The organism is Methylophaga sp. OBS3 (assembly GCF_026319325.1).
In the GTDB taxonomy this organism is placed as follows: domain Bacteria; phylum Pseudomonadota; class Gammaproteobacteria; order Nitrosococcales; family Methylophagaceae; genus Methylophaga.
In genome coordinates, this window is record NZ_JAPDMU010000002.1 from 1 (window position 1) to 57,671 (window position 57,671).

General features: G+C 45.6%; 55 protein-coding genes (1 of these 55 running past the window's edge). 24 read left to right on the forward strand and 31 right to left on the reverse strand.

Annotated elements, in window-relative coordinates:
* Together OMP94_RS04375 and gltX are read right to left on the reverse strand one after the other, a co-directional pair.
* The coding region (locus tag OMP94_RS04375) for a PQQ-dependent dehydrogenase, methanol/ethanol family (protein ID WP_266276480.1) at positions 1–1,147 on the reverse strand (1,147 nt) is incomplete at its 3' end.
* A gap of 205 nt (positions 1,148–1,352) precedes the next feature.
* Complete coding sequence (gene gltX / locus OMP94_RS04380) at positions 1,353–2,756, reverse strand: glutamate--tRNA ligase (RefSeq protein WP_266276482.1); 1,404 nt, start codon at positions 2,754–2,756, stop codon at positions 1,353–1,355.
* Positions 2,757–2,839: 83 nt separating this feature from the next.
* Here gltX and OMP94_RS04385 point away from each other — a divergent pair, with 83 nt between their 5' ends.
* Positions 2,840–3,763 carry a quinoprotein relay system zinc metallohydrolase 2 gene (locus OMP94_RS04385; RefSeq protein ID WP_266276484.1) on the forward strand — a complete coding sequence of 308 codons (924 nt, stop codon included), beginning with the start codon at positions 2,840–2,842 and terminating at the stop codon, positions 3,761–3,763.
* Positions 3,764–3,780: 17 nt separating this feature from the next.
* Positions 3,781–4,578: a quinoprotein dehydrogenase-associated SoxYZ-like carrier gene (locus tag OMP94_RS04390; protein ID WP_266276486.1), complete on the forward strand. Its 798-nt coding sequence runs from the start codon at positions 3,781–3,783 to the stop codon at positions 4,576–4,578.
* A gap of 60 nt (positions 4,579–4,638) precedes the next feature.
* Here OMP94_RS04390 and OMP94_RS04395 read toward each other — a convergent pair whose 3' ends face one another.
* Entirely contained in the window at positions 4,639–5,004 is a 366-nt protein-coding gene (locus OMP94_RS04395) for a hypothetical protein (protein ID WP_266276488.1), read from the reverse strand.
* 179 nt (positions 5,005–5,183) lie between these two features.
* Here OMP94_RS04395 and OMP94_RS04400 point away from each other — a divergent pair, with 179 nt between their 5' ends.
* From OMP94_RS04400 to htpX, 5 genes are read left to right on the forward strand one after another with little or no spacing between them, the layout of a single operon-like run.
* Entirely contained in the window at positions 5,184–6,047 is an 864-nt protein-coding gene (locus tag OMP94_RS04400; protein WP_266276490.1) for an NAD(P)-dependent methylenetetrahydromethanopterin dehydrogenase, read from the forward strand.
* A gap of 17 nt (positions 6,048–6,064) precedes the next feature.
* On the forward strand, positions 6,065–7,108 hold the full coding sequence (locus OMP94_RS04405; protein ID WP_266276492.1) for a beta-ribofuranosylaminobenzene 5'-phosphate synthase family protein: 1,044 nt from the start codon (positions 6,065–6,067) through the stop codon (positions 7,106–7,108).
* A complete protein-coding gene (locus OMP94_RS04410) occupies positions 7,101–8,006 on the forward strand; it encodes an NAD(P)-dependent methylenetetrahydromethanopterin dehydrogenase (protein ID WP_266276494.1) in 906 nt (301 codons plus the stop codon). The genes OMP94_RS04405 and OMP94_RS04410 overlap by 8 nt, the downstream gene beginning before the upstream one ends.
* A 58-nt stretch (positions 8,007–8,064) precedes the next feature.
* Positions 8,065–9,108 (forward strand): ATP-grasp domain-containing protein, encoded by a 1,044-nt coding sequence (locus OMP94_RS04415; RefSeq protein WP_266276496.1) that lies wholly within the window; start codon positions 8,065–8,067, stop codon positions 9,106–9,108.
* A 38-nt stretch (positions 9,109–9,146) separates the two neighbouring features.
* Entirely contained in the window at positions 9,147–10,019 is an 873-nt protein-coding gene (htpX, locus tag OMP94_RS04420) for a protease HtpX (protein WP_266276498.1), read from the forward strand.
* A 38-nt stretch (positions 10,020–10,057) separates the two neighbouring features.
* On the opposite strand, the gene OMP94_RS04425 is transcribed toward htpX, so the two are convergent.
* Genes OMP94_RS04425 through glyQ form a run of 5 tightly spaced genes read right to left on the reverse strand, consistent with a single transcriptional unit; the run spans position 10,058 to position 16,434 of the window.
* Positions 10,058–12,133, reverse strand: a complete 2,076-nt coding sequence (locus OMP94_RS04425) for an EAL domain-containing protein (RefSeq protein ID WP_266276500.1) — start codon at positions 12,131–12,133, stop codon at positions 10,058–10,060.
* 1 nt (position 12,134) lies between these two features.
* Positions 12,135–12,881, reverse strand: coding sequence for a lysophospholipid acyltransferase family protein (locus tag OMP94_RS04430; protein ID WP_266276504.1), 747 nt, complete (start codon positions 12,879–12,881; stop codon positions 12,135–12,137).
* The gene (gene gmhB, locus OMP94_RS04435) at positions 12,881–13,420 is read right to left on the reverse strand and encodes a D-glycero-beta-D-manno-heptose 1,7-bisphosphate 7-phosphatase (RefSeq protein ID WP_266276506.1); all 540 of its coding nucleotides are present in this window, start codon (positions 13,418–13,420) and stop codon (positions 12,881–12,883) included. Before gmhB ends, OMP94_RS04430 begins: the two co-directional genes overlap by 1 nt.
* A 12-nt stretch (positions 13,421–13,432) precedes the next feature.
* Positions 13,433–15,508, reverse strand: coding sequence for a glycine--tRNA ligase subunit beta (gene glyS, locus OMP94_RS04440; protein ID WP_266276508.1), 2,076 nt, complete (start codon positions 15,506–15,508; stop codon positions 13,433–13,435).
* Positions 15,508–16,434, reverse strand: a complete 927-nt coding sequence (gene glyQ, locus OMP94_RS04445; RefSeq protein ID WP_266276513.1) for a glycine--tRNA ligase subunit alpha — start codon at positions 16,432–16,434, stop codon at positions 15,508–15,510. Before glyQ ends, glyS begins: the two co-directional genes overlap by 1 nt.
* 159 nt (positions 16,435–16,593) lie before the next feature.
* Here glyQ and gshB point away from each other — a divergent pair, with 159 nt between their 5' ends.
* Genes gshB through OMP94_RS04460 form a run of 3 tightly spaced genes read left to right on the forward strand, consistent with a single transcriptional unit; the run spans position 16,594 to position 19,569 of the window.
* The gene (gene gshB / locus OMP94_RS04450; protein ID WP_266276515.1) at positions 16,594–17,544 is read left to right on the forward strand and encodes a glutathione synthase; all 951 of its coding nucleotides are present in this window, start codon (positions 16,594–16,596) and stop codon (positions 17,542–17,544) included.
* Positions 17,535–18,563: an FAD:protein FMN transferase gene (locus tag OMP94_RS04455; protein WP_266276517.1), complete on the forward strand. Its 1,029-nt coding sequence runs from the start codon at positions 17,535–17,537 to the stop codon at positions 18,561–18,563. The genes gshB and OMP94_RS04455 overlap by 10 nt, the downstream gene beginning before the upstream one ends.
* A gap of 13 nt (positions 18,564–18,576) precedes the next feature.
* Positions 18,577–19,569 carry an energy transducer TonB gene (locus tag OMP94_RS04460; protein WP_266276520.1) on the forward strand — a complete coding sequence of 331 codons (993 nt, stop codon included), beginning with the start codon at positions 18,577–18,579 and terminating at the stop codon, positions 19,567–19,569.
* A 10-nt stretch (positions 19,570–19,579) separates the two neighbouring features.
* Here the strand turns inward: OMP94_RS04460 and OMP94_RS04465 are convergent, their stop codons facing one another.
* Together OMP94_RS04465 and uvrA are read right to left on the reverse strand one after the other, a co-directional pair.
* On the reverse strand, positions 19,580–20,188 hold the full coding sequence (locus OMP94_RS04465) for an inorganic triphosphatase (RefSeq protein WP_266276525.1): 609 nt from the start codon (positions 20,186–20,188) through the stop codon (positions 19,580–19,582).
* Positions 20,185–23,004, reverse strand: a complete 2,820-nt coding sequence (uvrA, locus tag OMP94_RS04470) for an excinuclease ABC subunit UvrA (RefSeq protein ID WP_266276527.1) — start codon at positions 23,002–23,004, stop codon at positions 20,185–20,187. The genes OMP94_RS04465 and uvrA overlap by 4 nt, the downstream gene beginning before the upstream one ends.
* Positions 23,005–23,054: 50 nt before the next feature.
* On the opposite strand from uvrA, the gene OMP94_RS04475 reads away from it, so the two are divergent.
* From OMP94_RS04475 to ppnN, 3 genes are all read left to right on the forward strand, one after another.
* Positions 23,055–24,431: an MFS transporter gene (locus OMP94_RS04475; RefSeq protein WP_266276529.1), complete on the forward strand. Its 1,377-nt coding sequence runs from the start codon at positions 23,055–23,057 to the stop codon at positions 24,429–24,431.
* A 42-nt stretch (positions 24,432–24,473) separates the two neighbouring features.
* A complete protein-coding gene (ssb, locus tag OMP94_RS04480) occupies positions 24,474–24,959 on the forward strand; it encodes a single-stranded DNA-binding protein (RefSeq protein ID WP_266276531.1) in 486 nt (161 codons plus the stop codon).
* A gap of 113 nt (positions 24,960–25,072) precedes the next feature.
* The gene (ppnN, locus tag OMP94_RS04485; RefSeq protein ID WP_266276533.1) at positions 25,073–26,440 is read left to right on the forward strand and encodes a nucleotide 5'-monophosphate nucleosidase PpnN; all 1,368 of its coding nucleotides are present in this window, start codon (positions 25,073–25,075) and stop codon (positions 26,438–26,440) included.
* A 35-nt stretch (positions 26,441–26,475) separates the two neighbouring features.
* Here ppnN and OMP94_RS04490 read toward each other — a convergent pair whose 3' ends face one another.
* Positions 26,476–28,014 (reverse strand): AmpG family muropeptide MFS transporter, encoded by a 1,539-nt coding sequence (locus OMP94_RS04490; protein WP_266276535.1) that lies wholly within the window; start codon positions 28,012–28,014, stop codon positions 26,476–26,478.
* 129 nt (positions 28,015–28,143) lie between these two features.
* Here OMP94_RS04490 and dinB point away from each other — a divergent pair, with 129 nt between their 5' ends.
* Entirely contained in the window at positions 28,144–29,220 is a 1,077-nt protein-coding gene (gene dinB, locus OMP94_RS04495; protein ID WP_266276537.1) for a DNA polymerase IV, read from the forward strand.
* Positions 29,221–29,227: 7 nt separating this feature from the next.
* On the opposite strand, the gene OMP94_RS04500 is transcribed toward dinB, so the two are convergent.
* On the reverse strand, positions 29,228–30,007 hold the full coding sequence (locus OMP94_RS04500) for an exodeoxyribonuclease III (protein ID WP_266276539.1): 780 nt from the start codon (positions 30,005–30,007) through the stop codon (positions 29,228–29,230).
* Positions 30,008–30,113: 106 nt separating this feature from the next.
* Between OMP94_RS04500 and rpsT the strand changes: the two genes are divergently transcribed.
* Positions 30,114–30,374: a 30S ribosomal protein S20 gene (gene rpsT, locus OMP94_RS04505; RefSeq protein WP_266276541.1), complete on the forward strand. Its 261-nt coding sequence runs from the start codon at positions 30,114–30,116 to the stop codon at positions 30,372–30,374.
* Between the two features lie 58 nt (positions 30,375–30,432).
* Here the strand turns inward: rpsT and proB are convergent, their stop codons facing one another.
* From proB to rplU, 4 genes are all read right to left on the reverse strand, one after another.
* Complete coding sequence (gene proB / locus OMP94_RS04510; protein WP_266276543.1) at positions 30,433–31,563, reverse strand: glutamate 5-kinase; 1,131 nt, start codon at positions 31,561–31,563, stop codon at positions 30,433–30,435.
* A gap of 2 nt (positions 31,564–31,565) precedes the next feature.
* Positions 31,566–32,615: an Obg family GTPase CgtA gene (gene cgtA / locus OMP94_RS04515; RefSeq protein WP_266276545.1), complete on the reverse strand. Its 1,050-nt coding sequence runs from the start codon at positions 32,613–32,615 to the stop codon at positions 31,566–31,568.
* Positions 32,616–32,718: 103 nt separating this feature from the next.
* Positions 32,719–32,976, reverse strand: a complete 258-nt coding sequence (gene rpmA, locus OMP94_RS04520; protein WP_266276547.1) for a 50S ribosomal protein L27 — start codon at positions 32,974–32,976, stop codon at positions 32,719–32,721.
* A 39-nt stretch (positions 32,977–33,015) separates the two neighbouring features.
* The gene (gene rplU / locus OMP94_RS04525) at positions 33,016–33,327 is read right to left on the reverse strand and encodes a 50S ribosomal protein L21 (protein WP_266276550.1); all 312 of its coding nucleotides are present in this window, start codon (positions 33,325–33,327) and stop codon (positions 33,016–33,018) included.
* 161 nt (positions 33,328–33,488) lie between these two features.
* Here rplU and ispB point away from each other — a divergent pair, with 161 nt between their 5' ends.
* The 7 genes from ispB (at position 33,489) to OMP94_RS04560 (ending at position 39,144) form a co-directional block, all read left to right on the forward strand.
* Positions 33,489–34,457 carry an octaprenyl diphosphate synthase gene (gene ispB, locus OMP94_RS04530; RefSeq protein ID WP_266276553.1) on the forward strand — a complete coding sequence of 323 codons (969 nt, stop codon included), beginning with the start codon at positions 33,489–33,491 and terminating at the stop codon, positions 34,455–34,457.
* 40 nt (positions 34,458–34,497) lie between these two features.
* Complete coding sequence (locus OMP94_RS04535; RefSeq protein WP_266276555.1) at positions 34,498–34,806, forward strand: (2Fe-2S) ferredoxin domain-containing protein; 309 nt, start codon at positions 34,498–34,500, stop codon at positions 34,804–34,806.
* Positions 34,803–35,648 (forward strand): presqualene diphosphate synthase HpnD, encoded by an 846-nt coding sequence (gene hpnD / locus OMP94_RS04540; protein ID WP_266276557.1) that lies wholly within the window; start codon positions 34,803–34,805, stop codon positions 35,646–35,648. Before OMP94_RS04535 ends, hpnD begins: the two co-directional genes overlap by 4 nt.
* A gap of 5 nt (positions 35,649–35,653) precedes the next feature.
* A complete protein-coding gene (hpnE, locus tag OMP94_RS04545; protein ID WP_266276559.1) occupies positions 35,654–36,943 on the forward strand; it encodes a hydroxysqualene dehydroxylase HpnE in 1,290 nt (429 codons plus the stop codon).
* 102 nt (positions 36,944–37,045) lie between these two features.
* The gene (locus OMP94_RS04550) at positions 37,046–37,378 is read left to right on the forward strand and encodes a hypothetical protein (protein ID WP_266276561.1); all 333 of its coding nucleotides are present in this window, start codon (positions 37,046–37,048) and stop codon (positions 37,376–37,378) included.
* Positions 37,379–37,386: 8 nt separating this feature from the next.
* Positions 37,387–38,130 (forward strand): SDR family NAD(P)-dependent oxidoreductase, encoded by a 744-nt coding sequence (locus tag OMP94_RS04555; RefSeq protein WP_266276563.1) that lies wholly within the window; start codon positions 37,387–37,389, stop codon positions 38,128–38,130.
* Between the two features lie 93 nt (positions 38,131–38,223).
* The gene (locus OMP94_RS04560; RefSeq protein WP_266276565.1) at positions 38,224–39,144 is read left to right on the forward strand and encodes a GGDEF domain-containing protein; all 921 of its coding nucleotides are present in this window, start codon (positions 38,224–38,226) and stop codon (positions 39,142–39,144) included.
* On the opposite strand, the gene rluB is transcribed toward OMP94_RS04560, so the two are convergent.
* The 12 genes from rluB to OMP94_RS04620 form a co-directional block, all read right to left on the reverse strand.
* On the reverse strand, positions 39,141–40,076 hold the full coding sequence (gene rluB / locus OMP94_RS04565) for a 23S rRNA pseudouridine(2605) synthase RluB (protein ID WP_266276567.1): 936 nt from the start codon (positions 40,074–40,076) through the stop codon (positions 39,141–39,143). The genes OMP94_RS04560 and rluB overlap by 4 nt on opposite strands.
* A gap of 17 nt (positions 40,077–40,093) precedes the next feature.
* Positions 40,094–41,311: a tryptophan--tRNA ligase gene (locus tag OMP94_RS04570; RefSeq protein WP_266276569.1), complete on the reverse strand. Its 1,218-nt coding sequence runs from the start codon at positions 41,309–41,311 to the stop codon at positions 40,094–40,096.
* A 23-nt stretch (positions 41,312–41,334) separates the two neighbouring features.
* Complete coding sequence (locus OMP94_RS04575; RefSeq protein ID WP_266276571.1) at positions 41,335–42,027, reverse strand: site-2 protease family protein; 693 nt, start codon at positions 42,025–42,027, stop codon at positions 41,335–41,337.
* Positions 42,020–43,294: a serine--tRNA ligase gene (serS, locus tag OMP94_RS04580; protein ID WP_266276573.1), complete on the reverse strand. Its 1,275-nt coding sequence runs from the start codon at positions 43,292–43,294 to the stop codon at positions 42,020–42,022. Before serS ends, OMP94_RS04575 begins: the two co-directional genes overlap by 8 nt.
* Before the next feature lie 3 nt (positions 43,295–43,297).
* Positions 43,298–43,597, reverse strand: a complete 300-nt coding sequence (locus OMP94_RS04585) for a DUF190 domain-containing protein (protein WP_266276575.1) — start codon at positions 43,595–43,597, stop codon at positions 43,298–43,300.
* Positions 43,590–43,967: a fluoride efflux transporter CrcB gene (crcB, locus tag OMP94_RS04590; RefSeq protein WP_266276577.1), complete on the reverse strand. Its 378-nt coding sequence runs from the start codon at positions 43,965–43,967 to the stop codon at positions 43,590–43,592. Before crcB ends, OMP94_RS04585 begins: the two co-directional genes overlap by 8 nt.
* A 104-nt stretch (positions 43,968–44,071) precedes the next feature.
* Positions 44,072–45,115 carry a class II fructose-bisphosphate aldolase gene (gene fba / locus OMP94_RS04595; protein WP_266276579.1) on the reverse strand — a complete coding sequence of 348 codons (1,044 nt, stop codon included), beginning with the start codon at positions 45,113–45,115 and terminating at the stop codon, positions 44,072–44,074.
* A gap of 21 nt (positions 45,116–45,136) precedes the next feature.
* Positions 45,137–46,600 carry a pyruvate kinase gene (gene pyk, locus OMP94_RS04600; RefSeq protein ID WP_266276581.1) on the reverse strand — a complete coding sequence of 488 codons (1,464 nt, stop codon included), beginning with the start codon at positions 46,598–46,600 and terminating at the stop codon, positions 45,137–45,139.
* Between the two features lie 15 nt (positions 46,601–46,615).
* Complete coding sequence (locus OMP94_RS04605) at positions 46,616–47,800, reverse strand: phosphoglycerate kinase (RefSeq protein ID WP_266276583.1); 1,185 nt, start codon at positions 47,798–47,800, stop codon at positions 46,616–46,618.
* Between the two features lie 116 nt (positions 47,801–47,916).
* Positions 47,917–48,915, reverse strand: a complete 999-nt coding sequence (gene gap, locus OMP94_RS04610) for a type I glyceraldehyde-3-phosphate dehydrogenase (RefSeq protein ID WP_266276585.1) — start codon at positions 48,913–48,915, stop codon at positions 47,917–47,919.
* Positions 48,916–49,073: 158 nt separating this feature from the next.
* Entirely contained in the window at positions 49,074–51,059 is a 1,986-nt protein-coding gene (tkt, locus tag OMP94_RS04615) for a transketolase (RefSeq protein WP_266276587.1), read from the reverse strand.
* Positions 51,060–51,084: 25 nt separating this feature from the next.
* Positions 51,085–51,642, reverse strand: coding sequence for a thioredoxin family protein (locus OMP94_RS04620; protein ID WP_266276589.1), 558 nt, complete (start codon positions 51,640–51,642; stop codon positions 51,085–51,087).
* A gap of 313 nt (positions 51,643–51,955) precedes the next feature.
* Between OMP94_RS04620 and mrcB the strand changes: the two genes are divergently transcribed.
* Both mrcB and OMP94_RS04630 read left to right on the forward strand, forming a co-directional pair.
* The gene (gene mrcB, locus OMP94_RS04625; RefSeq protein WP_266276591.1) at positions 51,956–54,292 is read left to right on the forward strand and encodes a penicillin-binding protein 1B; all 2,337 of its coding nucleotides are present in this window, start codon (positions 51,956–51,958) and stop codon (positions 54,290–54,292) included.
* The gene (locus OMP94_RS04630) at positions 54,292–54,852 is read left to right on the forward strand and encodes a tetratricopeptide repeat protein (protein WP_266276593.1); all 561 of its coding nucleotides are present in this window, start codon (positions 54,292–54,294) and stop codon (positions 54,850–54,852) included. Before mrcB ends, OMP94_RS04630 begins: the two co-directional genes overlap by 1 nt.
* Here OMP94_RS04630 and dapB read toward each other — a convergent pair.
* From dapB to dnaK, 3 genes are all read right to left on the reverse strand, one after another.
* Complete coding sequence (dapB, locus tag OMP94_RS04635; RefSeq protein WP_266276595.1) at positions 54,849–55,658, reverse strand: 4-hydroxy-tetrahydrodipicolinate reductase; 810 nt, start codon at positions 55,656–55,658, stop codon at positions 54,849–54,851. The two genes, OMP94_RS04630 and dapB, sit on opposite strands and share 4 nt — an antisense overlap.
* Before the next feature lie 80 nt (positions 55,659–55,738).
* Positions 55,739–56,854, reverse strand: a complete 1,116-nt coding sequence (dnaJ, locus tag OMP94_RS04640) for a molecular chaperone DnaJ (RefSeq protein WP_266276598.1) — start codon at positions 56,852–56,854, stop codon at positions 55,739–55,741.
* 78 nt (positions 56,855–56,932) lie between these two features.
* Positions 56,933–57,671, reverse strand: partial view of a molecular chaperone DnaK gene (gene dnaK / locus OMP94_RS04645; protein ID WP_266277499.1) — the 3' end only. 1,181 nt of this gene lie beyond the right edge of the window; the window shows 739 of its 1,920 coding nt (coding positions 1,182–1,920); the start codon falls outside the window, past its right edge; the stop codon is at positions 56,933–56,935.

A 57,671-nucleotide genomic window follows, 5' to 3' on the forward strand; every position in this document is an offset into this window, starting at 1 on the left:
GGTCATGCAGACCAGTTTTCAGGTTTACGCCGTTTGACCAGTTAACTGCTGGGTCATATTTTTCTGCAACCAGCAATTCACCTGATTCACGATCCATGGTGTAACCGAAACCGTTACGGTCAAAGTGGACCAGTGCTTTACGCATTTTGCCGTTGATTTTTTGATCAACCAAAATGTTTTCGTTAACACCGTCGTAATCCCACTCATCGTATGGTGTCATTTGGTAGACCCATTTAGCCATACCAGTGTCTAAATCACGACCGAACAGAGACATTGACCATTTGTTGTCGCCTGGACGTTGTACTGGGTTCCAAGTAGATGGGTTACCAGAACCATAGTAGAACAGGTTCAGGTCTGGATCGTAAGAATACCAACCCCAAGTTGTACCACCACCGATTTTCCATTGGTCACCTTGCCAAGATTTCAGTGAAGAATCCTTGCCAACTGGTTTCAACATAGAAGTTGTTTTTTCGCCGTCAAACAGCATTTCGTCATCTGGACCAGTGCTGTAAGCTTTGTATTTAACGTTACCTTCAAAGTCGTAAGCCATAACGTAACCACGTACGCCGAACTCACCACCAGAAACACCAACAATAACTTTGTCTTTGAATACGTGAGCAGCAGCTGTGCTAGTCGCACCAACTTTTGGATCATCACGTTTGTCAGACCACAGCGCTTCACCAGTTTCAGCGTCTAAAGCTACCAGAGTAGTATCCGCTTGGTTCAGGAAGATTTTGCCGTCGCCGTAGCTCAGACCACGGTAAACAGTGTCACAGCACATAACTGGCACAGTTTCGTCGTAGTTTTGGCTTGGCTCATATTTCCATTTGATAGCACCGTCGTTGTTTAAATCCAACGCGTAAACGATGTTAGGGAATGGAGTATGAACGTACATAGTGCCGTCCATGACCAAAGCATTACCTTCGTGGCCACGTAAAACACCAGTTGAGAAAGACCAAGCCATGTTCAGATCTTTGACATTATCTTTGTTGATTTGCGTCAAAGTGCTGTAACGAGTGTTGGCATAGTCACCAGCTGGCATTACCCAGTTGTTTTCATTTTTTTGCAATTCTGCAAGTTCATCCGCAGCAACCAGACCTGGTGCTACTAAACCCATCATTGCAATTGATAAGGTTTTCAGCTTCATAAAGTTATCCTCTATTGCTTTTTAATATGCACGACACGAAAAGTCCCATATGAACTTCATGCGTAGAGGAACCTTAATACCACCTCATAGGTTCGTCAAGACTTTATCCGATCTTTTTAGTGACTTTTTCCATTATCTTTTCGGGAATAATTTCCCGAAAAGATAACATACTGATTTTTAATCGGTTTTTTTATTAGACTAAAAATCAGGCATGATCCTTGATCCATGAAGCCGCTGCGGCTATTGCCGACTCAGTGCGCAAACGACCGGCCAATTCCAAGGTCAGATCCAAGGAGGGTGAAACGGTATTACCAGTCAATGCCACACGAATTGGCTGGGCCACTTTACCCATACCAACATCGTTCGCTTCAGCACACTCTTTGACTTGATGATGAATCGCCTCAGCCTCCCATTTATCAAGGCTTTGCAGACGTTTCAACATGTCTTCAAGGATAGGCAAACTATCTGCAGCTAAATGTTTACGAGCCGCTTTTTCATCATATTCACGAACATCTTTATAGAAATATTGGCAGCTTTCAGCGAGCTCTTTAAGCGTCTTTGCACGCTCACGTAACAAGACAATCACATCAGTAATTGCAGGTCCATTTGCAGGATCAATCTCAAGTTGTCCTAAATGCCAACTTAGGTGATGAGCAACATGTTCAGCGGGACTATTCTTAATATAATGCTGATTTAACCAAAGGAGTTTTTCCGTATTAAAGCTTGACGCTGCTCTATTAACATCACTGATGTCAAAAAACTGAACCATTTCATCTAAAGAGAAAACTTCCTGATCGCCATGTGACCAACCCAGTCGAACCAGATAATTCAATAATGCTTCAGGAAGATAGCCTTCATCACGATAGCTCATCACACTGACCGCACCGTGACGTTTAGACAAACGCGCACCATCATCCCCCAGAATCATCGGTACATGGGCAAATAGTGGTGGTTCAGCACCTAAAGCTTTAAAAATATTGATCTGACGAGGTGAATTATTAAGGTGATCGTCACCACGAATGACATGAGTCATTCCCATATCCAGATCATCAACAACCACTGTCAGATTGTATGTCGGTGTGCCATCGGGGCGAGCAATGATCAGATCATCCAACTCTGCATTACTAAAGCTGACATCACCACGAATCGCATCATGAACAACCACATCACCTTCAGTTGGGTTTTTAAAGCGAATGACTGGCTGCACACCTTCTACAGGTGTCGTGCGGTGACGACAACGACCATCGTAGCGAGGCTTTTGTTTATTTGCCCGCTGTTCTTCACGCATCGTTTCTAGTTCATCTTTAGAACAGTAGCAGTAGTAAGCATCACCTTGCGCCATCAATTGATCGATGATTTCTTTGTAACGATCAAAACGCTTGGTCTGATAAAACGGGCCTTCATCGTACTCTAGTCCCAGCCAAGTCATGCCTTCAAGAATGGCGTTTACCGACTCTTGGGTTGAGCGCTCAAGATCAGTATCTTCAATTCTCAATACAAATGTACCGCCATGACGACGGGCATATAACCATGAAAATAACGCTGTTCGGGCACCACCGACATGTAAATAACCGGTTGGACTTGGTGCAAAGCGGGTACGGATAGTCATGCTCAATATCTCTACTGGTAGTCTGCTGGAAAAGTGCGTTATTGTACCAGTTAGGGCTTTAAAAACCTGAGGATTCCTATTAGATGAAATCTTTGTTACCGATATTTCTGCTGAGTTTTAGTGTCGCTGCCTGTGCACAATCGGAAACTGACTATCCATTACAGCAGGTTGCTGACGGTATTTATTACCATCAGGGTGTTCATGAAGAAGCTAATAAGACCAATATTGGTGCGATCGCCAATGTCGGTTTTATAGTTGGCGAATCTTGTGTCGCTGTGATCGACTCGGGTGGCAGTTATCGTGAAGGGGAGTTACTCAAACAAGCCATTCAAAACAAAACATCTGTTCCCATTTGTTATGTCATTAATACGCATGTTCACCCAGACCATATATTAGGTAACGCAGCATTCAAGGGTGAGAACGTCAAATTTGTTGGCCACGAAAAACTGCCTGCGGCGATTGCCAGTCGAGAAGCTTATTTCAGTCGTAATTTTGAAGAAATTCTCGGTGATGCATACACCGGTACTGAATTTATCAGCCCTGACACTTTAGTAAGTCCCAACCAGCCGATGTCGTTAGATTTGGGTGGAAGAACGATTACGCTTACCGCCTACTCAACTTCACATACGGATCATGATTTAACCGTCCTCGACGAAACTAGCCAAACATTATGGACTGGAGACTTATTGTTTCGTGAGCGTATGCCAGCATTAGATGGCAGTATTAACGGTTGGATTGCCACATTAAAAACATTACAAGAAGCTTCTTTCAAAGCTGTCATACCCGGTCATGGTCCCGCAGCAATAAATGAAGACGCTGATTGGAACAAGCTACTGCACTATTTAGAAACGATTAGAGAAGGCATCAGAACTGTTATAAATGACCTTGGTACTCTTGAAGAAGCAACCACAACCGTCGGTTTGTCAGAGCGTGAGAAATGGGAACTCTTCGAGGAATATCATCGTCGAAATGTAACCGCTGCATTCGTAGAATTGGAGTGGGAATAATAATAAGGAGAGAGAATATGTTTAGTCGATTGATAGCCATGTTTGGTATCAGCCTGGGACTGATACTTAGCCAACCACTTGCTTATGCGGCGACACCTGATGAAGCCATGTGGCCTATCCTCAAAGAAATTCACTTTGAGGGAAAAGATATCCAAGAAAATGCTGATGATCTTATCGCCTTAGATGCACCAAAGCGTGCTGAAGATGCGGCGATTGTGCCAATCACAATTCGTTTATTACAGCCACAAACTGCTGAGCGATACGTCAAAGATATTCATCTGATTATTGATAATAATCCAGATCCCTATTCAGCAAATTTTCATTTAACGCCAGATGTCACCGATGTTGAAATTGGCACTCGTGTACGCGTTGATCAATACACTGATATGCGTGTGATTGCTGAAATGAATGACGGCTCTTTGCATATGGTCAGTAGATTTGTGAAAGCCTCCGGTGGTTGTAGTGCACCAGCCGGCAAAGATGCTGAAGCGGCGATGGCGAGACTTGGCAAAATGCAAATTCGCATGCGTCACCCTACTCTTGGTGAGCCAGTTCAAGCACAAGTGATTGTTAGCCATCCTAACTATAGCGGCCTGCAATACGACCAAAAAAATCGTAAATATATCAATGCACACTACGTGAAAAATATTGATATTCAGTACAACAATAAAACCTTGTTTAACGTTGATACCGGTATTTCACTCAGTGAAGACCCAAGCATTCGCTTTACCTTTACGCCAACTGAGCCCGGTATGCTCAAAGCCAAAGTTGTGGATAGTAAAGAAATGCAGTTTGAAACCGAAAAAGAAATTTAGGTTTTTAGATTGCCCCAAAAAAAAGGCCGCATCAGCGGCCTTTTTTATTTGCAATAAAGGTTATTTTAATTTGCAATCTTTATATGCAGATTTAATCACTTCATCATAATGATCAGTGACTTTATTTAACTCTTTGTCATCACGGAACTGAGCGCCTTTATCAGCTGGCAAGTTTTTGTACATATAGCCAGTGCTGATGTCATCAAATTCAGTTTCAGTAAATTCTGCATCAAGCTTATCAACAACACATGAACATTTATGCACACTTTCATAAACGTTCATATCACCATTTGCCGTCATACAATCTTGTACATAATGTACTTTGGTGACCGTTGAAAAATCTTGCTTGCCATGGTCATCGGCCATTGCCAAACCAGGCAAAAAAGCCATACCGGCAAGAAGCATCGTTAAACTGGTTTTAGTCATTCATTTCTCCCTTCTGTTCTTTTATTAAAGGTGATACTTAGTAATTGCGCCATTGAATTAAGTTCCTTAATCGGAACGTATTGATGAATACAACAGCGTTAATTTTCCTGATCACTGAAAGATAAGGTAAAATTTAATGTTCAATCATGCAACTTCCCGGCGCAAGACAGGAGAACCCGATGAAAAAATTGCTGCTGCACCTCGACACCGACCCGGTGGCGAGTACGTTCGATCAAGCCGTAGCTTACGATTCAGGCGTTGATAACATTATCGCCCATGGCAGTGCGACCCGCGATAACGTTACTGCTCACGTCCACGGCATGATCTTTACACGCGGCGGTAAGAACCTGAAAAACAGCGCGATTTTCATCGGTGGCTCTAACGTTGCGGCAAGCGACTTAGTTGGCCAGGCTGTTAAGAAAGCATTTTTTGGCCCAGTTCGCGTTTCGGTGATGCTAGACCCAAATGGTTCAAACACGACTGCTGCAGCCATTGCCCGTAAAGTCATGAAAAATTATGACATCAAAGGCAAAAAAGTCGTGATTTTAGGCGCTGGCCCAGTAGGTCAACGTACTGCCTTGTACTTGATTAAAGAAGGCGCCGGCGAAGTCGTCTTAACGTCTCGTAGCATGCAACGCAGTAAAGCAACCGCTGAGCAAATGAAAAAAGCTTACGATGTTGATGTCATTCCAGGCGAAACGCGCAGTGATGAAGCGGTTGATAAGTTGCTCGCAGATGCACATGTTGCCGTCGCGGCGGGTCCAGCTGGTGTTTGCATGGTGCAAGAACAGACCTGGAAAAAAAGTACTACATTAGAAGTCATCGCTGACGTAAATGCTGTTCCACCGCTAGGTGTTGAAGGTATGGAAGTGATGGATGATGGTGTTGAGAAGTCTGGTGTTCGTTTCTACGGGGCAATTGCAATCGGCAACTTCAAAATGAAAGTTCACCGTGCCGCCGTGGCATCATTATTCGAAAGTAATGATGTGTTCCTCGATGAAACCACTGTCTACGATATTGCCTGCAAAATCGATAACGGTTAGTGACACCAACACCTGATATGTCATCAGTTAAACCAAGTCTCGTAGAGGTCAGCACGCCTGCTCGCTTGCACTTAGGCTTCTTAGACTTGGGGGCAAGCTTAGGTCGGCGCTTTGGCAGTATTGGTCTTGCCATTAATAGTCACCAAACGGTGATAGAAGTCAGTCCTGCCGAACAGCTAACGATTGTTGGTGTCGATGATACCGGGACGATTGAAAAAATTCACTGTCTCATTGAGCGTTTTTTAACGCATAGTCAGTCATTAATTTCTGAAAACAACTTTCAGCCGGCTTTAACCATTAAAAGCCTTATTCCAGAACATTCTGGACTGGGTTCGGGCACGCAACTGGCATTAACGATTGGTCGCGCTTTAACTGAATTTTATGGCCTCCCTTTTTCAACGCTTGATATTGCTGAAATCATGGGTCGAGGTAAACGCTCAGGCATTGGTATTACGACATTTGATCACGGTGGTTTTGTGGTTGACGGTGGTCTTGCTGCGGATACCCGTTTACCGCCAATGTTATTTAACACACCATTCCCAGCTGAGTGGCGGATCTTGCTAATTTTTGATCCCAAGCATCAAGGGGTTCACGGTGAAGCAGAAGTTAACGCATTTCGTGACTTGCCTGAATTCCCACAAGCAAATAGCCAAGCAATCTGCCAACTGACTTTGATGCAATTATTGCCGGCGTTGGTTGAACAAAATATCGATGCGTTCGGTAGTGCGGTTACCGAAATACAATCACTGATTGGTGAACACTTTGCACCAATTCAAGGTGGCTTATTTAGCAGCAAGCGCGTTGCAACACTCATCGAGCAAGCCCAATTGGCAGGCCATAAAGGTATTGCCCAAAGTTCATGGGGGCCAACCGGTTGTGTTTTTGTGGATAGCGAGTCCACGGCGAAACAATTACAAAATAAACTACAGGCATACTGTGCTGAGCATAATGAACTGGATGGCATCACCATGCATATTGCTGCAGCAACGGATACCGGTGCGAAAGTTCAAAGACTTGCTGCACCAACACAAATATCTCAATTAAGGAGTCATCATGGCTAAGCGTTCTATTATCCACATGCTCAACCCAATGAAACACAACAGTCCGTTTGACATCAACATGGCTCTCGATGCCGGTTATGATGTGCTGATCCCTTATAACAATGTTGAACTGACTGAAGTTTCTGGCTTGGTTCAAGACGCCATTTTTTCACGCGGTCCTGGCGGTGTAAAAATGACCAGCATGTTTATCGGTGGTCGTGACATTGGTTTGGCAATGGATATGTTGGAAGCTTCAAAAAAAGCAATGTCACCACCATTCGAAGTGTCAGTTTTTGCCGATCCAAGTGGTGCATTCACAACGGCGGCAGCGTTAGTTGCATGCGTTGAACGTGAGCTGAAAAAACACTTTGATAAAGACTATAAAGGTACGCGCGCTGTTGTCTTTGGTGGTACCGGCCCGGTTGGTTTGGCAACTGCCGTTATTGCAGCTCAGGCTGGTGCGGATACAACTATTGTTGATCACTTCTCGATTGATAATGCCTTGGCATTTGCTGATGAAGCGAAAAAACGTTACGGCGTCACGTTACGCGCGACAACCGCTGCATCTGACGCAGATAAAGCCCGTTTATTGTCTGATGCGGATGTTGTGTTCTGTACAGCAAAAGCAGGCATTCAAGTATTGAATGCCTCTGTCTTGGCTGATGCAAAACAACTAAAAGTCGCAGGTGACGTTAATGCTGTTGCACCGCTTGGTATTGAAGGCGTTGAACTGATGGATAACGGTGCGCCATTAAAACTGGCTACGGCATCACCAAATGCTGTTGCGATTGGTGCTTTGGCTGTGGGTAATGTGAAATACAAATTACAACAATCACTGCTAAAAGAAACATTAGAAAGCGAAAAACCAGTTTATCTGGATTTCCGTAATGCCTTTGATGGTGCCCGTAAACTGGTCTAATCAAATAGCTAAATCACTGATACTAATTATCGCCCAGAGCGGGCGGTATTTAGCCCAATTGGCACACAGATCCGATTATCGGGTCTGTGTCGCCGATCATTTTGGTGATGTCGATACGCTCGCCATTACTGAACAATACCGTACACTGCCAAGCTTTGAGAAAATCGACAAAGCGAGCTTTCAATACGTTGTTTCTGCATTAACTGGTAACCAACCAGCCATACTTGTCATCGGTACGGGAATTGAACGTTTATATCCCTACCTGCAATATCTCCCTGACAATATTCAGCTAGCAAATAATAGCTACAACACACTGATACAATGCTTGCCACCTAAAAACTGGTTTCGGCAATTACACCAACACCAGATTCTTTTTCCCCAAACCTATTTTACTCAGCCAGAACAAACCTCTGGTTTAATACAAAAGTCTGCTTTTAATTGGGGCGGCAGTCATATCACGCTGCCGAGTAAAGCTTCGCAAACCGAGCCTTATTACCAAGAATTTATTGAGGGACAGCCTGCCTCAGTTTTGTTTATTGCCAATGGTCATGAAATAAAACTATTAAGCTTTAACCGGCAATTTTGTCGAAATGCCGAGGAGCAGGATTATCGTTTGCAAGCAGTGATAAGTAGTACATTAGAGCCTACTATTTATGCTGAATTACATGGCATTTGCCAGCAATTAACACAATCCATGACACTCAAAGGTTTTCAGTCCCTGGACTTTGTTATCGATAACGAAGGCAAGCTTTGGGTCTTAGAACTTAATCCAAGACCAAGTGCTTCGATGCAGTGTTTACCTTCAAGCTGGCCGTTAATAGATTGGCATATCAATGCTTGCCAAGGAAAGCTTCCAGCAATTTTAGATAACAAGATACCTGCCAAGGTTTGGTATGGCGTGTTCGCTGACATCGATATTATCATACCTGAGGAATTTATCTGGCCGGATTATGTCTTCGATATACCGCCAGCAGGAAGCCTAATTAGTAAAGGCGATATTATTTGCAGTTTGGTATTAGATTGCGGTACTAACGACGGATTAAGTTACGGTCATACGTTAGCAACACAATTACAATATAAACTTGAAAACAACGCTGTATAGCGCCATATAAAGCGTCAGTTAACACTGGAGATTAATCAATGACACGAATTATGTTGTATCTCGGTACCAATATCGCGGTACTTCTTGTCCTGAGCTTTACCATGCGTCTGCTCGGCATTGATGGCATGCTGAATGAGCAAGGTGGGTTAGATATGAACTCACTGCTTGTTATGGCAGCAGTCATTGGTTTTGGTGGCTCATTTATTTCTTTAATGATTTCTAAATGGACTGCCAAACGCCTCACTGGCGCACAAGTTATCACGGACCCACGCAACAGCACTGAACGTTGGTTGGTTGAAACGGTTGCGCGTCAAGCGCAACAAGCAGGTATTGGTATGCCTGAAGTAGCGATTTATAACGCCCCAGAGCCAAATGCTTTTGCAACTGGCGCTAATCGTAATAATGCATTGGTCGCCGTGAGTACGGGATTAATGCAATCAATGACGCAAGATGAAGTCGAGGCAGTGCTTGCCCACGAGGTCAGTCACATTGCTAATGGTGATATGGTGACCATGGCGCTTATTCAAGGTGTGGTGAATACCTTCGTCATTGTCTTGTCTCGTGTCATTGGCCATATGGTTGACCGTGTAGTGTTTAAAACGGAAAACGGTCATGGTCCCGCTTTCTGGATCACCTCAATCATCGCTGAACTCGTGCTTGGTTTCTTAGCCAGTATCATTGTGATGTGGTTTAGCCGACAACGCGAATATCGCGCCGATGCCGGTGCAGCTAGTTTGGTTGGTGCACCTAAGATGGTGGCTGCATTAAAACGTTTGGCTGGTACGTCCAGTGAACCACTGCCAGATCAATTACATGCTATGGGTATTTCTGGCGGTCGTGGCGGTCTAAGTGCCTTGTTAATGACACACCCACCATTAGAATCACGTATTGCAGCGTTACAACAACGCTAAACATCACAACAAAAAACGGGGCTTTCGCCCCGTTTTTTTTATGCTTCTTCGTCGAAGTTATAATCTAGTTCTGGTGATGGCTCATGGATGTAAAAGCCTTGTGCATAATCAACACCTAGCCGCCATAACAAGGCAAGACTATTGGCATCAGAAACAAACTCAGCGATACAGCGTTTATCGGCTTGTTTTGCCATATCAATAATGGCTTTGACCGCTGCTTGGTTCTCCACATCATGCGCCATATTTTCAACAAAGTTACCGTTGATTTTCAGGTAATCCACATCAAGTGTATTTAAGCTGTGTGAGAAATCGATACCACTGCCAAAGTGTTCCAGCCCAAACTCACAGCCAATGGCTTTTAACTTGCCGAAGGTTTCTTGACTTTGCTCAAGATTACCTAATGCCGCCGTTTCACTGATTTCAAATACAAGCTCTTTACCAGTCAGGTTTTGTGCCTGCAAACTGGCTGACAACCAATCAACGAAGTCTTTCTCATAAAGCGTTTGTTCAGACAACTTGATAAAGAAACGGGTTTTTGGCCATTGTTTCCGATGGTCACTGAGGATAGCTAAAGCCTTACGAATAACCCATTTATCAATATCTGCCATGACTTTAAGCCGATCGGCAGTGTCAATAAACTCTTCAGCTTTAAGTGTTTTACCAGACTCTAATTTTAAGCGCAGTAAGACTTCATAGAGTTCTTGCTCAGGGCCGTGCAGACTAACAATTGGCTGATAATGCAAAAAGAAGTCATCATTGGCCATCGCTTCTTCAAGAATTTTTTGCCACTGTTGTGAATTAGTCTGGGTATCTTGCTCAGCAGGTTGATGACGGGCAATTTGATTGCCGCCCGCTTTCTGAGCACGAATACAAGCGCGGTCAGCATTTTCAAGTGCGACAGCGGCTGTTGCCACATTTTCACTGATACGGCTGATACCAATACTACAATGCAAGTCGATAATTTTGCCGTTGGTTTGTGACACATAATCATCGATGGCTTTGCGATAGGCTTCGGCACGAATATCTACTTCATGCTCGTTAGCGCTCGGCACGATAACGGCGAAAACTTGGTCAGCATAACGGCCTAAAGTTTCACCTTCGGCCAGCGTTTTACGCAAAATATCACCAACACTCTTAATGACAATGTCGCTGGTACCTAAGCCAACCATTTCTTTGATTGACTGGAAGTCATCTAAGACAATAAACAATAGCTCAGCGTCACCTTTACCTTCGCCTGCAGCATTGATGGCTTTTTCTAACTCATCAGAAAATCGGCTGCGCGTATAAAGGCCGGTTAATAAATCATGGTCACGTAATAGCTTCAGTTTTGACTCATTGGCATTAAAATTATTGTTGTCACGAATAACGACTTGGGTGCAATTTTCACCCTCAACATTGGCATGTGAGAACTCGATATTGGCCTCAAACACCTGACCGTTAGATTTTAGGCACTGTACGGTAACAGTTTGCGGTGGCGCGTCAGTCGTTTCGGTGAACTGACGAAATACCGCTTTAAACTTAGGATGATCTTCAACGGCAATCAGATCGAGAATCGGCAGGCCATCAATATCTTCGGCTTCTTCATAATCAAACAGCGCCAAATAAGCACGATTCACATAGATATGCATGCCCTCATGCATGTAAGCAACAGCATCGCGTGAACTCTCTAGTAATGCCTGTGAACGTTTTTCACTCTCACGCAAAGCACGTTCATTACGACGCGCTAAACGCCGAATGTTGAGGTTATAAAGTTCTCTTTCAGCAGCAAACTGGAGACGCTCAGTATCATCTGAACGCACCACATCTTGAGCGCCGCTGCGGAACCATTCTTTTTCTGCCTCGGGATCATCACAGATCACAATAACCGGCAAATCTTTGCCCAAACGTTGTTCTAAATTGATGATTTCGAGTGGTGTTAAATTCGGTAGGTTATCTCGGCAGATAAGGAGATCCAGAGCCTGGTTACTGAGTAATTGCTCAAGTGAGTGGAAATTGTCTTCGCGTGATGCACGTACGGCATGTCCAGCACTTCGTAAAACGTTCACAACAGCATCGGCATCCGTCAATGAATCATCAACGATCACCAGTCGCAATATACCTTCAGCTCTTGCCACGCTAACCACCTTCGCTAAGTTGTGCCGGTTTAACCGGACGGCTGCCTTCAAGGCTCGTCATTGCTTCGGACATCCATGACTCAACTTGTTGATTGATGCTGGCTGCTGACTGACCCTGCGTAGGTATCTTAGCGCCAATTTGCATTTTGATCACACCTGGTTTTTTCAAAAAACCACGCTTTGGCCAAAAATGTCCAGCATTATGCGCAACCGGTACCACTGGTACACTCGCATCTACTGCCAAACGCGCCCCACCAATACCAAAACGTCCCTGCGTTCCTACAGGCATCCGCGTGCCTTCAGGGAAAACGACAACCCAAGCTCCGGAATCAAGTCTTGCTTTGCCCTGCTCAACAACCTGGGCCAACGCTTTGCGTCCGGCTTTACGATCAATGGCAATTGGTTTCATGGATGCCAAGCCCCAACCAAAAAATGGAATCCATAGAAGTTCGCGTTTTAACACCCATACTTGAGGTGGAAAAACCGCTTGTAAAGCCAACGTTTCCCAAGCGGATTGGTGTTTGCAGAGAATCACACAAGGCTCATCAGGAATTAACTCACGCCCTTCGACCTCAAGTCGTGTGCCGCAAATAACTTTTAATGTCCAAATATTCCAGACCGCCCAGCGACTCACTACACCATAACGGATTCTAAATGGTAATGGCCAGACTAAAACGGCTAACAGCGAAAAGATAATCGCACTAATGCTGTAAATAAAAAAGAACAGTGACGAACGTAGCCAAATCATTAAGCAGTAGGCTCCAATAGTGCATCGACGACTGATGCCAGGTCATCATAAACAGCCACGCCAGCAGGAATGCCCGCTTTTTCAGTTGCTCGACCTTTACCAGTGCGAACCAAGATTGGCTTGGCGCCCGCCGTTATTGCTGCTTCGATATCACGTAGTGAATCACCTACAGCCGGAACATTTTCAACACTGGTACGTAACCGATGCGCCAACTCATTAAACGAACCCGGCTTCGGTTTACGACAACTGCAATCATCATCTGGCCCATGTGGACAAAACATGATTGCCTCAATACGACCACCAACCTGAGATAACATTCGGCGCATTTTGCTATGAATACGGTTGAGCATTTCAACATCTAACAAGCCCCGAGCCACGCCCGACTGGTTAGTAATCACCACCACCCTAAAGCCTGAATAATTCAAGCGTGCAATGGCTTCAAGGCTACCTTCGATTGGCTCCCACTCAGCTGGTGATTTAATAAAGTCATCAGAATCGTGATTAATCACCCCATCGCGGTCCAGAATAATCAACGACATGACAGCCTCCGTTTATTGTTGCAGGCAGGAAATATCGGCAACGCCGATAAACAATGCCCGTGTTTGGTTTAGTAATGCCAAACGATTATCACGAACCGCAGGATCATCAGCCATAACCATGACGTCATCAAAGAATTTATCGATGCTGTCGCGCATTGTCGCCAAACGATTTAATACCGCTGCGTAATCTGCATCCTGCATTAGAGGTGCAACATCAGTCTGCACTTCAGCCAGCAATTTCGCTAAGTCTTGTTCAGCACTATCACTAAGCAAATCCGCTTTTAAATCTAATTGCTGATCGTAAGCACCATTCTTACGCAGAATATTATCGATACGCTTGTTCGCAGCAGCTAATGCTTCGGCTTGTGATAACTCACGGAAACCACTCACCGCTTTCAAACGCTGCATAAAGTCTAGTGGTCGACTTGGCGCAACAGCCATAACGGCTTCAAATGTATCAGTGGTCGCCCCGCTATCCAGCACGTAACCACGCAGACGTTCAAACATATAATTTTGCACTTGCTCAGCGGTATTTTCTTCGCTCAGTTTGCCAGCAAAATTATCAACTGCACGCGGTAATAGTTCAGATAAATCTAAATCTAATTGTTTTTCGATAATAATGCGCAGTGCGCCCAATGCCGCACGACGCAATGCAAATGGATCTTTTGCACCTGTTGGTGGCTGACCGATACCAAATAGACCGACCAAGGTATCGAGTTTTTCGGCCAAACTCAGTGCCTGACCAATCTGACCTGCAGGCAGGTCATCACCCGCAAAGCGTGGCATGTATTGCTCATCAAGCGCATTCGCAACCTCGGCAGGTTCGCCATCTAACGTTGCATAGTTACGGCCCATGATGCCTTGCAGCTCAGGAAACTCACCCACCATTTCGGTGAGCAAGTCGCATTTCGCCAGTTCACCAGCACGTTGAGCCAATTTAGGATCAGCGCCAATTTGTTCAGCAATCACACTCGCTAATGCTGCAACACGCTGAGATTTATCAAAAACCGTTCCCAATTTATTTTGGAAAACGATGGTTTTCAATTGCTCCTGACGGGCAGATAAAGGTTGCTTACGATCGGTATCCCAGAAAAATGCTGCATCACTGAGACGAGGACGAATAACACGCTCGTTACCGGCAATGACTTGGTCAACATCGCGACTTTCAATGTTACTAACCGTAATAAAGTTAGCTAGTAATTCACCTTGTTTGCTTTCAACTGGGAAATACTTTTGATGGCCTTGCATTGAAGAAATCAAAGCCTGTGGTGGCAACTCAAGGAAGCGTTGGTCAAAACTACCAGCAATGGCAACTGGCCATTCCACCAAGCCAGTCACTTCATCAAGCAATTCACTATCAATAATCGCCTGACCACCTAGGCTTGTCGCCAACTCAGTAACTTGACCACGAACGGCTTCACGACGAGCAGCAAAGTCCGCCAGCACATGACCTTCAGTTTCTAATTGTGGCGCATAACTACGAGCGCTATTGATACGAATTGGTTTTGGATGATGGAAACGATGGCCGTAGCTAATACGATCGGCAACCGTATCTAAAATCGTCGCAGGAACAACCTCATCACCAAGCAGCATTACCAACCAATGCACGGGGCGGACGAACTCGGCATTTGAGTTGCCCCAACGCATTCTTTTCGCGATCGGCAGCGCATCTAATGCTTGCTGGATGATCTGAGGTAATAATTCAGCAGCCGCTTGACCGTCTTGTTGTTGGCGATAGACCAGCCACTTACCTTTATCTGTTTCCAAGGTTTCCAGCGCATCGACGTCGACACCACAAGAGCGTGCGAAACCTTGCAAGGCTTTGCTTGGATTCCCCTCATCATCAAATGCGGCATTGACTGCAGGACCGCGTCTTTCTACTTCGCGGTCAGCCTGGCGAGTCTGCAAATCATAAACAGCTAACGCCAAACGACGTGGCGCAGCATACACCTGTGTGCTGCTAAAACTTAATTCCGCAGTTTTTAAGCCTTGCTCAACGGCAGTTTGCAGGGCGTTACTTAAATTACCTAAGGCAGTTGGTGGTAATTCTTCGGTACCCAGCTCAAATAGAAAATCTTGCTGACTCATTATTTTGCCTCCTGCGCTGACAACATCGGGAAGCCTAAAGACTCACGACGGTCGTAATACGCTTGGGCAACAGCACGGGCCAAGGTTCTGACACGTAAAATAAATCGCTGACGTTCAGTGACCGAAATCGCTTTTCGGGCATCGAGCAAGTTAAAGGTATGTGATGCTTTGAGCACCATTTCGTAAGCTGGCAAAGGCAAACCTGCAGCAATCATGCGTTCACTCTCGGTTTCACAGGTATCAAATAAAGCGAACAAGTGCTCAGTATTGGCATGTTCGAAATTATAAGCCGACATTTCGACTTCATTTTGATGGAAGACATCGCCATAGGTCACTTTGCCCAGCGGACCATCAGCCCACACCAAGTCATAAACGCTTTCAACACCTTGCAGGTACATAGCGATACGCTCTAAACCATAGGTGATTTCACCGGTAACAGGCTTACATTCGAGACCACCGACTTGTTGGAAGTAAGTAAACTGCGTCACCTCCATCCCGTTTAACCAAACTTCCCAACCAAGGCCCCATGCGCCTAATGTGGGTGATTCCCAGTTATCTTCGACAAAACGAATATCATGGACAGAGGTATCCAAGCCCAGCATACGTAATGAACCCAAGTACAAATCTTGGATATCAAGTGGTGATGGTTTGATGACCACCTGAAATTGGTAGTAATGCTGTAACCGGTTAGGGTTTTCACCATAACGGCCATCAGTTGGACGACGTGATGGCTGCACATATGCAGCGCTCCATGGCTCAGGGCCAATCGCACGTAAAAACGTCGCCGGGTGGAAGGTACCCGCGCCGACTTCCATATCGTAAGGTTGCAATAAAACGCAGCCTTGTTCGGCCCAATATTGCTGTAGCCGTAAAATCAATTCCTGAAAGGTTTTTGGCGTGGCCGTCGATACCGCAGGCTCAGTCATGTGTCGTCTCTTTTCAATCGAAATTTAAAATGTTTTGATTATAGCGAAAATGCGGGCTGCTTGTAGAGTTGCATATCACTCTAAAGCTCGGTAGCAACAACATTTTACTGCCGGCATTCCGGTACAATGACATCAGCAATTCTGAGGAAACAGGACCCCATGACCCGACGTATCGGTATCGTGATGGACCCAATTCAGGCCATCAACACCAAAAAAGACAGCAGTTTTGCCATGTTATTAGCCGCGCAAGCGCGTGGCTGGCAAATCTTTTATATGCAGCAGTCTGACTTATTTTTGCGCGATGGTCAGGTATTGGCTTCCATGGCGACGGTATCGGTTAAAGATGATCCCAATGATTGGTATCAACTTGGCGAAGCCCAAATCGCACCGTTAACAACACTTGATGCCATCTTGATGCGCAAAGATCCGCCGTTTGATATGGAATATATTTACAGCACGTATTTATTGGAGCAAGCGCAATCAAAGGGTGTCTTGATTGTGAATGCCCCCCAAAGCCTGCGTGATGCTAACGAAAAACTATTTACAGCCTGGTTTCCACAGTGCTGCCCGCCGACCTTAGTGACCCGCCAGAAATCCTTAATTAAAGAATTTCAGGCTGAGCATGGCGATATCATTATCAAACCACTAGATGGCATGGGCGGCGCCTCAATATTTCGTGTCATGCAAGGTGATCCTAATTTCTCAGTGATCGTTGAGACACTCACTGAACATGGCACCAAGTCCGTCATGGCACAACGTTATCTGCCAGCAATTAAAGACGGTGATAAACGTATTTTGCTGATTAACGGTGAGCCTGCACCTTATGCATTAGCCAGAATTCCAGCTGATGGTGAAACCCGTGGCAACCTTGCTGCAGGAGGCCGTGCTGAGGGGCGTGAATTAACAGAACGTGATCGTTGGATTTGCCAGCAAGTAGCTGACAAATTACGTGAAAAAGGTCTGATGTTTGTCGGCTTAGACGTGATTGGTGATTATCTGACCGAAATTAATGTGACCAGCCCGACCTGTATACGGGAACTTGATCGTTTATATAACCTCGATATCGCTGGCGATTTGATGGCTTCAATTGAGAAACAACTATGCGCTTGACAGGTTTAATGCTGTTCAGCCTAGGCTTACTAACAGCCTGTGGTGAACAACCAGCACAATCCACCAAAATTTATGCTTTTGGTACCGAAATCGACATCAGTATTTATGGTGAAGATGATGAAAAATTCGAACTCACAATTGGTCAATTAGAAGAAACCTTTAACGGCGTAAATGACCTCTGGCACGCCTGGCAGCCAAGCATCTTAACCAAGATAAATGATGCCATTGCAGCCGGTGAAACCATTGCTGTGGATGACAATGTCGCAACAGTCATCGAGCAGGCACGCCAATTAGCGGATGACAGTGCTCACTTATTTAATCCCGCAGCAGGCAAATTATTTAGCCTGTGGGGCTTTGAACAAGATGATTGGTTTGAATCACGCCCACCGCCAGCACAAACAGAAATTGATAACTGGTTGGCAGCGCAACCGACAATGGATGACATTGTTATCGAGAATGGCCAGTTATACAGCAATAACAATATGGTCAAACTAGGATTTGGCGGTTTTGCTAAAGGTTATGCTGTCGATGCTGCAATCGATGTTTTACAGGCCAATGACATCCACAATGCCATCATTAATATCGGCGGAGATCTCCGTGCTATTGGTCAACATGGACAACGTCCATGGAATATTGGCATTCGTCATCCACGACAAGATGGTGTGTTAGCTTCAGTGCAAGTTCATGATAATGAGAGTGTATTTAGCTCTGGCGACTATGAGCGTTATTTTGAATATGAAGGTGAGCGTTATCCGCATATCCTAGATCCACGCACCGGCTACCCAGCGAATAAAGCGATGTCGGTCACAGTGATTGATACCAATGCAGCCCGTGCAGATGCGGCAGCCACAGCGTTATTTGTCGCCGGTTCAGACTGGCCTCATGTCGCTGCTGAAATGCAGTTACAACATGTTATGTTGATGACAGCCGATGGCATTTTGGAAATGAGCCCAGCAATGGCAGAACGTGTAAAACTCATCAACTATCAAGATGAACCGGTTTTACGTGACATTCGCTAATTTGGATTGACCTATGGGCAATGACAGCAACGACCGTTTGATATTTACCCTGCTTTTCTCGGTAATTATTCATGTTGCTTTGGTATTAGGCGTTAGCTTTAATATTTTTTCGTCGCCAACCAATACGCCAGTAAATAATCTCGATATCACGCTGGTCAAACAACAAACTGTTAAGCCACCAGAGGAAGCCGATTTTCTGGCTCAAGCTGACAATGAGGGTGGTGGTGAATTAGATACGCCAACACCTGACCCGTCGCCAGATTTACCCGTGCCGTTAGCGGAAGATTCCCCATCCTCTGCACCACAGGTACAAATGACCGAAGTTGAGCCTGTTACGCCAACACCAGAAGTTATGCCACAGGTAACACAACCTGCACCTGAGCCAACCCCTGCTCCAGCGCCCACACCTGAGGCGAAACCTGAGCCAACGCCAAAAGTTGCCGCCCAAAAAGTGACCACTAAAGAAGCCGAACGCAAAGTTGAAAGCGTTGAAGCCGATAGTGAAACACAAAAATCTGCAGAAGATATTGCCGAGCCAACACCGCCTCGACCAAGTGCCAGCGAATTGATGGCGCAGGCACGCAATGAAATCAGTTCGTTACAAGAACAGTTAGAGCGTACCAGTAAAGCGCTAAGTGAAAGACCTAAAAAACGTCGTATTTCCGCAGCCACCAAAGAATTTGCCGCAGCAGCCTATATGCGCTCATGGGAAATGAAAGTCGAGCGAATTGGTAATATGAATTACCCACAAGAAGCGCGCGAAAAAGGTATCAACGGCAGTTTGATGTTGTCAGTGGATATTCGGCCAGATGGCAGCGTACCACCGGATGGTATCGTCGTTTCACGTTCATCAGGACATAAAGTCTTGGATGATGCCGCTATCAAAATCGTCCGTCTCGGTGCGCCTTATGCGGAAATCCCCAAAGACGTGCTGAAAGATAACGATATGCTGACGATAATCCGCACTTGGAAGTTTGAAAGTCAGCGTGGTTTATCAGCACGCTGATATCAAATTGTTATTTTTTGGCCAGTAAGTCGTAACCTAACTGTGCTTTATTGACCGGATTATCATCAAGCGGCAAATGTTGTTTCAATTGATCTGAGAGCTGCTGCAAGACGTCTAGCTCACCATGACGTAACTCTAGTTCAATTTCATGAATCGGTGTTTGATCATCAGCGGTTTTCACAAAACCTTGATCATATGCCAATTCGACATGGGTGCCATCAATATCTAAATCCCAAGTTTCCCTGGTGAACTCAGTACTGAAAATACATTCAAGCTGTTGCCATTGTCCCGCATCATCAACGATCGGCGCCAACGGTGTTTGTCTTAATAACGCTTTATCAAACTGACCATTGAGTAACGGCTGATCCCACTCTTCACGTTGGTGCAAACCATCTTTAACTTGTCCCGCACTTTTGACGGTCTGGATCCATTGCCCTTCCACTTTACGTAGACGCAAAGCGATACGCATATCTCGCAACTTAAAGTTTGGCGTATCGTAATAGTCCGTCCGTAGTGACTGCGTTTTACGACTCGTCACCTTGGTTTCTAACCAGTCAAGCGTGGTCAGATCCAGTGACTCACCACTGACTGCTAATTTAATTTCTTGTTCGAGACTCATTTCAATAACGGTTTCAGGTAATGACCAGTGTGTGATTGTTTATCTTGCGCTACTTGTTCCGGCGTGCCAACCGCAATGACCTGGCCACCACCCGAGCCGCCTTCCGGCCCCATATCAATGATCCAGTCTGCAGTTTTCACAACATCAAGATTGTGTTCAATAACCACAATCGTATTACCGCGGTCACGCAAGCTATGTAAGACTTTTAACAATTGCTCGATATCAAAGAAATGTAGCCCGGTTGTTGGCTCATCGAGGATATATAAGGTTTTGCCGGTATCACGCTTGGAGAGCTCTTTTGCCAATTTGACCCGCTGCGCTTCACCACCCGACAAAGTTGTCGCGTTTTGCCCAAGCTTAATATACGTCAGACCAACATCGATTAGGGTTTGCAGTTTTTTGGCAACCACAGGAATGTTTTCAAAGAAGACATTGGCATCTTCAATGGTCATATCCAGCACTTCGGTAATGGTTTTACCTTTGTAGCGAATATCCAACGTCTCACGGTTATAACGTTCACCTTTACAGACGTCACAAGGCACGTAAATGTCTGGCAAAAAGTGCATTTCGACTTTAATCAGGCCATCACCCTGACATGCCTCGCAGCGACCGCCTTTGACATTAAAACTAAAGCGACCTGGACCATAACCACGCGAACGCGCCTCTGGCGTACCAGCAAATAACTCACGAATGGGTGTAAACAATCCGGTATAGGTTGCCGGGTTAGAACGCGGCGTACGGCCAATCGGGCTTTGGTTAATGGCGACAACTTTATCGAGCTGTTCTAAACCTAAAATTTCGGTATGCGGTGCGGGTTCTTCAGAAGCGCCGTTTAAGGTTTTGGCCGTTAACTTCAATAAGGTTTCATTAATCAGCGTCGATTTACCGCTACCAGAAACACCAGTCACACATGTCATCAGACCGATTGGAATATCAACATCAACATGTTTCAGGTTATTACCACAAGCACCTCGCAGCCCAATGATTTTACCGGCATGGGCTTTTTCGCGTTGTTTCGGTACGGTAATTTCACGACGTCCAGAAAGGTATTGCCCGGTCAGCGAGTGTTCACTTTCCATGATTTCCTGAGGACTACCCTTGGCAACAATTTCACCACCATGGACACCAGCACCGGGACCAATATCTAAAACATAATCAGCACTGCGAATCGCATCTTCATCATGCTCAACCACGATGACGGTATTCCCCAAATCCCGAAGACGGGTCAGTGTCGCCAACAAACGATCATTGTCACGTTGATGTAAACCAATTGAAGGTTCATCGAGAATGTACATAACCCCCACCAGACCAGCGCCGATCTGACTTGCCAGTCTGATCCGCTGCGCCTCGCCACCCGATAAGGTATCGGCACTACGCGCTAAATTCAGGTAATCCAAACCTACGTTAACCAAAAAGCTTAATCGTGCACCGATTTCACTGATGACTTTACTCGCAATTTCACCGCGTTTACCCGGTAATTGCAGCTGCTCAAAAAATCGTTTGGCTTCACCTATTGGTAACGAGGTGATTTCCGGTAGGTTGGTGTCTTGAACAAAAACATTTCTGGAAGCCTCCATCAATCTCGCACCGTGACAATCAGGGCAGGCACGAACGGAATGAAACTTCGCGAGCTCATCACGGACGCTACCGGATTCTGTTTCATGGTAACGGCGTTGCAGATTAGGCACGATACCTTCAAACACATGATGGCGTGTTACTTGGCGACCACGATCACTAAAGTAACTGAAATCAATTTCGGTACGACCACTACCGTACAGAATGACTTCACGAACCTTTTCAGGTAATTCATCAAACGGTGTTTCTAAATCAAACTGATAATGCGCTGCCAATGACTGCAACATTTGATAGTAATAAGCATTGCGGCGGTCCCAACCACGAATCGCACCTGCTGCCATACTTAATTCAGGATGTGCCACCACGCGAGCAGGATCGACAAATTGCTTCATACCCAAGCCATCACAAGTTGGGCAAGCACCTGCTGGGTTATTAAACGAAAACATCCGAGGCTCGAGCTCTGCTATCGAATACCCACACTCACTACAAGCGAAACGTGCAGAAAATAGCGTAACATCTTCAGGATCATCCATCGAAACGACTTTGGCGACACCATCAGCGAGCTTTAATGCTGTCTCAAAAGACTCGGCCAAACGCTGCTGAATATCATCACGTACTTTAAAACGATCAACGACAGCTTCAATCGTATGTTTTTTACGTAACTCCAGTTCTGGCGGGCTATCTAATTCAATTACTTCACCATTCACTCGGGCGCGAACAAAACCTTGGGCACGTAACTCACCTAAAAGATCTCGATGCTCACCTTTACGGTCCTGCACAACCGGCGCCAACAACATTAAGCGCTTGCCTTCTGGCATCGCTAATACCGCATCAACCATTTGGCTGACTGTTTGCGCGGCTAGTGGTTGGCTATGGGTCGGACAACGAGGCTCACCCGCACGAGCAAATAATAGCCGCAGATAATCGTAAATCTCGGTAATGGTACCGACGGTTGAGCGTGGATTATGTGAGGTCGATTTTTGTTCAATCGAAATCGCCGGCGATAAGCCTTCGATATGATCAACATCTGGCTTTTCCATCATCGACAAGAACTGCCGCGCATAAGCCGATAATGACTCTACATAACGGCGCTGCCCCTCGGCATATAGGGTGTCAAAAGCCAGCGATGACTTGCCTGACCCCGAAAGGCCAGTAATCACAATCAGTGAGTCACGCGGCAGGTCGACATCTATATTCTTAAGGTTATGGGTACGGGCGCCGCGAATGCTGATTTGTTTCATGCAAGTTCCGTAGTAAAATCAAACGGATCAATATACTCTGTCCCGCTATCATGACGCAAAAACAAACCGCATCGGCCGCACTTAGCGCGTCGGAAAAACGCTCTATTTCAGGCCTAGCAATCATTTTCGCTTTGCGAATGCTGGGTTTGTTTATGATTCTTCCGGTGTTTTCCCTCTCCGCACAACAATATGCACACAGCACACCTTTACTTATCGGGCTGGCAATCGGCGCTTATGGTTTAACGCAAGCGGCACTGCAAATTCCATTTGGCATGATGTCTGACCGAATTGGTCGCAAAAACGTCATTTTTATTGGTTTGGTTTTATTTGCGCTGGGTAGTGTGCTGGCAGCCGTGGCGGACTCCATCTACACCGTTATTTTAGGCCGTCTTTTACAAGGTAGTGGCGCGATTGCTGCCGTGGTTATGGCGCTGACCGCAGACTTAACCCGAGACCAACATCGCACCAAAGCGATGGCCGCGATTGGTATCAGTATTGGTCTTTCGTTTTCATTAGCACTTGCTAGCGGTGCAGCCCTTGAAAGCAGTTTGGGTTTAGATGGCATCTTCTGGGCAACAGCGATATTAGCGGTTGTGGGAATGGCAGTTTTGAAATGGTGGGTACCGACACCACATCGCCATAAAGTTCACAAAGAGATGAAGCCTGCCAAAAAACAATTAATGGATGTGCTGACCAATCGCCCTATCATGCGCATGGTCATCAGTATCTTGCTGTTACATCTGCTACTGACATTAAGCTTTTTTGCTCTGCCTATCGCACTGCAAGATTTTGCCGGCATTGCCAAAGAAGATCTGGCAAAAACCTACCTACCTATTTTGTTACTCGCTTTTGTCACGATGGTGCCTTTCATTATCGTGGCTGAAAAACACCGTCAAATGAAAATAGTGTTTATTGGCGCTATTGCGGTATTAGCGATTGCACAGTTCGGGTGGGCTTTAAAGCCAGGCTCGTTAACACTTTTACTGTTATGTTTATGGTTATTTTTCACAGCATTTAATATCTTAGAAGCCAGCCTACCATCGATGATGTCTAAGCTCAGCCCCCTTTATTACAAAGGCACAGCAATGGGCGTGTACTCAAGTGCACAATTCATCGGTGCATTTTTAGGGGGTGTACTTGGCGGCGTTATTTATAGCTTTGGTGATATCAGTTGGATATTTTTCACCGCGATGGGATTATGCCTGTTATGGTTATTAATGATGTTGCCAATGGCGGCACCCACGCATTTTAGTCATCGCATTATTCCCTTGAAGGGCTTAACAAAAGCAAATGCCGATGACTATCAAAACCAGCTAGAAAGCATACCGGGCGTTGTTGAAACAATTATTGTGATTCAAGACAAGCTTGCTTATGTGAAATTTCTCGCTGATGATACCGACATTACCGAATTAGAGTCCGTTGCCTAACGCGGCGGAGCAAGTGAATAAAAGAAAACAAAGGAACAGACCATGTCAGTAAACAAAGTTATTCTGGTTGGCCGCCTTGGTGTGGACCCAGAAAGTCGTGCATTTCCTAATGGCGGCTCAATTTGTAACCTGCGTGTTGCAACCTCAGAAACCTGGCGCGATAAACAAACCGGTGAACGTCAAGAACGTACTGAATGGCACCGTGTGGTCTTGCGTAACAAGCTAGGTGAAATTGCTCAACAATACTTACGTAAAGGCTCACAGGTGTATATCGAAGGCCGTATTCAAACACGTAAGTGGCAAGATCAAAATGGCCAAGATCGTTTTACCACTGAGATCGTTGGTAATGAAATGACGATGCTGGATACCAAAGGTGGCAGCGGTGGTGGCGATAGCAGCTTTGACCAAGGTCAGAGCCGCCCACAACAACAAAACAACTATGGTAGTGCACAACCTGCTTCAGCTTCTGCTGGCCCAGATTACGGCGGTGGTGATGCTGACTACTACGATGATGATATTCCGTTCTAAACGCATCATATTGATTCTGATTGAAAACCCCGCTAGTCGGGGTTTTTTTTGGTCAAAATACTTGCTGTTGTCAAAATTCAATGGGACGATGAAGTCAAAAACACGAGAGAGTTATGCAAGCAAAAATCAAACGTACATCGATCCGTCCGCTTCGAACTTTAAACCTACTGTCACAGGAAGAAATTCGCCGCTTAACCAACCCAAGCGAAGGTTTGCACCGCCTTTTTCGCGATTGTGCTTTGGCCATTCTTAACACCGATAGCCATCAAGATGATGCTGAACAAGTTTTTAATACCTTTGCAGATTTTGATATTCGATTGGTCCCCCAATCTCGCGGCATTCTGCTTGAAATCGATAATGCACCAGCCCAATCATTCGTTGGTGAAACGCTGATCAAAGGTATCCAAGAACATTTATCCTCAGCGCTACGCGATATTGTTTATACCGACTTTAAAATTCTCGACCAACCACCTGTCACCCCCGAACAAATCACCGACAGCGTGTTTATGATTTTGCGAAATGCCAATGTGGTTCGGCCAACCATTCCACCAAATATGGTGGTCTGCTGGGGTGGCCACTCTATCCCTAGGGAAGAATATGATTACGCTAAACATGTGGGCTATGAATTAGGCTTGCGAGGTCTGGATATCATTACCGGTTGCGGTATTGGCGCCATGAAAGGGCCAATGAAAGGTGCTGCAGTTGGTCATGCCAAACAACAAATAAAAACGGGCCGATATATTGGCATTAGCGAACCGGGCATTATTGCTTCTGAGTCACCAAACGCTATCGTTAATGAACTCATTATCATGCCGGATATCGAAAAACGCCTTGAAGCGTTTGTCCGTCTTGGCCACAGCTTTATCGTTTTTCCTGGCGGTGTCGGCACGGTAGAAGAAATCTTCTATTTGCTTAGTATTTTGTTACATCCGGAAAACAAACAAGGCATCCCACTTATCTTTGCAGGCCCATCGTCATGTGAAGAGTACTTCAAAACCTTAGACAGCTTTTTAAAGCAATGCCTTGGTGAGGATATTGCCAACTTATACGAGATCATTACCGGTGAACCTGACGTGGTGGCCCAGCGTAGCCGTGAAGCTGTCGATGGTGTGCAAAAAGCACGTCGTAATACTGAAGATGCCTATTACTTTAATTGGCAATTGCACATTGACCCTATGTTGCAATATCCCTTTATTCCAACGCACGAGAATATGGCATCACTGCGTCTGTTCCCAGACATGCCAAAGCATGAATTGGCAGCGCAACTTCGTGCAGCGTTTTCAGGGATTGTAGCGGGTAATGTCAAAGCCTTTGGGATTAGAGAAGTGGCCGAGCATGGCCCGTATCAAATTAATGGTGACCCTGCTTTGATGCGCGCGATTGATAATTTGTTAAGCCAATTTGTCCGTGATCAACGAATGAAGTTGGGGCAAGATGCCACACGCTACCAACCTTGTTATCAAATCATCAGCGATAACTAATCTAAAGACCCACAGCTATGTTGGCTGTGGGTTAGTTAGTCTTCTATCCGAAAGTGTCGGCCAGCCAGCCAAATGATTAACAATACTGGTAAGCCGAGTAACGCTGTTATCAGGAAAAACTGCTGATAGCCCATCGACTCAACCATCGAGCCTGAGTAACCACCCAATATTTTTGGAAATAACGTCATTAATGAACTAAAGATGGCGTATTGCACTGCGGTAAATGAAATATTGGTCAGGCTAGATAAAAAGGCAATGAAAGCGGCGCTTGCCAAGCCAGCAGATAAATTATCGGCTGAAATGACGATGTAAAGCATGACAATGTCATTGCCCATTGAGGCTAATAACATAAACAACAAATTAGTCAGCGCAGACAAAATAGCGCCTAAAAACAAAATGCGCATCACGCCGTAGCGCATAGCTAAGATACCACCAACAAAACCGCCAAAGATGGTCATAAATAAACCAAAGGTTTTTACCACCGTAGCAATTTCTGGTTTGGTAAAGCCCATGTCTTGATAAAAGACATTGGCAATGACACCCAACACAATGTCGGAAATTCGATATAAACCTACCAGCATCAATAATAACAATGCCGCCGACAAACCATAACGTCGGAAAAAATCAGCAACAGGTTCAACATAACTACGCTTTAAAATAGCGCGTGGCACCATTCCAACGCCAATTAATGTTCGACCAATCGTAATCGCAACTATAGCCGCCAGTGCTAACCGTAAAAACTCGACTATCAGTGTCGTAAGTGGGCCATTGACCAAGATGGGTAATAGGCTTTCACGTAATTGTATTGACCAATTGTTTGTGAAATAAAAACAGCTAATAAAACCAGCCATTGCCAAAGCAAAAGCCAGCAACAAACCAATATAATCTTGCCGGCTATCGACAACTTTCGCCACAGCGACTTCTGGCTCCCGAGAAACCAATGTTGTTATCACACCGATAAACATGAGTAATGCCATGATGAAATAACTTTGCTGCCACGCACTGTAGTTATAAGCGCCCATTTCTGAACCAAAGAAACTGGCGAGATATAATGCACCCGCACCGGCTAGCAACATACCAATTCGGTAACCTGCGATATAACTGGCTGACATCAGAGCTTGTAGCCTAGGCTCAGCTGACTCAATTCGATATGCGTCGATAACGACGTCTTGTGTTGCTGCGGAAAAACCAAGTAACACAGCAGCAACAGCCATCAAGGTAAGCGAATGGGTTGCAGGATCAATCATCGCCATCATTAAGATCGCCATGATGATCATCATCTGTGACAACAATAGCCAGCTTCGTCTGCGCCCCAATAATTTATGTAATACAGGTAAAGGCAAAACATCCAACAATGGTGCCCAGACAAATTTAAATGAGTAGCCTAATGCTGCCCAACTAAAATAAGTCACCGCACTACGTTCAATGCCCGCTTCACGAAGCCATAAACTTAGCGACGAAAAAATCAGCAGCAACGGCAAACCAGCAGCAATGCCTAAAAACAGCATCGTTAAGACTTGCGGTGTTAGAAATCCTTGCAGACTCTCCTGCCAAGAACGGATACGATCAATCAAACTGGCATCTCAGAAATATAATCAATTGGCTAAAGTAACATTGACGACAACGGCAATCCACTTTGTTATGTGATCTATACCGCATTGGACTTGATTCACCTTACTTGAAAGTAAAAACTATCCACCCAAATGGCTAAACAACGCAAAATCATACATGTCGATATGGACGCTTTTTTTGCTTCCGTAGAGCAACGCGATTTTCCGGAATTGCGAGGAAAACCTGTGATTGTTGGTGGTCAACCAAATAGTCGAGGTGTTGTTGCTGCCTGTAGTTACGAAGCCCGTAAATTTGGCATCCACTCCGCAATGGCCTCATCTCGTGCCTACCGACTATGTCCAGAGGCTATTTTTGTTCGGCCACGATTTGAAGCTTATCGTGAGGTATCTCAACAAATTCGCGACATCTTTTGGCGTTATGCATCCGAAGTTGAGCCATTATCACTAGATGAAGCCTACCTTGATGTCACCTTCACTGAGTCTTTTAATGGTTCAGCAACCCTCATCGCTAAAGCCATCAAAAAAGAAATCTTGGCAGAAACAGGGCTAACCGCCTCAGCGGGTGTTTCCTATAATAAATTTCTCGCCAAGATCGCTTCTGATATGGATAAACCTAATGGCCTATTTTTGATTCGCCCCGAGCAAGGCCAAGCATTTGTTAACCAATTAGCTATTGGCAAGTTTCATGGAATTGGCCCAGCCACTGAAGCCAAAATGAAAAACTTTGGCATTCATACCGGCGATGATTTACGTCAGAAAACGCTCGACGAACTGACCGAAAGTTTTGGTAAATCTGGTCAATATTATTTCAATATTGCCCGGGCGATTGATGAACGACCTGTTCGAAGTAAAAGGCTGCGTAAGTCGCTGGGTAAAGAAACAACTTTTGCAGAGGATATAACGTCACTAGAAGAGCTGACACAAATTTTATATGGCCTTGCTGAACAAGTTTTGAATGGCTTGCAAACACAGCAACTCCAAGCCCGAACGATTACTGTAAAAGTTAAATACGCTGACTTTCAGCAAGTAACCCGAGCCCAAACTATAGATACCGCAATCACCTTGTCTATTTTGAAAACATGGTTGCCACAATTACTGCAGCGCACTGATGCTGGCAAAAAGCCGGTACGTTTAGTTGGGGTGAGTCTTAGCGGCTTTGACTTACCCCAGCCTAATCAAAGCGCTCAGCCCCAACTTAATTTCACCTAGTTTAAATCTAGGCTAAATCAATCCCCTGATAATCCACTGTTAGCGGCGCGTGGTCAGAAAAACGTTCATCACGATAAATATCAGTCGCCTTAACAGTACCTTTTAGATTAGGACTCAAAATATGGTAATCAATGCGCCAACCAGTATTGTTGGCCCATGCCTGGCCACGGTTTGACCACCAGGTATATTCGTGTTCTGCTTGCGGTAATTCACGAAATGCATCGACAAATTGCATCTCATCAAAGAGCTTGTCTAACCAAGCGCGCTCTTCTGGCAAGAACCCCGAGTTTTTCTGATTACCTTTCCAGTTACGAATGTCTTCGTTTTTGTGAGCAATATTCCAATCACCGCAAACGATAAATTCACGACCTTCATCAACAATTTGTTGAAGACGGGACTCAATGAAATCCATACAGCGATATTTGACTTCTTGCCTGACATCACCCGATGTGCCGGAAGGTAGGTACAAAGAGACAACACTTAATTTACCAAACTGCGCTTCAATATAACGTCCTTCAGAATCAAACTCCTCATTGCCCATACCTTCAATAATCTTGTCTGGTTGTTGCCGGCAATAGAGCGCAACACCACTATATCCAGGTTTTTGCGCATCATGATAGGAACAGTGGTAACCTTCCGGGTGAAATTGAGGATCAGTTAATTGATGTATTTGTGCTTTGGTCTCTTGAATACAGACAACATCAGCATTTTGCTTGGCCAACCAGTCGAAAAAACCTTTGCGCGCTGCAGCCCGAATACCGTTCACATTTGCCGTTATTACCCGCATTTGTCCTCACCCATAAAAATTTGCACATAATACCATTTACAAACGGGTTAAAAATCAGGATAATGCCCGGTTCATAAACAAACAGCTGATTTTTAGGAGAAGCACTTTGGCAAACTCAGCACAAGCAAGAAAACGCGCTCGTCAAGCGGAAAAACACCGCCAGCTGAATGCTAGCCAGCGTTCTGCCATGCGTACCACCATCAAAGCAATCAGAAAAGCGATTGTCGCTGGTGACAAAACGCAAGCAACTGCTGCTTTCCAAGCCGCAGTGCCTGTTCTGGATCGTATGGCTCGCAAAGGCCTGATTCACAAAAATACTGCAGCACGTGGTAAGAGTCGTTTGAACAACGCTGTTCGCGCGATGTAATCAACACACGTTGTTGCTTAAAAAAACCGGCTTTCGCCGGTTTTTTTATGTCTGTTATTTAAGCCGTGACGACCAAGTTGTCACGATGAATCAATTCTGGCTCATCAACATACCCCAAAATCGTTTCAATCGCTTGGCTTGATTGGCCCATGATTTTAGCCGCTTCTTGATAACTATAGTTCACTAATCCACGCGCAACTTCTTTGCCACGTAAATCACTGCAAATCACTAACTCACCTCTTGAGAACTGCCCTTCGACAGCATGTACACCAACAGGCAAAAGGCTTTTACCCTGCTGGCAAATCACATTAACCGCACCGTCATCTAACATGATGCGGCCTTTCGGAATTAAATGACCAACTAACCATTGCTGACGCGCTTTAATCGGTTTGATATCTGGCCACAGTAATGTGCCGACGCCATGACCCGCAGCCAAATGACGTAAATTATCAGGCTGCTTACCCGATAAGATAACGGTGGTTGCCCCCGATCGTGCAGCTCGTCGAGCAGCCAGTAATTTGGTCGCCATACCGCCACGCCCCAACTCACCTTTGCTATCACCCGCCATTTGGTCTAAATGTGGATTACTGGCTGCTGATGCGGCCAACATACGCGCATTCGGGTTAATTCTTGGGTCGCTATCAAATAAACCATCTTGATCGGTCAGAATGACCAATACATCGGCTTCAATAAGGTTCGCAGTCATCGCTGCCAAGGTGTCATTATCACCAAAGCGAATTTCTTCCGTGGCGATGGTGTCGTTTTCATTGACGACCGGTAAAACCCCCATGTCGAGCAATGTTTGCAAAGCACTACGCGCGTTTAAATGACGCCCACGATCCGAAAGATCTGAATGTGTAAGTAAAATTTGCGCGGTATGAATACCATAATACTGACAAGCAGTTGCATAGGCATGAACCAAGTTCATTTGACCAACACTGGCGGCTGCTTGTAATTGATTTAAGGCATGAGGACGACGACGCCAGCCCAACTGCTGCATACCGGCAGCGACAGAACCAGAAGTCACCAAAACGACTTCTTTACCCTGACGTCTTAATTCAGCAATTTCACCACTTAACCAACGAATACGATCAATATCCAGACCTTCGCCTGGTTTGGTTAGTAGCGCACTTCCGATTTTAATTACCCAGCGACGGGTGGACACCAATTGTTGATGCGGGTTTTCCAAGCTCAATCCTCAGCTTCAAGATCCTCTGGCGCAGCCGATTCTTGCTGCGTTTCCAGAAATGCCATGACATCTTCACATAATGCGTCACAGCCTTCACCATTTTTACCACTTACATGATATACCGGACCCTGCCAATTTAAGCGAGATAACACTTCCTGACACAGTTCTTCACGGATATCCTCTGGCACCAAATCCATTTTGTTCAGGACCAACCATTGGGGCTGTTTACCCAAAGCATCACTATAACGTTTCAGTTCGTTATTAATAATATTGACGCTTTCGACTGGATCTTGCTCAACATCAACAGGCGCCATATCCACCAGATGTAAAAGCAAACGCGTACGCGTTAAGTGACGCAAAAATTGGATACCGAGCCCCGCGCCCTCTGCCGCACCTTCTACTAGTCCGGGAATATCGGCAATCACGAAACTGCGCACATCTTTGAGGGTAACAACACCCAGATTTGGGTGTAATGTCGTAAAAGGATAGTCGGCAACTTTAGGTTGTGCAGCTGAAACTTGGCTGATAAATGTCGACTTACCAGCGTTAGGTAAACCTAATAGACCGATATCTGCCAAGAGCTTCATTTCTAGGCGCAGTTGACGTTCTTCACCAGGCGTACCATCTGAAGTTTGCCTTGGCGCACGGTTAATACTGGACTTATAACGCAAGTTACCGAGACCATGCCAGCCACCTTTGGCAACCATTAACTTGTCACCAGACTTGACCAAATCACCGATTAATTCGTCAGTATCGTCATCCCATGCCTCAGTGCCCACCGGGACTTTGATAACAAGATCATCACCACGCGCACCACTACATTGGCGACCGCGACCATTTTCACCACGTTGCGCTTTAAAATGACGCTGATAACGAAAATCGATTAGTGTATTAACCTGCTCGTCAGCGATTAAATAAACATCACCACCATCGCCGCCATCACCACCGTCTGGTCCGCCAAAGGGAATATATTTTTCACGACGAAAACTTAGGCAGCCATTGCCACCATCACCTGCTTTTACGGTGATTTTCGCCTCATCTACAAACTTCATCTCGGACCTTTAATCTCCCTCTGAAAAACTCAGAGGCTAAATACAAAAAACCCCGCATCAGCGGGGCTTTAAGCTGTCTGCCCCGGTAGGGCTTACAGAAATTTTATTCAGCAACAACGCTGACAAAAGTGCGGTTATTTGCACCTTTCGTTTCAAATACAACTTTACCATTTGCTGTAGCAAACAAAGTGTGGTCTCTACCAACACCAACATTACGACCAGCGTGGAATTTAGTACCACGTTGACGAACTAAGATGTTACCACCCAGAACAGTTTCACCACCGAAGCGTTTAACACCAAGGCGTTTCGACTCTGAGTCGCGACCGTTACGTGTACTACCACCCGCTTTCTTGTGAGCCATGTTTAAATCCTCTTCTTAAATCTAATCGTCAACGCGAAATTAGGCTGTGATGCCAGTAATTTCGATTTCAGTAAATGACTGACGGTGACCCATCTGTTTACGGCTATGTTTACGGCGACGGAATTTGACGATTTTTACTTTATCGCCACGGCCATTAGCAGCTACTTTAGCAGTAACTTTGGCACCTTCCAGGTACGGCGCACCAACTTTAATGTTGTCGCCTTCGCCAACCAACAGAACTTTATCAAGCTCAACTGTTTCACCAGCTTCTGCGAAAAGTTTTTCTACGCGGAGGGTTTCGCCCTCTTTAACACGGTATTGTTTACCACCAGTCGCGACAATAGCGTACATCGCTGTCTCCAAAAATAAGTAATTATTGCAGGTAACCCAACAAAAGACCGGCAATTGTAGCCCGTTTGTTTATACAGATCAAATGCAAATTGAAATATTTGCGCATCCAACGCCTGCGTGCCAAAGTACGCGTTTTAGTAATCAACAGGCACGCACGCTCCGTGGATATTCAATCCATTTACGCACTTATCCGCGAGGATATGGATGCGGTAAACGCTATGATACAACAGCGCTTGCATTCAGAGGTGGTATTAATCAATCAATTAGGCCATTACATCATTAATAGTGGTGGTAAACGACTTCGTCCTGCCATTGCACTTCTCAGTGCGCGCGCATGTGGTTATCAAGATTCGGGGCATATTAATCTTGCCACCATTATCGAATTCATCCATACCGCGACGTTACTGCATGATGATGTTGTTGATCATTCTGAAATGCGTCGTGGCCAAGAGACAGCCAATAGCGTTTGGGGAAACGAAGCCAGCGTTCTAGTCGGTGATTTCTTATATACCCGCGCTTTTGAAATGATGGTGGAACTGGAATCCATGAAAATCATGAAGATTCTTTCTCACACAACCAATGTCATTGCTGAAGGCGAAGTACTTCAACTTCTCAATGTTCACGATGCGGATACTACTGAAGAAAGATACCTTCAGGTTATCCATCATAAAACAGCTAAGTTATTTGAAGCTGCCGGACAGCTCGGTGCCGTTCTTAGCCAATCAAACGAAGAAACAGAAGACGCACTTGGTCGTTATGCAATGCATCTCGGTAGCGCCTTCCAATTGGTTGATGACTTATTGGACTATAGTGCCCAAAGTGACACATTAGGCAAAAATGTTGGTGATGACTTGGCCGAGGGTAAGCCGACATTACCACTCATTTATGCAATGCATCATGGTGACAGCAGCCAATCGGCTATCATTCGACAAGCAATTGAAAATGGCGAACGTGATCGTATTGCCGAGATCCTCACTATCATTCAAGACACCGGCGCTATTGATTACACTGCCAAAGCAGCACAAAAAGAAGTCGATGCTGCAAAAAATTGTCTAAATGTTTTGCCTGAGTCAGCGTACAAAACAGCATTATTATCTTTAGCTGATTTTGCGATTTCAAGAGAGTTTTAAGCTGGCCGATTAAATTAGGATATAGGTAACCCGATTAGCAATGTCTGACTTTTATAAACATCACGTATTCTTTTGTACTCATCAACGCTCTGACGATGAAGGCAAACCGTATTGCATGCAACATGATGCTCAGGGTTTACGTGATTACGCCAAGGAACGTGTTAAGTCATTGCGGCTTAAAAAAGTCCGTATTAATAACGCGGGCTGCCTAAACCGTTGTGCTCAGGGACCGATGATGGTGATTTACCCTCAGGGCATTTGGTATCAATATCACGACAAGCAAGATGTTGATGAAATCATCGATCAGCATCTGGTTAACGGCCAAATTGTTGAACGGCTAAAAAAATGACGCCTCAGCAATACTGCCGTGACAAAGCCGCGCGCAGTGGCTCTAGCTTTTATTATAGTTTTCTCTTTCTTCCACAACCTAAGCGCGATGCCATCATGGCCCTATACGCCTTTTGTCGTGAAGTCGATGATGCCGTAGATGAAATCAGTGATCCTGTCGTTGCAGCGCAAACTTTAGCTTGGTGGCGCACTGAGATTACAAATACTTTTATCGGCAAACCAACTCATCCAGTTGGCAAAGCCTTGGCTGATGCACTAAAACACTTCGATCTCAATGAAGAATATTTTATGGAGATCATTGATGGCATGGAAATGGATTTGCATACCAATCGCTATGCCGCTTTTAAACATCTAGCCTTGTATTGTTATCGTGTCGCAAGCGCCGTAGGTCTGCTATCGGCAGAAATTTTTGGCTACCAAGATCGTAAAACGCTTAAATTTGCCGAAAAACTAGGGTTAGCGTTACAACTGACCAACATTATTCGTGACGTTCGTGAAGATGCTGAACGCGGACGAATCTATTTACCCCAAGATGAGTTGGTTCAATTTCGGGTAAGTGAACAGCAAATTCTGGCACTACAGAGTTCGGTTGAGTTAACGGAATTGCTTAACTTTCAAACACAACGTGCCCAACAAGCCTATGACGAAGCGCTTGCTCTTTTACCTGAGATCGATAGAGAACAACAAAAAACAGCGCTCATCATGGCTGCAATTTATCGTAGTACGCTGGATGAAATTGCCGATGATGGTTACCAAGTGATGCATCATCGTGTCTCATTAACACCTCTGCGTAAATTATGGATAGCTTGGCGAACGTCACGCCAGGCAAACCGCGCACAATAAACATCATGCGGACGATTATTGTCGGTGGCGGCTGGAGTGGTCTGGCAACAGCGATAGCGCTTATTGATCAAGGTGCTGAAGTTCAAGTATTTGAAGCTGGCGGCATATTAGGTGGTCGGGCACGTTCGGTAAATTGGCAAAACATCGTTGTTGATAATGGCCAACATCTCACCATTGGTGCCTATCAAAACATGTTGAGCCTAATGGCACATATTGGTCTTGATGTGGAAACCTTGTTTCGTCGTGAACCACTTAATTTAGTGCTCAGAGATAAGCGTTATAAAAGCCTTAAAATCAGCACCCACGGGAAATTAACATCAAGTTTCAATCGCTTATATCACCTATGGCAATCAGGTGGTTTGAGTAGTATTCAGGCCATTCATAGACTTCAAACGTATATCAAACAAAGTCATCGGCTTGAAGCAACAACAGTAGCAGAATTAGTGACGAGCTCACGCCAGCCTCAACGTCTAATAGACCAATTATGGGAGCCTTTAACATTGGCCATGTTAAATACCCCCATTAATCTAGCGTCAGCCCAAGTATTTGCTGATGTGCTTAATGCCAGTTTGTTTGCTGATAAGAACGCTGCTGAGTTACTGATCCCAACTCAACCGTTAAGTGATGTATTCCCAACCCCCGCAGGTAAATACATTGTGGATAACGGCGGTTATATTCAGCTTAATAACCGTGTTAAGTCACTCATCATTGATGATGGTATCGTCAAAGGCATCATCGACCAGTACGACCAACGGCATTTTGCTGATAACGTCGTACTAGCACTTCCACCTTCAGCGCTTAACAAACTGTTACCTATAGAAGCTCAACTTGAGAACGTAGATGAGTATCCGATTTGCACGTTGTATTTACAATATCAGTCATCACTAAGGGCGCCCCAACCAATCACGGGATTGAGCGGTACAATATCGCAATGGTTGTTTGACCGAAGTATCCAAAAGCCGGGCCTAATGGCTGTTGTCATTAGTGGGCCGGGAGAACATACACAGTTGAGTAAGCAAGCACTCATCGAAGTCGTCAGTAGTGAACTTAACGATTTAATTCCAAACTGGCCTGAAACTGCTGAACATGCCTTAGTCATTCGTGAAAAAAGAGCAACGTTTGCAGCCACACCCGAATCACAAAAACAAAGACCTACATGTCATACAACAATCAAAGGTTTATGGCTTGCAGGCGATTATGTAAAACATGCTTTTCCGGCGACGCTAGAGACGGCGATCGGCAACGGTTTGGAATGCGGCCGGCAAATTTTGCCGAACCATATCGTCAGACAATAGTCAGCAACTATGGCAAACAGGTTTAATCTGTGACGAATTTGTCGAATTAGCCAGAGAGGCTTGTTATACTCTATGTTTTACTCAACCAAAGAAGGGAATGTCATGCTTAGTCGTTTGCGTTTAATGTTAATCGGTCTATTTGTGAGCTTCGCGTTGATTGCTTGTGGCGGCGAAGATGCCAATACAACTGAAGCTGCTGATACAGCAACAGAAGTCGAATCTACCGGTGAAGCTGCAGCCGCTCCAGAAGCTGGTGATGCAGAAGGAAAATCAGAAGCAGAGTTAATTGAACAATACGGTGAGCCAGACGTTACACAAGAAACTTCTGTCGATGATTACACAGTTGTTTTCCATGAGTGGCATACCGATGAAGGCACACTCAGTGTTCAAGTTCACAATGGTGAAGTTGCTTACACTCAGTTCAACGAAAAATAATCGGCTTTATGTCGACTACAACTGAAGCAGATCTGTTTCAGGATCACGTCATTCTTGTTACCGGTGCCGCAGGTGGCATCGGTAGCGAAGTGGCAAAAGCTTATGCAAGGCAGGGCGCGACGGTCATCCTGCTGGATAAGCAACTTCCGAAACTTGAAAAAGTTTATGATGCCATTGTTGAAGATGGCAGCCCTCAGCCTGCACTCTACCCACTCGATCTAAAAGGCGCTTCCGCCCAAGATTACCAACAACTCGCTCAGAGCATCACTGATAACTTTGGTCGATTGGATGGGCTTGTTCATTGCGCCGCGGCTTTAGGTCAACTTGCCCCTGTCGTCCATCAGGATCTCAAAACTTGGGGTGAGACACTTCACGTCAACCTGACGGCAAGTTTTATGTTGACGCAGGCTTGTTTGCCGCTGTTACAACAAACCACAACACAAAGCTTTATTATCTTTACCACTGACAGTAATCAAAACAAAGCTTACTGGGGTGCTTACGGCATCAGTAAAGCGGGTTTGGAAAATCTTTGCCAGCAGTTGGCAAAAGAATTAGCTGCCGAAAATAAAGTCCGTGTTTGTTGTTTAGACCCTGGTCAAACACGAACCGCATTGCATGCAAGGGCTTATCCAGCCAAAGATCCAATGCAATTACCAGAGCCAGGTGCCGTCGTTCCAGCTTATCTATACCTCGCAAGTCCGCATAGCGCTCACCTAAATGGTCAATGCGTTAATGCCTTGTCAATTCTCTGACGCAAAACCCTAACTATCTGTAAATAAAAAGTTTTTATTTTTTGGCATAAAAATGGCTTGTTATTAAGCACGGGCTAATACGAGTGCCATTTTATGAGACAGACAGTCACAACTAGACCAAGCAATTTACGTTTGTTTGCAAACACTGTTCCTGCGATTACTGAACGTCAGGCTGGCAGAGAGTCATTGTTACTACGTTTACCAATGTTGCTGCAAACAACGTTAGATATCCGTCAATTACTACAATTGTTCCACCAGCAAGTACAAAGCGTACTGCAGCATGACGGTTTGCGTTTACAGTTTTCGCCGTTGAGACAAGATATTCGTCTTGGCAAAACAGCACACCATAAATGCCATTATGAACTTGAGATTGATAAACAATCATTGGGTAAATTAACGCTAAGTCGTGGTATTCGCTTTAGTGATGAAGATATTCAACTAATCGAAGACTTGCTCTGCAAACTGGTCTATCCATTACGTAATTGCCAGCAATATCAACAGGCGTTAGATGCGGCAATGACCGATAAATTAACGGGTATGCCGAATCGTGAAGCTTTTGACCGTCATATTGACCGTGAAGTGGAACTGGCTAAACGTTTAAATCTGCCATTAAGTTTGCTGGTTGTTGATATCGATAACTTTAAGAATATTAATGACGCTTACGGTCACAGCAGCGGTGACAGAGCCTTAACCCTAACAGGCCAAACATTAATCAATTGTTTGCGGCGTAGTGATATTGCTTTTCGTTATGGGGGTGAAGAATTCACCGTCGTATTGAGTCATACCGATGGTAATACTGCCTCACAAGTCGCTGAAAGATTGTTACAAGCCATCAGCTTAGTGACATGCCATGACGGTAGCCGTAGCTTTTCACTGACCGTGAGTATCGGTATTGCGACAATGAAGCAGGATGAAAACTGCCATCAATTATTTGAGCGGGCCGATAAAGCTTTGTATCAAGCCAAACAGACCGGCCGAAACCGGGCTGTTCAAGCTGATCAATACGTTAATTAATCTCTGCCACGAATCCGTGGTGCTTTACGCGGATTAAATTTCTCTGGACGTGCTTTTTTAGCACCGCCGCGAGCAGGTTTTTGCTCATCAGATGACGCTTTCTTGGCTGGCCATTTGCTGTCTGACTTAGGTTTAGCCTCTGACTTACTGGTACGGATCGCACCGCGTCCAGTTTTTGGCGCAGCCACTGTTTTACTCTTCAGACCGGCTTCTTCATACAAGAAGTCCAAATCTTTACCTTCTAACGCCATCCAACGCCCTGGTTTGAGCTTGTTTGGCATGATGATGGGGCCATAACGCAAACGCATTAATCGACTGACTTGAACGCCGACAGCTTCCCATAAACGGCGAACTTCGCGGTTACGACCTTCTTGAATAACAACATGATACCAATGGTTAGCACCTTCACCACCTGACTCTTGGATATCAGCGAATTTCGCTTCGCCATCATCCAACATCACACCATCACGCAATTGCTGCATCATTTCTGGTGTAACTTCACCCAAGACACGAACCGCATACTCACGGTCCATCTCGTTAGATGGGTGCATTAACTGGTTCGCCAACTCACCATCTGTTGTCAGAATGATCAAACCACTGGTATTTAAATCCAGTCGACCAACACTGACCCAACGACCTTGCTCAGGGGCTGGTAATGATTGAAAGATGGTACGGCGACCTTCTGGATCACTACGCGTGCAAACTTCACCAACAGGCTTGTGATACAACAACACTTGTTGTGGTTGCTGCCATAGGCGTTTTGGTGAGCATGGTTTGCCATCAAGCTTAACCACATCACCTTCTTTAATTTGTGCGCCTAGTGTTGCAACATCACCATTTACGGTAACTTTGCCTTGCTCGATCCAGGTTTCTAACTGGCGTCGTGAGCCATAACCGGCACGAGCTAATACTTTTTGAATACGTTCTGACATAACTTTCCTTCGACTGACTATTTATAAGCCAATCCCATTGCAGCACGAACCTCACTTAAGGTTTCTTGTGCCACTTCACGAGCGGCAGCGCTACCATCATCAATAATACGTCGCACATCTTCAGGGTGTTGACTGAACTCTGCAGCACGCTCACGAATCGGTTTGATTTCAGCACTGACTGCATCAATCAATGGACCTTTACAATCAAGGCAACCGATACCAGCACTACGACATCCTTCCTGAACCCACTGCTTTTGTGCTTCATCTGAGTACACTTCATGTAATTGCCATACAGGGCATTTATCTGGCTCACCTGGATCGGTACGTCGAACCCGGTTTGGATCTGTCGGCATCCGTCTGAGCTTATCAGCGATACCTTGCTCTGTTTCACGTAAAGAAATCGTGTTGCCATATGACTTCGACATTTTCTGCCCGTCTAAGCCCGGCATTTTTGATGCTGGCGTTAACAGTGCTTTTGGCTCAGGCAGAATGACTTTACCGCCACCTTCCAGATAACCAAATAAACGCTCAGTATCACCTAAGGCCAGATTTTGCTGGCTCTTCAGTAATTCACGCGCAGTCTCTAAAGCATTTGCATCGCCTTGCTCTTGATAAGCTTTGCGCAGATTGTTGTACAACTTGCCGTTTTTCTTACCCATTTTTTTAATGGCGGCTTCAGCTTTTTCTTCAAAATCAGCTTCACGACCATACAAATGGTTAAAACGACGCGCCACTTCACGCGTTAATTCAACATGCACAACTTGGTCTTCACCAACAGGAACTTGGCCTGCACGGTAAATCAGAATATCGGCGCTTTGCAGTAATGGATAACCTAAAAAGCCATAAGTAGAGAGATCTTTCTCTTTCAACTTTTCTTGCTGGTCTTTATAGGTAGGAACACGTTCCAACCATGACAATGGTGTCACCATCGACAATAGTAGATGTAACTCAGCATGCTCAGGCACACGTGACTGTAAAAACAACGATGCAGCTGATGGCTCAATACCGGCAGCTAACCAGTCAATAACCATTTCCCACACACTGTCTTCGATAACATGACTGTCTTCATAATGCGTTGTTAACGCATGCCAGTCGGCGACAAAGAAAAAGCTGTCGAACTCGTGCTGTAATTTAATCCAGTTTTTTAGTACGCCATGGTAATGTCCAAGATGCAATTGCCCAGTGGGGCGCATGCCAGAAACAATCCGACGAGACTGAAAAGCTACCGTGTCCACCCTATACTCCAGTATGTGCTTGGTTAAAACAGGCCATTAACGAGACTCACTGTCTGACCAAAACTTAAGCCAAGCCAATAAGCCAAAACCTGTATTGTGCTGTTAAGCATCGGCGATAAAATCGTCCCCAGCAAGCCCAGCGCCAATAAACCCAATAAAATAAAAAAGCCGTATGGTTCAATACGACTGACCTGCCAACCTAATTTATTTGGCAGAATACTTACTAAGATCCGCCCCCCATCTAAAGGGGGTAACGGTAATAAATTCAAAAACATTAAAATGGCATTGATCCAAATACCGGCCAATCCCATATACATCATCGGCTCGCCGATACTGCTCTCTGACTGCACTAATGCTAAACCAATTTTGGCAACAATCGCCCAACCAATCCCCATAATAAGATTAGCCATCGGCCCGGCTAGTGCAACCCAGGCCATATCTGTCTTAGGCCGTCTTAAGTTTTGGAAAGACACCGGTACCGGTTTTGCCCAACCAAAAATAAAGCCGCCTAAAAACAATAGGATACCGGGAACAACCACTGTACCGATAGGATCTATGTGTTTGATTGGGTTTAACGTTAAACGACCGAGCATCTGCGCGGTTCGATCACCAAACTTTAATGCCACCCAACCATGAGCGACCTCATGCAACGTAATGGCAAAGAGAACCGGGATAGCCCAAATAATAATTTTCTGGACTAGACTGAACTCATCCATTGATTTGTTCTGCTCCGCCTAAATAAGGTCTTAACGCCGCAGGAATCGCGATACTGCCGTCCGCTTGTTGGTGATTCTCCATCAGTGCCAACAATGTACGGCCAACAGCCAAACCAGAACCGTTGAGCGTATGCGCCAACTCAGGTTTACCCGTTTCTGGATTACGCCAACGAGCTTGTAAACGACGCGCCTGGAAGTCACCAAAGTTACTGCATGAAGAAATTTCACGATACGTTTCTTGGCTTGGTAACCAAACTTCTAAATCGTAAGTTTTCTGTGAAGCAAACCCCATGTCACCAGTGCAAAGCAGCATCTTGCGATATGGCAGCTCCAGCATTTGCAGGATTTTTTCGGCATCCGCGGTCAATGCTTCGTGAGCTGTTGCAGAGTCTTGTGGCGGCACAATTTGCACCAACTCAACTTTTTCAAACTGATGTTGACGGATAAGACCACGCACATCACGGCCATGTGAACCCGCTTCGCTTCTAAAACATGGGGTATGCGCCACCCATTTTAATGGCAACTTATCGGCTTCGACGATAACGTCGCGAACAAGATTCGTGACCGGCACTTCAGCAGTTGGGATGAGATAAAACTGACCATCATCAACTTTAAATAAATCCGCTTCAAACTTGGGTAATTGGCCAGTACCTTTAAGTGAATCTGCATTCACCAAATACGGTACATAAGTCTCGGTATAGCCATGTTGTTCGCTGTGGGTATCTAACATGAACTGAGTCAACGCACGTTGTAAGCGAGCTAAGGAACCGCTCAACGTGACAAAACGTGCAGCACTGATTTTCGCCGCCGCTTCAAAGTCCATACCGCCAAGTGCAACACCTAAATCCACATGGTCTTTGGGAGTGAAATCAAACGTTCTTGGTGTTCCCCATTTACTGACTTCAACATTGTCGTTTTCATCCTTGCCAACGGGGACGTCTTCGGCTGGAATATTTGGCATTTCCATCGCCAATGTATTTAAGCGATCGAGAATTTCCGCCAAGCGCGTTTCAGCAGCTTTATGTTTATCACCCAAATCTTCAATTTCAGCAAGTAATGGCGCGATATCTTCACCTGCCGCTTTAGCTTTGCCAATCAGTTTTGAACGACTGTTACGTTCAGTCTGTAATGCTTGAGCATCTAACTGGGCTTGCTTACGCTCTTGTTCTAGTGATGACAAAAGTTCGGTATCAAGTTGATAACCACGTTTTGCTAATTGTGTCGCTAATGTCGCCGTATCCTGGCGTAATAATTTTGGGTCGAGCATTTTTTAAATTCCGGTTTGTGCCATCCAGCTAACAATATGGTCAGGTTTGACCATCGTTCGCAGCGTCGGCATTAATGCCTCGATGCGATCTGGCGTATCAAAAAATTCAATTACCATCGGTAATTCCGACGATAAATCTAACAATGAGGCTTTATGTACTTTGCCATCACTGCCGAGACCAGCAACTCCACGAAATACGGTAAACCCCCGCATTTTGGTGCTTTCTAGCCACTTCAAAACTTTGCGAATATCATCGCGACCTTCCGCGAGATATAGACGCACCATCAGTACTTCATTACTCATACAGTCGGCCCATCATCATCCCTAACCAGGTTGCCCCAAGGCATAACACTACACTGAGCAACACATTCATTACGCTCTTCAGTAGCTCACCTTCATCCAGCAATGCCAACGTTTCAAAAGAAAAAGTTGAAAACGTCGTAAATGCGCCAATAAGCCCTACCAAAATGCCTGCGCGCCATTCTGGCGTTAGGCTGAGCCGCTCTACCATCAAGATAAACATCAGGCCAATAAAAAATGAGCCAATGACATTAACGGCCATCGTACCGTAAGGAAAGTCGCGACCAACCACACGATAAATGCCTGTCGACATTAAAAACCTTAAGACCGCACCAACGGCACCACCAGCCGCAATAGCAAATAATTGTGTCACGACAGCTTCCCGTATAAGCGTCGATAAGCCGTGTAGTTTACCTTATTCAAAGGCTGCACTCACGGTTTAAAAGGTTGAATGTTTTTGGCAGTTTAGCCACGAGTTTAGGCATAACGCTTAACCATGGCACTTAATGGCAATGGGCGAATTTTACGAGCATGACCAGCACTACCAAATGCTTTATAACGTGCTTCACAGATCTGCTGCATGGCTTGCGTTGCAGCTTTTAAAAACTTACGTGGATCAAACACCGCAGCATTTTGCTCATCATAAACAAACTGACGAATTGCCCCCGTTGCCGCCATGCGAAGGTCCGTATCAATATTCACCTTACGAACACCGTATTGAATACCTTCAACAATTTCCGGCACCGGCACGCCATAGGTTTGGGCAATATCACCACCATTTTGATTAATTATGGCTAACCAATCTTGCGGTACGGAACTAGAACCATGCATTACAAAATGCGTGTTAGGTAACCGCTGCTGCAAGGTTTTGAGATGACTAATCGCAAGCACATCGCCAGTGGGTGGCTTAGAAAATTTATAAGCACCATGACTGGTACCAATAGCGACCGCTAAAGCATCAACGTCTGTTAACTTCACAAACTCAACGGCTTCATCCGGATCTGTTAATAACTGACTATGGTCGAGCTTGCCTTCCGCACCATGGCCATCTTCTTCGCCCATATGACCTGTTTCTAATGACCCTAAGCAACCCAACTCACCTTCAACTGACACACCGCATGCATGTGCAATATCACTGACTTGCCGTGTCACTGAAACGTTGTAATCAAAATCTGATGGCGTCTTCATGTCTTCTTTTAACGAGCCATCCATCATCACTGAGCTAAAACCTGATTGAATGGCACGAACGCAAACCCCAGGGTTGGCACCATGGTCTTGATGTAACACCAGTGGAATATGCGGATATTGCTCTAATGCTGCCTGCACGAGATGACGTAAAAATGCTTCGCCAGCGTAGTCGCGGGCGCCCACACTGGCCTGCATAATAACGGGGCTATCGACCGCATTTGCCGCCTGCATAATCGCCTGAACCTGTTCAAGATTACTGACATTAAATGCAGGCACGGCAAACTGATGTTCTGCGGCATAGTCGAGTAGCTGCCGCAAGGCAATCAAGGCCATAAAGACTCCTGTAGATTCTGATTATTCGCAGTCGCTTTGCACGTTAGGAGAGACTAATTCACCTACCCTAACAAGCTTCAAGGCATTCGTACTGCCGGGCTTTTCAATATCACCCTTGGTAATAATCACTATATCACCATCGCTGACGACTCCGCGACGCTGTAATTCATCGATCATTTCTCTATTTAATGATGCGTGATCGGTGTATTCCACGTTGAATGCAACAGGATAAACACCGCGATAGAGCGTGACGCGGCGTTGGCTATCTAAATTAGGCGTTAACGCAAAAATAGGAATACCCGAACTAATCCGTGACATCCAAAGTGGCGTAGAGCCAGACTCTGTTAAAGCAGCAATCGCAGCCACAGGTAAATGATTGGCTAGATACATCGCCCCCATCGCAATCGCCTCATCCATCCGCTCAAACTTGGAATCAATACGATGTCTTGAAACGCGAATTTCACGCTGTTGTTCTGCTTGCAAGCAAACGCGATCAACAGCTTCAATCACTTTTACTGGGAATTTACCCACTGCTGTTTCACCGGAAAGCATCACCGCATCAGTACCATCTAATACAGCATTGGCAACATCAAATACCTCAGCACGGGTTGGAATCGCATTATGAATCATCGACTCCATCATTTGTGTGGCGGTAATCACCACCTTATTACTCTGTCGGGCTTGTGAAATCAGACTTTTTTGAATGGGTGGTAATGCTGCATCCCCCATCTCCACACCAAGATCACCGCGCGCCACCATAATGCCTTCCGCACTTTGCATGATGGCATCAATATCATCTAATGCTTCAGCACGCTCAATTTTGGCAATGATGCCACCCTGACCGCCTGCGTCACGTAATAACTGACGCGCTTGCTCGATATCTGCAGCACTTCGAGGAAAAGACACAGCAATATAATCAGCCTGAATATCTGCGGCGATTTTGATATCTGCCATGTCTTTTTCTGTTAGCGCTCGGGCCGATAAACCACCGCCTTGCCGGTTAATGCCTTTATTGTCAGATAAGCGCCCGCCAACAATCACCTTACAATGGATTTCAGGCCCAAGGACTTGTTCAACCCAAAGCACAATTCGACCATCATCCAACAGTAACGTGTCACCATCATGAACATCTTCAGGTAGCGCTTTGTAATCAATGCCAACGCGAAACATATCACCAATCTGCTCATCCAAAGCAGCATCAAGGATAAAGGTGGCACCTTCGGCTAGCTCTGTGCCGCCATGTTTAAACCGGGAAATACGAATCTTGGGGCCTTGAAGATCAGCCAAAATGCCAACCTGACGCCCATAAAGCTGGGCGCGGCTACGGACTTTCTCTGCCAATGCAGCATGTGCAGAGGCTGATCCGTGAGAGAAATTGAGCCGGACGACGTCTAATCCAGCAGCGATCATTGCATCCAACACCTCGACCTCGCTACTTACTGGGCCGAGGGTGGCTACGATTTTTGTTCTGCGCCTAGCAGCCAAATTGGCCTCCTTGGATTACTCCGCGGCGCGTTGCTCCAACACATCAACAGCAGGGAGTTTCTTACCTTCCAAGAACTCTAAGAACGCCCCACCGCCTGTCGAGATATAAGAGACATCGTCGCAGATTTTATATTTTGAGACTGCCGCTAACGTGTCACCACCGCCAGCAATAGAAAAGGCTGAAGACTCGGCGATGGCCATTGCGACCTCTTTGGTACCTTCGCCAAATTGATTGAACTCAAACACACCGACTGGGCCATTCCAAACAATTGTGCCTGCTTTCATCAAAATGTCGACTAGCTGCGCTGCTGATTTGGGACCGATATCAAAAATCATATCATCATCTTGAACCTGATCAACGGCTTTAATTTCAGCTTCCGCATTCTCAGCAAAACGTTTACCGCAAACCACATCAACCGGAACAGGAATATCGGCACCACGTGCTTTAGCATCAGCCATCAATTGTTTACAGGTATCAATTAAATCGGCTTCGTATAACGATTGACCAACGTTATAACCCGCAGCAGCAATAAAGGTATTAGCAATACCACCGCCAACGATGAGCTGATCGACCTTACCGGATAATGACTCTAAAACCGTTAATTTAGTTGAGACTTTTGAACCACCAACAATGGCCACCATCGGACGGGCTGGTTGTTCTAATGCTTTAGATAATGCCTCTAACTCAGCCGCTAGTAATGGGCCTGCACAAGCAACTTTGGCATATTTAGCTACGCCATGGGTTGAGGCTTGGGCACGATGCGCCGTACCAAATGCATCCATAACAAACACATCGCACATTTGTGCCATGCGACGCGCCAATTCATCATCGTTAGCTTTTTCGCCAACATTGAAGCGAACGTTTTCGCAGATAACCAGTTCACCTCGTTCTACCGGTATAAAGTCAGGTTCTAACCAGTTTTGCTCAAGTCGAACAGGTTGATCTAGTAATGCTGTCAGGTAATTAGCGACCGGAGCTAATGAATATTTATGTTCGTATTCACCCTCAGTCGGACGACCTAAGTGAGACATCACCATGACTTTGGCACCTTTTTCTAATGCCAATTTAATCGTTGGTAATGAAGCCATGATACGTGTTGCGTCAGCAACAACACCCGATTTCAATGGTACATTCAAATCTTGGCGAATAAGAACACGTTTATCAGTCAGATCCAGATCAGCCATTTTAATGACAGTCATTTTCAGTCCTCTCTCTCAAATTTTATTTTTATATCGTGCGCTACTGATTATAGCGATTGCCGATAATAAAAAAAGGCCACCCGTAAGGTGGCCCATGATTTATTTTTATTTAGGGCTTAGCCAGCAACGTGAGCAACTAAACGCATCATGTTGCAGGTATAACCATATTCGTTGTCATACCAGGCAACCACTTTGACAAAGGTGCTATCTAAGGCGATACCCGCGCCCGCATCAAAGTTTGACGGAGCAGTGTGACCACGGAAATCTGTCGAAACAACACTGTCTTCGGTGTAACCCAACACACCTTTCAATTCACCTTCTGATGCTGCTTTCATCGCGGCACAGATATCTTCGTAGCTAGCATCGCTATTCAGTTCGGCAGTCAGATCAACAACCGAGACATCTGATGTAGGCACACGGAAAGCCATACCCGTTAATTTGCCATTCAAGCTTGGTAAAACCTTACCAACCGCTTTAGCCGCACCGGTAGAAGAAGGAATAATGTTTTCCAAAATACCGCGACCACCACGCCAATCTTTCATTGATGGACCATCAACTGTTTTTTGGGTAGCAGTTGCCGCATGCACTGTGGTCATCAAACCACGTTTGATACCGAATTTGTCATGTAATACCTTGGCAACCGGTGCCAATGCATTGGTTGTGCAAGAAGCCGCCGAGACAATCGCTTGGCCAGCATAATCATTGTGATTAACACCATAAACAAACATCGGCGTGTGATCTTTTGATGGCGCTGACTGCACAACTTTTTTAGCGCCGGCTTTGATATGGGCTTGGCAAGACTCTTCAGTTAAGAAGAAACCAGTACATTCGATAATTAAATCAGCGCCCACTTCATCCCATTTTAAATCTTCTGGGTTACGTTCAGCCGTCACACGAATGGTTTTACCATTAACAACTAAGTTACCGTCTTTGACGCTGACCTCACCACCAAAACGGCCATGCACCGAGTCGTATTGCAGCATGTAAGCCAAATATTCAGGGTCTAATAGATCATTGATTGCAACGACTTCAATTTCAGGAAAGTCTTTTACCGCAGCACGAAATGCCATACGGCCAATACGGCCAAAACCGTTAATACCTACTTTAATTGTCATTATTGTTCCTTTAAATATTTGACCGGCTCGTGGTCTCATCGCTGTTATCGCTGTAGCAACAACACAAATCAGCCCACGGCTTTAAGTTTGCAAAAAAATAGCCAGTCGATTTACACCGACTGGCTATTTCCATTTAACGCATCATCTCAGAAGCTGGATTACAGCACTGATTTGACAGTTTTAACAACGTTTTCGACAGTGAAGCCGAAGTGTTTCATCAGAACGCCACCTGGTGCAGATTCACCAAATGTGTTGATACCAACACTACCGCCTTCCAGACCAACGTACTTAGCCCAGAAATCAGTTACACCAGCTTCAACAGAAACACGTTTAACACCTGGTGTCAGAACGCTATCTTTGTAAGCTTGGTCTTGACGATCAAACACGTTAGTTGAAGGCATAGAAACAACGCGTGCTTTCACACCGTCAGCTTTCAATGCTTCTTGTGCTTGAACAGCCAAGTCAACTTCTGAACCAGTTGCGATGATGATAACGTCAGCTGCGCCGTCTGCTTCAGACAGAACGTATGCACCTTTTCGGATACCAGCAACATCAGCCAGGTCATGTTTACGGCCAGGAATACCTTGGCGGCTTAATACTAAGCTTGAAGGACCATCCATACGCTCAACAGCAGCAACCCAAGCAACAGCAACTTCTGTTGCATCAGATGGACGCCATACATCCATGTTAGGGATGTAACGCAGACCAGCTGTGTTTTCGATTGGTTGGTGAGTAGGACCGTCTTCACCTTGACCGATAGAGTCATGAGTCAGGACAGCAACAGTACGTTGTTTCATTAATGCAGCCATACGCAGTGCAGACTTAGCATAGTCAGAGAACATGTGGAAAGTACCACCGAATGGCAGTAAACCACCGTGCAGTGCCATACCGTTCATGATTGCGTACATACCGAATTCACGAACACCGTATGAAATGTAGTTACCTGGCTCTTTACCAGAAACGTGTTTGAAGCTTGAGCAGCTTGTCAGGTTTGAACCAGTCAAGTCAGCTGAACCACCTAAGAATTCAGGCAGAACTGGCGCTAAAGCAGCAATTGCTTTTTGTGAAGCTTGACGTGAAGCCAGGCTAGGCGCTGCTTCGTTGATTTCAGCGATAAACGCGTCAGTTGCTTCTTTCCAGTTTTCTGGCAGGTCACCCGCCATACGACGTTTGAATTCTGCAGCTAATTCTGGGTATTCAGCAGCATAAGCTTCGAATTTAGCATTCCAAGCAGCTTCGGCATCAGCACCTTTAGATTTTGCATCCCAACCAGCATAAACATCTTCAGGGATAACAAATGGTTCGTATTCCCAACCCAGTTCTTTACGAGTCAGTGCAACTTCTTCTTCACCTAATGCTGCACCGTGGCAATCGTGGCTTGCAGATTTGTTTGGTGAACCGAAACCGATGATAGTTTTGCAGCAGATCAGTGAAGGCTTATCTTTAACTGCTTTAGCAGCTTCGATAGCTTTGTTGATTGCGTCAGCATCGTGACCATCAACTGATTGTACGTGCCAGCCGTAAGCTTCAAAACGCTTAACAGTGTCATCTGTGTACCAACCATCGATGTGACCGTCGATAGAGATGTTGTTGTCATCCCAGAATGCGATCAGGTTACCCAGACCCCATGTACCTGCTAATGCGCAAGCTTCGTGAGAAACACCTTCCATCAAACAACCGTCGCCCATGAATACATAGGTGTGGTGGTTTACGATGTCGTGACCTGGTTTGTTAAATTGGTCAGCCATCAATTTTTCAGCCATAGCAAAACCAACACCGTTGGTAATACCTTGACCTAAAGGACCTGTAGTGGTTTCAACGCCTGGCGCATAACCATATTCAGGGTGACCAGCACATTGTGAGTGTAATTGACGGAAAGTTTTGATTGAATCCATCGGTAAGTCATAACCGCTCAGGTGCAGCAATGAGTAAATCAGCATTGAGCCGTGACCGTTAGACAAAATGAAACGATCGCGATCAGCCCAGTTAGGGTTGGTCGGGTTGTGTTTCATGTGGTCGTTCCACAACACTTCGGCGATATCCGCCATACCCATAGGCGCGCCCGGGTGACCCGAATTCGCTTTTTGCACTGCGTCCATGCTGAGCGCACGGATCGCATTTGCTAAATGTCTGCGTGTAGCCATTGTCTACGTTCTCCTATTAAAAAAATTACACTGTTCGCCACTTAATCGAACAGCCCATGCTGGGGATTTGCGCTGCTGGTCCCTTACCGGTTAGAGCCACTTGTTGCATGGCTTCAAACAAATCACGCCGCGCATCCGCCGGCGCAGCTTCTTTGCGGCTGGCGTCCAGACGGCCCCGGTATTGCAATTGCAAATCCTGGTTGTAACCGAAAAAATCCGGTGTGCAAACCGCGCCATATGCTCTGGCAACGTCTTGCGATTCATCATATAAATACGGGAATGGAAACTGATTCTCTGCTGCAATGCGGCGCATATTATCAACTGAATCCTCAGGATAATCTGCCACATCATTGGCTGAAATCGCTACTGCATTAATTCCCAGTGTTTTTAGCTCACGGGTATCACGCACTAGTCTGTCCAAAACCGCTTGTACATACGGGCAATGATTACAAATAAACATCACCAGTAAGCCTTTATCACCACGGCATTTGTCCAATGTCCAAATCTCACCGTTGGTATCCGGCAAAGCAAAATCCACCGCCGGTTTGTCAAACTCACAAATTGGCGTTTCAGTACTGACCATTCGCTTCCGCTTATTGTTATTTAGCGTCTTTTTACCGACAAATAACTGTCGAAAACGCGTGTTTGAATCCACTTTCAACGCGGGATAGTACCAGAAAATTGTTTTTTGGCGAAATGTAACAATTCATCTATTTAATAATAGTTATCAGAACATCGCCAACAAAATGGCACGCAAATTCAGTGGCTTGCATATAACCCACCTGAGGAGTGGGGTTTAAGTAACCGCCCCTAAAAGGTTTTGTGAACACGATGCTTTAACCAGATAGCGCTAACCGATACTATGTGTTCATAGATTTCATAACGTAGGAAACCGCGTGGCTCGAAAACCGTCATCCCGCCGTAAAACAAAACGCAGCCTAATGGGCCGTATTTTGCGCAGCAAATTTGTTCGCTGGTTGTTGATCCTAATTTTGGTTGTTGGCGGACTAGGCCTATGGCAAATGGATCGTCATATCCGTGCCGAGTTTGAAGGAAAACGCTGGGCTGTTCCGGCTAAAGTATTTGCGCGGCCACTGGAATTATTCGCAGGCGCGCCTTTATCAGTTAATGACTTAAAAATTGAGCTACAGGCTTTAGGTTATCAATTTACTGATACGGTCACGAAACCTGGGCAAGCCAGTATTTCTGGTTCTCGCGCGGTAATTTCTACGCGTGGTGTGACATTGCCAGATGGTGTTGAACCGGCCCAACAACTCAGACTCGATTTTTCCGGTAATGAATTACATCAAATTAGTACGAAAAGTGATCAAGAGTTGACCCTTGTTCGACTTGAGCCAGCACTAATCGGCGGTATTTATCCTTTAAATAATGAAGATCGTGATCTTATTCAGCTTAGTGATGCACCGGATGCTTTAGTAGATGCACTGGTTGCCATCGAAGATCAGGACTTTTATCAGCATTTTGGTATTTCACTCAAAGGCATTGCCCGAGCAATGTGGGCGAATATGCGTGCTGGTGCATTTGTTCAGGGTGGCAGTACGCTGACCCAACAGTTAATCAAGAACTTTTATTTAACTGCTGATCGCACCTTGGCTCGTAAGCTGATGGAAGTGCCGATGGCGGTGCTATTGGAATATCACTACAGCAAAGACGAAATTCTCGAAGCCTATTTAAATGAAGTCTATCTCGGCCAAGATGGTAACCGTGCCATCCATGGTTTTGGTCTTGGTGCAAATTACTTCTTTGCCTTACCGCTGCAGGAGTTACAACTTCAACATCATGCTTTACTAGCAGGCATGGTTAAAGGACCATCATATTTTGATCCGCGTCGACATCCAGAGCGTGCCAAACAACGCCGTGACCTTGTCTTAAAAGTGCTCTTTGATGAAGGCAAAATCTCAGAAGCTGATTACCTGATGGCCGTCAACGCACCTTTAGGCGTGGTTGCTAAGGGCACACTCACAAAAGAAGCCTACCCTGCCTATTTAGACTTAGTGAAACGTCAGTTGCGTGAAGAGTACGCCGATGAAGATTTAAGCTCAGAGGGTTTGCAGGTATTCACCAGCCTTGATCCCATTAGCCAACGTAAAGCTGAGACAGCTTTAACATCGACTATTGAACAACTTCAGCAACAACACGGTGAAAAACTTGCTGATCTGCAAGGCAGTATGGTGGTGACGGATCCACAAACTGGTGAAGTATTAGCCCTCATTGGTGATCGTCGTACCCGCTACCAAGGTTTTAACCGTGCCTTAGACGCTGAGCGGCCAATGGGCTCACTGGTTAAACCTGCCGTGTTTTTAACCGCGCTGAATAATGGTTACACATTGGCAACCCCTGCCGATGACTCACCATATCAATTTGAACTGCCAAATGGTGATGTCTGGCAACCGCAAAATTATGACCGTAAATCTCACGAAGACATTTTGCTGATTGATGCCCTAGCCCACTCCTACAATTTGGCGACAGCCAGATTGGGGATGACACTTGGCCTTGATAAAGTCATTGATACCCTCAGTCGCTTAGGTGTCGAAAAACAGATGCGTCCTTATCCATCTTTATTATTAGGCGCACAAAGTCTTTCAACGCTAGAAATGGCGGCGATGTATCAAACGATTGCTGCGGGTGGTTTCCAGATCCCGCCACGTGCTATTCGGAGTGTGACGGATGCCGAAGGTGAAGCTTTGTCTCGCTACCCATTTAAACTGCAACAAACCATTCCTGCAGAACCTATTTTCTTACTGCAAACTGCGCTGCAAGAAGTGATGCGCTCAGGAACAGGTCGTTATGCAACCAGCCAGCTACCAGCAGGTATGCGTGTAGCTGGTAAAACCGGCACCTCAGATGACCAGCGCGATAGTTGGTTTGCAGGATACAGTGCTAACCGTCTTGCAGTGGTCTGGCTGGGACTGGATAACAACCAAAGCCTCCCCCTAACAGGTTCAAGCGGTGCCTTACCTGTTTGGACTAAATATATGGCCAGTGAACCTCTGTTATCGCTAGAAAATTACCCACCTTCAGGAATAGATTACGCGTGGGTAAATGATGTTAATGGCAAGTTAAGTGACCAGCGTTGTGATAACGTTCGCCAACTGCCATTTATCAAAGGCACACTGCCAAAAGAATTGGCTGAATGCACTTCCCCCATTGAACAAAATGACGAAAATCCCGTCCAACGTTCTATTGATTGGATTAGAGGCTGGTTTAACTGATGCTGAATTTAAAGAAGTACCGATTATTTTTTGTCGCTTTTGCTCTTGCAGGCTTAAGTGCATGTAGTACCTCGCCAATTTATTCACCACCGGTTGAAAGTCGCACTACACCACCAGCAGAAAAACAACCAGAACCTAAAGTTGAACCGGAACAACCACAGGGTGCACAAGCTAGTGGCATAGAAGCACCGCCAGAAGCGATAGAAGAAACCAGACCTGCGCCAGCTGCGCCATTTCGCTCTAAACCAGCGGTAATCGCATTAATGGGAAGTGCGCGAGCAGCGCAAAGACAAGGCGACTATCAAAGCGCCCAAAATGATTTACAAAGAGCACAGCGAATTGCGCCACGCGATCCCAATATTTATTTTGAGCTCGCAGATACCCATTACCAAATGCAAGACTATGCTTTAGCCGAACAGGTTGCCTTAAAAGGGGTATCGGTTGCAGGACAAGACCGCGATTTACTGCGGAAGTTTTGGCTGCTAATCAGTGAAATCCGCTATGCGGCCGGCAATAATGCCGGTGGCGCATCAGCAGCTAGAGAGGCAGAACAATATTAATGACGCAGGTCTAAAACGTCCTGCATGTCATAAAAACCGGTTTGTTTGGCTGCTAACCAAGTTGCAGCGCGCATTGCGCCATAAGCAAAGGTCATACGACTAGACGCTTTATGGGTGATCTCTAATCGCTCACCTTCAGCGGCAAACAATACTGTGTGGTCACCGACAACATCACCAGCACGTACAGTGGCAAAACCAATCGTATTACGGTCACGCTCACCAGTACGGCCTTCACGGCCATAAACTGCACAAGTTTTTAAGTCGCGGCCTAGAGCATCGGCAACCACTTCGCCCATGCGCAGTGCCGTACCTGATGGCGCATCAACTTTGTGGCGGTGATGCGCTTCGATGATCTCAATATCAACGCTATCGCCTAAAACACGAGCAGCAAGATCAAGTAATTTCAAAGACAGGTTTACACCAACACTCATGTTAGGAGCCAAAATCACGGCGATTTTTTCAGCAGCACTTTCCATTGCTTGTTTTTGTTCGGCATCAAAACCGGTAGTACCAATAATGGGTCGACATTGATTTTCAATGCAATGTGGCAACAAAGCCATTGTCACTTCAGGCAACGTGAAATCAATGATCACATCGGAAATTTTGGTTGCATCAACCAAGTTATGGGTTAACGGCACACCCAGTTTGCCAACACCAGCTAATTCACCAGCATCCACACCAATCAAACTTGAATCAGCACGGTCAATCGCTGCAGATAAAGCTAAGCCTTCTGTCTCATTTACCGCTTGAATCAAACAGCGGCCCATGCGGCCGGCAGCACCATTGATGGCAACTTGAATAGCCATGTTTTTCCTCTTTTGCCTGTTCAGGCCTTAATCAAATACTGTCGGCAACATAGCCGCTCTGTGCCAAGTTGGCAAATCACTTATTCAAAAAAGCGCTTTACTGCATCCAGCCATGACTCATGTTTTGGGTTATGTGTACCGCCAGTCCCTTCCAAGGTTTGGGCAAACTCTTCTAGCAATTCTTTTTGACGCTTAGACAGTTTGACTGGCGTTTCAACGACAACTCGGCACATCAAATCGCCAGTGACACCACTGCGTACAGACTTAACACCTTTGCCTTTCATGCGAAATTGCTGACCGGTTTGTGTACCTTCAGGAATTTTCAGCACGGCTTTGCCTTCCAGTGTTGGCACTTCTAGATCGCCACCTAAGGTTGCGGTGACAAAGTTAATCGGCACATCACAGAACAGGTTATTACCATCACGGGTAAACACATCATGACGTTTAACCGATACTTCGACATACAGGTCACCTGAAGGTGCACCATTAGTGCCAGCTTCACCTTCGCCAGTCAGACGAATGCGGTCACCGGTATCCACACCAGCCGGGACTTTAACCGATAAAGTTTTTTGTTCTTCAACGCGACCATCTCCGTGACAATCAGAGCATGGCTCTTTGATCATCTTACCGGTGCCACGGCAATGTGGACACGCCTGCTGAACGGTGAAGAAACCCTGTTGAATACGTACCTGACCGTGGCCACCACAAGTTGTACAGGTGACGGGTTCAGTACCAGGTTTTGCACCACTGCCATCACAGGTTTCACACTCAACATGCACTGGAATACGAATTTTTGCTGTTGTTCCAGAAACCGCTTCTTCCAGTGTCAGATCAAGTCGGTAACGAAGATCGGCGCCACGGAAACTTTGTGCACCGCCACCGCCGCCACCAAAAATGTCATTAAATACATCACCAAAAATATCACTGAAGCCGCCAGCACCACCTCGGAAACCACCGCCGCCAGCACTCCCATCAACGCCAGCATGACCAAACTGATCATAAGCCGCACGTTTCTGCGTATCAGACAGTATTTCGTAGGCTTCTTTGATTTCTTTGAATTTGGCTTCGGCTGTCGCATCGTCCGGGTTACGATCCGGATGATATTTCATTGCCATACGACGGTAGGCTTTCTTAATTTCTGCCTCTGTCGCATTCTTGGAAACACCCAGCAACTCGTAATAATCTTCTTTGGCCATGATTCGCTTTTTTTCTTATTCCGGAAACAAAACAGGCGCAGGTTCATGCCTGCGCCTGTCGTTCAACAAGGTTATTGCTTACTGCTTCTTGCTGTCATCAACTTCTTCAAACTCGGCGTCAACAACATCATCAGCTTGTGCACTTTCACCAGCATCAGCAGCTGCTTCACCAGCTTCTGCATTTTCAGCATAAGCTCGTTCCGCTAACTTACCAGCCACTTCTGACAGTGCAGCAGTTTTGGCTTCGATATCATCTTTATCTTCGCCTTTGATCGCTTCTTGCAGGGCTTCGACGGCTGACTCGATTTGTGCTTTCTCTTCAGCTTCAACTTTATCACCCAGATCTTTCAGTGATTTTGTTGTTGCGTGAATTAAGCCATCAGCTTGGTTACGTGCAGTGACCAATTCGTGGAATTTACGGTCTTCATCAGCATGTGCTTCTGCATCTTTAACCATTTGTTCCACTTCTTCATCACTCAAACCACTTGAAGCTTTGATGACGATAGACTGTTCTTTGCCAGTCGCTTTATCTTTCGCTGATACGTTCAAGATACCGTTGGCATCAATGTCGAATGTAACTTCAATTTGTGGCGTACCACGTGGCGCTGGCGGGATATCAGCCAAGTCAAAACGACCCAGAGATTTGTTCGCAGAAGCCATTTCACGCTCACCTTGCAGTACATGGATAGTCACTGCAGGCTGGTTATCATCAGCTGTTGAGAACACTTGGTTCGCTTTAGTTGGGATAGTGGTGTTTTTCTCGACCAGCTTGGTCATCACACCACCCATTGTTTCAATACCCAAGCTCAGTGGCGTA

What these genes read in the sequence shown, in the direction of transcription:
- OMP94_RS04455 (WP_266276517.1), top strand. Translation starts at nt 17,535, where the DNA reads ATGCGCTTGACAGGTTTAATGCTGTTCAGCCTAGGCTTACTAACAGCC.
- rpmA (WP_266276547.1), bottom strand. Translation starts at nt 32,976, where the DNA reads ATGGCTCACAAGAAAGCGGGTGGTAGTACACGTAACGGTCGCGACTCA.
- OMP94_RS04550 (WP_266276561.1), top strand. Translation starts at nt 37,046, where the DNA reads ATGCTTAGTCGTTTGCGTTTAATGTTAATCGGTCTATTTGTGAGCTTC.
- glyQ (WP_266276513.1), bottom strand. Translation starts at nt 16,434, where the DNA reads ATGACTGAGCCTGCGGTATCGACGGCCACGCCAAAAACCTTTCAGGAA.
- OMP94_RS04575 (WP_266276571.1), bottom strand. Translation starts at nt 42,027, where the DNA reads ATGGATGAGTTCAGTCTAGTCCAGAAAATTATTATTTGGGCTATCCCG.
- gshB (WP_266276515.1), top strand. Translation starts at nt 16,594, where the DNA reads ATGACCCGACGTATCGGTATCGTGATGGACCCAATTCAGGCCATCAAC.
- OMP94_RS04585 (WP_266276575.1), bottom strand. Translation starts at nt 43,597, where the DNA reads ATGAGTAATGAAGTACTGATGGTGCGTCTATATCTCGCGGAAGGTCGC.
- OMP94_RS04390 (WP_266276486.1), top strand. Translation starts at nt 3,781, where the DNA reads ATGTTTAGTCGATTGATAGCCATGTTTGGTATCAGCCTGGGACTGATA.
- OMP94_RS04385 (WP_266276484.1), top strand. Translation starts at nt 2,840, where the DNA reads ATGAAATCTTTGTTACCGATATTTCTGCTGAGTTTTAGTGTCGCTGCC.
- fba (WP_266276579.1), bottom strand. Translation starts at nt 45,115, where the DNA reads ATGGCCTTGATTGCCTTGCGGCAGCTACTCGACTATGCCGCAGAACAT.
- gmhB (WP_266276506.1), bottom strand. Translation starts at nt 13,420, where the DNA reads ATGTCGTTGATTATTCTGGACCGCGATGGGGTGATTAATCACGATTCT.
- hpnD (WP_266276557.1), top strand. Translation starts at nt 34,803, where the DNA reads ATGACGCCTCAGCAATACTGCCGTGACAAAGCCGCGCGCAGTGGCTCT.
- htpX (WP_266276498.1), top strand. Translation starts at nt 9,147, where the DNA reads ATGACACGAATTATGTTGTATCTCGGTACCAATATCGCGGTACTTCTT.
- gap (WP_266276585.1), bottom strand. Translation starts at nt 48,915, where the DNA reads ATGACAATTAAAGTAGGTATTAACGGTTTTGGCCGTATTGGCCGTATG.
- ssb (WP_266276531.1), top strand. Translation starts at nt 24,474, where the DNA reads ATGTCAGTAAACAAAGTTATTCTGGTTGGCCGCCTTGGTGTGGACCCA.
- ppnN (WP_266276533.1), top strand. Translation starts at nt 25,073, where the DNA reads ATGCAAGCAAAAATCAAACGTACATCGATCCGTCCGCTTCGAACTTTA.
- serS (WP_266276573.1), bottom strand. Translation starts at nt 43,294, where the DNA reads ATGCTCGACCCAAAATTATTACGCCAGGATACGGCGACATTAGCGACA.
- OMP94_RS04405 (WP_266276492.1), top strand. Translation starts at nt 6,065, where the DNA reads ATGTCATCAGTTAAACCAAGTCTCGTAGAGGTCAGCACGCCTGCTCGC.
- OMP94_RS04430 (WP_266276504.1), bottom strand. Translation starts at nt 12,881, where the DNA reads ATGATTTGGCTACGTTCGTCACTGTTCTTTTTTATTTACAGCATTAGT.
- dapB (WP_266276595.1), bottom strand. Translation starts at nt 55,658, where the DNA reads ATGGCTATTCAAGTTGCCATCAATGGTGCTGCCGGCCGCATGGGCCGC.
- hpnE (WP_266276559.1), top strand. Translation starts at nt 35,654, where the DNA reads ATGCGGACGATTATTGTCGGTGGCGGCTGGAGTGGTCTGGCAACAGCG.
- OMP94_RS04400 (WP_266276490.1), top strand. Translation starts at nt 5,184, where the DNA reads ATGAAAAAATTGCTGCTGCACCTCGACACCGACCCGGTGGCGAGTACG.
- uvrA (WP_266276527.1), bottom strand. Translation starts at nt 23,004, where the DNA reads ATGAAACAAATCAGCATTCGCGGCGCCCGTACCCATAACCTTAAGAAT.
- OMP94_RS04605 (WP_266276583.1), bottom strand. Translation starts at nt 47,800, where the DNA reads ATGACTGTCATTAAAATGGCTGATCTGGATCTGACTGATAAACGTGTT.
- dinB (WP_266276537.1), top strand. Translation starts at nt 28,144, where the DNA reads ATGGCTAAACAACGCAAAATCATACATGTCGATATGGACGCTTTTTTT.
- cgtA (WP_266276545.1), bottom strand. Translation starts at nt 32,615, where the DNA reads ATGAAGTTTGTAGATGAGGCGAAAATCACCGTAAAAGCAGGTGATGGT.
- OMP94_RS04410 (WP_266276494.1), top strand. Translation starts at nt 7,101, where the DNA reads ATGGCTAAGCGTTCTATTATCCACATGCTCAACCCAATGAAACACAAC.
- OMP94_RS04475 (WP_266276529.1), top strand. Translation starts at nt 23,055, where the DNA reads ATGACGCAAAAACAAACCGCATCGGCCGCACTTAGCGCGTCGGAAAAA.
- OMP94_RS04535 (WP_266276555.1), top strand. Translation starts at nt 34,498, where the DNA reads ATGTCTGACTTTTATAAACATCACGTATTCTTTTGTACTCATCAACGC.
- glyS (WP_266276508.1), bottom strand. Translation starts at nt 15,508, where the DNA reads ATGAGTCAGCAAGATTTTCTATTTGAGCTGGGTACCGAAGAATTACCA.
- rplU (WP_266276550.1), bottom strand. Translation starts at nt 33,327, where the DNA reads ATGTACGCTATTGTCGCGACTGGTGGTAAACAATACCGTGTTAAAGAG.
- dnaJ (WP_266276598.1), bottom strand. Translation starts at nt 56,854, where the DNA reads ATGGCCAAAGAAGATTATTACGAGTTGCTGGGTGTTTCCAAGAATGCG.
- OMP94_RS04560 (WP_266276565.1), top strand. Translation starts at nt 38,224, where the DNA reads ATGAGACAGACAGTCACAACTAGACCAAGCAATTTACGTTTGTTTGCA.
- OMP94_RS04555 (WP_266276563.1), top strand. Translation starts at nt 37,387, where the DNA reads ATGTCGACTACAACTGAAGCAGATCTGTTTCAGGATCACGTCATTCTT.
- OMP94_RS04460 (WP_266276520.1), top strand. Translation starts at nt 18,577, where the DNA reads ATGGGCAATGACAGCAACGACCGTTTGATATTTACCCTGCTTTTCTCG.
- rluB (WP_266276567.1), bottom strand. Translation starts at nt 40,076, where the DNA reads ATGTCAGAACGTATTCAAAAAGTATTAGCTCGTGCCGGTTATGGCTCA.
- OMP94_RS04465 (WP_266276525.1), bottom strand. Translation starts at nt 20,188, where the DNA reads ATGAGTCTCGAACAAGAAATTAAATTAGCAGTCAGTGGTGAGTCACTG.
- OMP94_RS04395 (WP_266276488.1), bottom strand. Translation starts at nt 5,004, where the DNA reads ATGACTAAAACCAGTTTAACGATGCTTCTTGCCGGTATGGCTTTTTTG.
- OMP94_RS04630 (WP_266276593.1), top strand. Translation starts at nt 54,292, where the DNA reads ATGCTGAATTTAAAGAAGTACCGATTATTTTTTGTCGCTTTTGCTCTT.
- tkt (WP_266276587.1), bottom strand. Translation starts at nt 51,059, where the DNA reads ATGGCTACACGCAGACATTTAGCAAATGCGATCCGTGCGCTCAGCATG.
- OMP94_RS04620 (WP_266276589.1), bottom strand. Translation starts at nt 51,642, where the DNA reads ATGGTCAGTACTGAAACGCCAATTTGTGAGTTTGACAAACCGGCGGTG.
- OMP94_RS04500 (WP_266276539.1), bottom strand. Translation starts at nt 30,007, where the DNA reads ATGCGGGTAATAACGGCAAATGTGAACGGTATTCGGGCTGCAGCGCGC.
- gltX (WP_266276482.1), bottom strand. Translation starts at nt 2,756, where the DNA reads ATGACTATCCGTACCCGCTTTGCACCAAGTCCAACCGGTTATTTACAT.